Genomic DNA, 41,068 nt, shown 5'->3' on the forward strand with positions numbered 1-41,068 from the left:
AGAACCGGCAGGGCGAACATGAGATGCGCGGCGACCGTCCCGGCGATGCCGCCGACGACCTGCGCCACCAGATAGACGGGGAAATCCCGGACCTGCAGCCTCCGGTTCAAGCAGAACACCAGCGAGACGGCCGGATTGAAATGCGCGCCGGAGATCGGTCCGAGGATGGTGATCAACACCACCAGCATGGCGCCGGTCGCCAGCGTGTTGCCGAGCAGCGCCAGCCCCACATCATGCGTCAGCGTCTCGGCCATGATGCCGGAGCCGACGACCGTGGCGACCAGGAGGCCCGTGCCCAAGGCTTCGGCGGCAAACCGACGGTGAAGATCGAAGGTTGTCATTTCATGTTTCATGTTGCTGCCTGGATTGATTGCTGCGCGTTAGCGGCGGGAAGTACTGATCTTACTTGGCGAGCCAAGCCGTGACAGAGCGGGACCCCCGGGGATTCGCCTTTGATTAGACCGTCTCCGCGGCCAAAATGGCCCTGCTCCTGTTGGAACGGTCCCGTCTGGAGTAACACCTATAAAATCACGATGCCCAGGTAGATGAGGGTAGAGAGAGCAAAAGGCAGCCATTTGGAGCCAATATTTAGCCGCCTCCCTATGGCTTTATGCTGGTCGGCGGAAAGGCCGGCCAATTCCTGCAGATCGGCAAGCGTGTCAATCACTACGGCATCAATCTTCGACAACATGAAAAAATAGAGGCTCCAGCTGACAACGAAGGCGGCCGTAAGGCCGATAAGCACCAGGTAGTCAGGCCAAGTCCAACTGGACAGTTGCCAAAGCGGGCGCAGCATTTCACCCTTAGTCTGGTCTCGTTCGATCAACCAGGCTCCGAAACCAAGCACGGCACCGAGCGCCGCAAGGATGATCAGGCGTCTTGTATCCATGTTGCGCTTGAAAAGATCGAAATATATGTCAGCCGGATCCACCAAACTCACCTCCTTTGGATAGGCTGACGGCGAGAAGCCTGCCCACTGTGAAAAGCGCTCGTCTGAGCTGCATAGCTGGCTGAAGCACCGCGATGACATGTCCATAGCCCCGGATCAGGCTTTCCAGCAGCGCTTCCATCCTATGCTCGCGGCTTGGTGCGAACGTCATAATCTTGAGCGTTTTCAGCTGATTCATTGGCTCTGGCTGGTAAGAGCAGAGCAATGGAATTTTCATTCTGGTATCGGGAATGTGTGACAGGTCTATGAAACATGCAGAACGCAAAATAGCCCACTTGGGGGCGTTAGCGGCAGGTGTTGCCAGCATCTGCTATTGGTGACCGCCCCGCAAGCTTGAGCTTGGGAAAGGTTCTCTGTTGGGCTGACTAAACTTGCGCAAGCCGACCACTTTCCAAACCGTGATCATTTGATTTCCTTATTCGGATATACTTAGGGCCAAGGTTACTGCCCTCCTTCTCCGAGCGAGAAGCGATATACATTGCTGTCGCGTTTCTGAAATCCAAGCCTTCGGTAAAGTCGGTTTGCAGCCTCTCTGGATGGGCGGGAAGTCAGATCGACGGTCCTCGCTCCCGCGGCTCCTGACCGAGCGAGCGCCTCGCGAGTGAGGGCTTCGGCAATTCCTTGTCCGCGATAAGCCTCATCAACGACTACGTCCTCGATAATTCCGCGCACCCCTGTTGGAATGCGGAAGACTACAAGAGTAAGCATACCGACAATCTTCTCGGAGGCGCGTGCGGCCAAGACGACGGTGGCCGGAGAACCCACAATCTCTTCAAGTTCACTCTTGCTAGGCATCCTGGCTGATGATGACAGCTGCCTCACCAGTTCTGCGACCGCCTCAGTGACCGCTGGCGTGATCGCAATTACTTCTTCTATCTCAATCTGAAACAATGAGAACCCGCTCCCCATCGCAACGCGAAATTAGCCACCGTGCGGAGTGACCGCAACGGGTTCCGCGCCGGGTACCAAGCGTAAGGTTTGACCACTTGTGTCCAACAAATATAGCGTTAGGCCTAACGCGCCAGAGAAACCCTCTTACGCGTTAGGCGCTATTCGCAGCTATACATGCTACTTCTGAATCTCAGAAGGAAATTCAAGGCCATTGATGCGCGTTAGTGCAAAATTTCAGGTTGCCACCTTTTGTATGTCGTATCCGTCACATATAGCCGACTACATGATCAAAGTTATCCAACGATTATTACTTACTTAGAATATTTTTGCGTGAACTCAGCCGCCATTATCATATCCATCCTTCGTGGCGATGCTTGAGCCTTGGGTTGCAGCGCCCTTATCGCAATCACGATTTGCTGAGTCAAGCTTGTTCTGAACAAGATAATGTGAGAATTGTCTTTCGCCAAAATCGTCGCTATGGCGTCACTGTTATCGGTAAAAAACAATGGAGAAACAGAACAGTATTACAATTGCGTTTCATAGGTGAATTACTCATTTTTTCGGTTCCGTGCTGGGCGGCAAAGGCGGGGTTATTGGTAGTGGTTGAATCGATTGAAACGACATTAGGGATATTGGACGCGTCACTTCGCGAAGTGAAGTCGCGCATCAGGGGGCTTTTCCCTCAGGAACGAGTGGCGACTTCGGCCGGTCTGTTCCTTGAAGGCCTGCTCCGGGACGAGCACCGCAAGACCGGCTGGATGAGAGCTAAGGCTGCGGGCGACCCCGGACCCTGGCGCCAACAGGCCATTCTCGGAAGGGTCAAATGGGACGCAGACGCTTTGCGGGACATCGTGCGTAAATATGCGCTCGAAACACTGGCCGACAGCGACGCAGTCCTCGTTATAGACGAGACGGGCTTCATCAAGCAGGGCAAGACGTCCTGTGGGGTAGCGCGGCAGATCAACGGCTCGACGGGCAAGATGGCAAATTGCCAGATCGGCCTGTTTGCGGCTTATGTGTCCAGGCACGGGCATGCATTCATTGACCGCGCCCTGTATCTTCCGAGGGCCTGGACGGAAGACTCCGCCCGCTTGGCGCGGGCCCACGTGCCTACGGGCGCGACTTTCACAACAAAGTCCCGCATGGCGCTGGACGTGATCGCACGCACCGTCGCTGCCGACATACCTTTAAGCTGGATAGCGGTTGATCACGTCTGGGGTGTCGACATTGAGATGGCTCTGCGGCGCTGGTGCAAGGGCTACGTGGTTGGCGTTAGCGCGAGCCACAATTTCTTCCTCACCCGCCCCGCTTTTTCCCAGCAGGTCGGGACGGCCGACGACATCGCACGATCCGTCCATCCCTCTCAGTGGCGGAGCCTACCTCTAGAAGAGGGTCCGCAAGGTTCTGAAACTTGGGCTTACTGCCCCTTCGCTGACCTGGATGTCGCGGAATACGACAACGCACGTTCTGGGCTCTGGACTGCAGGGCTCTTGATCCGGCGCGATGCGAACCACGCTTTCCGGTACTATTCAACATGGTCTCCAGCAGGAACCGAAATCGAAACACTCTTTGCAGTCCAGCAATGTTGCAAGATCGCCGAGGAAGGCCTCGGCACGGCGAAGAGCGAACTGGGTCTCGAACATAACGAAACCCGTTCTTGGCACGGGTGGCATCGCCACGTCTCGCTGGTCATGCTGGCTTACGCGATGGTGCAGACCGTCCGTCACAAGACGGGCCACTGCCCCTCCGGACCGGTCGGACGATTCATGGTGGCCAGCCGCCGGTTCGACCGCTTGCCAAGGATTCCCAAGAGACCCAAACCGGTATCGCTCGGCGCCGCGTCAATCACCCGATGGAACGATCAATCTGGCGAATGTCGCCGTAAGCCATTCCTCATCAAAATGCCGGTCAAACAGTAGAAACCGATAGTTCTACCATGAGATCACCCCTCAAGAGAGCTCCCAGCCGTATGCCCGTCGCGTTCCGCCCGGTCGGCAAAGATGAAGACTCGGATATGCAGCAAAAGCCCTAATCGCTGTCAGGTCGATAGATCGAGATTTCAGTGGTCTTGCAGGAGCAACTGGTTTGGAAGCGGGAATGCCAGTGAAACAGTCCAAAAAATTGCAGAACTTGCACTATGCCCAGGCAATGTTGAGGCAAATTCGTCAAACAGCGCAGGCAGACGGAGAGAGCCTCCTGACCTATTTGGTCGAGATGGCTTACCTGGAAGTCAGTGATCGGATTAGGGCAACGTGGGCTTCGAAAGGCAGCAATCACAGTCCCGACCCCTAGATCCCTCGGTCGAGCGATTTTCCCGGCCGCGCGGATTGCGACAGCGACCCTGCTGGCCAAGGGAATGGTCCCCAGTTTGGGACCTGCTCGTACAGCGTGTTGTCCCCATGCACCACGCGTATTGGACCATCGAACGTTTGAATCGTTACGCAGAACAAAAAAGCAAGGAGAATATTTGTGATTAAGAGCAATACAGAACTGACGACGGTGGACGGGGATAATACTGAACAGTCACCAGTCGAGCAGCAGGACGCCGAACGGACAGCCGCTGAAGAGAATAATGTCGGGCCGCCGACCGTCGATGACGAGAAAACTGAACTGTCAACTGTGGATTTGTCGGCTCTTACGGCGGATATCGTGTCGGCCTATGTCGGAGCCAACGCGATGCCTGTTGACGCTCTTCCGGACTTGATCGCCAGCGTGAATTCTGCGTTGAGGGGGATTGTACAGCCGTTTGCTCCCGAACAGCCTGACCTCGTTCCGGCGGTCAACCGCAGGCGGTCCGTGTTCCCCGACTATATCGTCTGCTTAGAGGACGGAAGGAAGCTCAAGTCGCTAAAACGGCATCTCAGAACGCATTTCGCTCTGACACCCGGCGAATATAGAGCAAAGTGGGGACTTTCCGCTGACTATCCGATGGTGGCGCCCAATTATGCCGCTCATCGGTCCGACATTGCAAAGTCCGCTGGTCTTGGCCGCAACACCGCTGGTCGTAAGTCATCTGCAAAAAAGCAAGGTTAAAATCTGGCCTCCTCCCTGCCGCTCGCGACCTCTGAACTTTTTGCCGCGGCAACGCATCCTCCCCTACGGAGTGATGGTGATGGGAATGCGATTCAGCCATGGCGTAAAGGGCGAACAGCACGGTGGCGCACGCTTCTCAAAGCCCGTTTTGCAATCGTTCTAGCGCTGATTGGGATCTCGTCTGCCGCCTTATGTCGCGGCCGACGACCGACCGCGGCTGCCGCTCAAACTCCTGTGGACGTCATGGAGCGAGCCCCACAGGGCGCAAGGCAGGTTATGACACAATGGAAACGTCAACGACCGGGGCGAGCATATTTGTCGCGTGCCGGTCAAGGAATATTACGTGGCCTATGCGTACAAAAACCCTGGGCTTCTGCTCCGAATGGGAAGCATGTGGGCCGGTTGGCGAACGGCCAAAGTATGAAGAAGCCTAGAACGTCCCTTCACGGATGTAGCCGCGAAATCATGCTGTTGCAGCGATGGGCAGCCTCGCCCCTCGTTCCCCGGCGGCCAGGCGGAACCCCCTTTCTCCTATCTTCGCTATAACAGCGGCGGTCTTGCGGCGGACCCTCCGCCTTTTTGAGGGACGCGTGCCCCAAATGAGCATTGGAGACGAACAGCGTTTCTCTCTGGCAGCTAAGAACAGCATCCGATACTTTATCGTCTACATAATTGATAGACATACTGGACCTCGTGAGCCATTTCCAAGGAGCAAGACGAGGATGTTAGCTGTGGAGAGATTTTCGAGAAGGAAATTTGGCGCCCTCGTGGCGGCTTTTGCGGTGACCTTGGTTGCTTCTTCCGCCCCTTTCGGTGCCAAGGCGGGCAGTCCGGGCGCGGGTAAGCTGCCGTCCAAAATTCCGGAAGGCGCTGTCCTTCGGATCGGCGATCCCGAGACGCAGAGGGCGCTGGAGCTTTCCGGACTGATCAATCAACTACCGTTTAAGGTCGAATGGGCCAATATCAGCGGCGGCCCACAGACAATCGAAGCTTTTCGCGCCAACGCGCTGGACGTCGGATCCGTCGCCGACATCCCGCCTATCCACGCGACCTGGACGGGCCTCAAGGTCAAGATCATTGCCGCGAAGTTCCGCAAAGAACCGGTTGCGCACCCGATTTATCAACTCGGCATTGCGCCCGGCGTCAAGGTCAAGACGCTCGCGGATTTGCGCGGCAAACGGATCGCCTTCAGCCCTGGTCAGGCACAAGGCGCGCTGGTGCTGAGGGTGCTGCAGGCTGCAGGCCTTAAAAAAGAGGATGTCACTCTCATCGAATTGCCCAGCAAGGGTGATGCCTATCCGGTGGCACTTGCCAGCAAGCAAGTCGACGTCGCACCGATCTGGGGTGTCCTCGTCAAGCACTATCTCCACCAGTATGGCGCCGACGGCGCCACCACCATCCCACACGGCCTGCGCGACGATCCAGCCCATCTCTATGCTCCACAGGCCGTGCTTGACGACCCGGCCAAAGCTGCCGCTCTCGGCGAATATGTGCGCTACTGGGCTCTTGCGACCCGATGGGTGCAGGAACATCCCAAGGAGTGGATCGCGGGCTACTACGTCGCCACCCAAGGTCTCAACGCAGAAGATGGCCAGTATCTCGTCGACGCCGACGGTCAGTTCGACATTCCCTCGGACTGGAACGATGTGATCGCGCGCCAGCAGGCGACGATCGATCTCCTGGCCAGGGAACTGGACAGGCCTAGGATCAAGGCCGAGGACCTTTTCGACAGGCGCTTCGAGACGATCGCCGCAAATGCGTTGAACGCGTCCTGACGCCCGCTTCCCGGACTGGAGACGACCCAGATGAACGCAATCTCAAATACCGCCGCGGTTGCACTTCCCATTCCCTACGCATCGGATGAAAGGGGGGTGATTACGCCCGCTGTACAGGCCCGCAAGACCGCGACGAGGCGTCGTCTTGCGCTTGGGCGAGCGATCCCGTTCGGCGCGCTGATCGGGCCCGCACTTCTTCTCATGATCTGGTCCATCGGCAGTTTCGCCGGCCTGATCGACCCAAGAACGCTGCCGACGCCCTGGTCGGTTGTTGGCACGGCCATCGATCTCATCGCCGAAGGGAAGCTTCAGGTTCATTTGATGACATCTGCCTGGCGGGCGGCACAGGGGCTGGTGTTCGGCGTCCTGATCGGGACCACCCTCGCCCTCATTTCAGGTTTGTCGCGGCTTGGCGAGGCCATCATCGACGGCCCCGTTCAGATCAAGCGGGCGATACCGACCCTCGCGCTGATCCCGCTGCTGATGCTGTGGTTCGGCATCGGCGAAGGCATGAAAGTAACGACCATCGCGCTGGCTGTCCTGATCCCGATCTATATCCAGACCCACAGCAGCTTGCGCAGCATCGACCGCCGTTATGTCGAACTGGCCCAGACCTTACGAATGGGCTACGGCGAATTCATCCGTGAGGTCATCCTGCCGGGCGCCCTTCCTGGCTTCTTCCTCGGCCTGCGTTTGGCGGTGACCTATGCCTGGCTATCTCTGGTGGTGGTCGAGCAGGTCAATGCCACCAGCGGCATCGGCTATATGATCGATCTGGCGCGCAACTACGGCCAGACCGACATCGTCATCGTCGGCCTCGTCGTCTACGCGTTGCTCGGTCTCGGCTGCGACGGCATCGTCCGGCTCTTCCAAGAAAGGTCGCTGTCATGGCATCGCACCTTGGCGGATTGAGCGGCGCGCCGCTGGTGCGGGTCGAGAGCCTCGTGAGGAGTTTCGGGCCGCGGACCATTCTGGACGGCCTCAGCCTCGACATCGAAAAGGGAGAGTTCGTTGCCCTTCTCGGCCGTAGCGGGTCAGGCAAGAGTACATTGTTGCGCGCGCTCGCCGACCTCGATGACAACGTCTCCGGGTCCGGCCGGCTCGATACACCCGATAAGAAATCGGTGGTGTTTCAGGATGCCCGACTGTTGCCGTGGAAACGCGTGCTGGAGAACGTGGTTCTTGGCCTGGACCTGCCGGATGCCGCCGAACGCGGACGGATAGCTCTAGAAGAGGTTGGCCTGAGCGGCCGCGAGACCGCATGGCCGATTGAACTGTCTGGTGGCGAGCAGCAGCGCGTGGCCTTGGCGCGCTCGCTGGTTCGTGATCCTGAACTGCTGCTTGCGGACGAGCCGTTCGGCGCACTCGACGCGCTGACCCGCCTGCGCATGCACGATCTGCTGCGCCAGCTCTGCGCCCGTCACCAGCCGGCCGTGCTGCTGGTCACTCATGACGTGGACGAAGCTGTGACGCTGGCGGACCGAGTCTTGGTGCTCGACAAGGGCGGCATCGCTGCCGACATCGTCATCGATATCCCCAGGCCACGCGATCATGGCTACCGCCGGTTCGGCGAGATCCGCTCCGAACTTCTGCGTCATCTCGGCGTCGAGACAAGGCCTGTGCTGCCGGTCTGAGGGCCCCAAGACTTCTCGCTCAGCCTCACCACCCAGGAGGACCAACATATGCCCGCCAAATCACGACAGTTGAATCTCAACCTTTTCATCTATCCTGGCGGCCATCATGAGGCCGGTTGGCGCTACAAGGATTCCGCCCCAGATAGAGTGCTGGACATCGCCTATTATCAGGAACTGGCGAAGAAGGCCGAGGCGAGCAAGTTCGACGCGCTGTCCTTTTCCGACGGGCCCGCGCTCGCCGACAACATCCGCTACGCGAGCCGCTTCAGGCTGGAGCCGCTGACCTGGATTTCGGCGCTCGCCGCCGTAACGGAAAGAATAGGGTTCATCGCGACCGCCTCGACCACCTACAACGAACCCTACAACCTGGCCAGGCTGTTTGCTTCCGTTGATCATCTGAGCGGTGGGCGCGCCGGTTGGAACATCGTCACGACGGGTGACGAGTCCGCAGCGTTGAATTTCGGCTTTGACCGACATCCAACCCACGCCGACCGTTATGAGCGCGCCGGCGAGTTCGTTGATGTGGTAACCAAGCTCTGGGACAGTTGGGAGGACGACGCGCTCGTCTCGGACCGCGAGTCCGGCATCTTTGCCGACACCGACAAGATCCACCCGGTCAACCACATCGGCAAATATCATCGGGTGAAGGGTCCGCTCACGCTTCCGCGCCCTCCGCAGGGGCGTCCGGTCTACGTCCAGGCGGGTTCATCGGAAGACGGACGGTCGTTCGCAAGCCGCTATGCCGAGGCGATATTCACAGCCCATCAGACTCTCGGCAACGCGCAGGAATTTTATGCCGACATCAAGGCGCGGGTGAAGTCGGTTGGCCGCAACCCTGACCACGTCAAGGTCTTGCCCGGCATCAGCCCGTTCATCGGTTCGACCGAGGCGGTAGCCCGGGCACTGCATGACGAGTTCAATGAGCTGACGCAGCCCGAATATTCCCTTCACCAGCTACGCCGCATCGTAGACGCCGACCTTTCCGGCTACAATCTGGACGGCCCATTTCCGCGCGAGCTCATCAGTGTCGAGGGCGAGCGCGGTGCGAGCAGCCGCTTCCATGTCGTGCTTGACATCATCGAGCGCGAAAATCCAACCATCCGCCAGTTGCTGCACCGCCTCGCCGGCGCGCGCGGGCATTGGGTGCAGGCCGGGACGCCCGAACAAATCGCCGACAACATCCAGGAATGGTTCGACAATGGTGCGGCGGACGGCTTCAATGTCATGCCGCCCTATCTGCAGGGCGGGTTCGACGTGTTCGCCGAGGAGGTGGTGCCGATCTTGCGCCGGCGCGGACTTTTCCGGCACGACTATGAGGGGGCGACGCTGAGGGACCATTTCGGTCTGCCGCGCCCTGACAATACCTTCAGCCAACCGCAAAAGGCGAGCGCCTGATGTGGTAAGACGGCGCAGACCCGGGTTCTCGGAGGTGGCTCGAGGTCGAGACGTTTTGACCACGGCGAACATCATCATCGTCTACGCGCTAACTGGGGCGGCAGCCGACGCGGACACGACCGCTGTTGCGGCGGGAGCCGTGACCGGTCTCAACCTCCTCTATTCGTAAGGATTCCCCGCAATGGCGCTTTGGATGAGCGATAAGACCGGAGAGCAGTGGGACGACGGCGAGAAAGTGAAGCCGAGCGACGAGGGCTTCAGCCGCGATTTGGCTGCCGCGCATTTCAATGGTGATGCCTTCAGGCACGCCGAATTGGGAAGCTCCCGCTATAGCCGATGTAGTTACGGCAGACGGGGTTGGGGTAAGGGTAGTCTGATGGCTGGGCCATCAACCCCTAGGACCAAGACGCCACATTGCTGCAGTTGTGGGCGGACTATCGCGACGAACTCGAGGCGGAACGGAGAGACCCTCGGTCGCCATTTTATGATAATAATCTAGAACAGCATGAGCCGTGCATCGCCGCAGTCCTGCGGCGATACGGTGATAAGAGGGGATTGAGCAAATGAGACCACGCAATGCGGTCGTACCCACAATTCACAGGACAGCAATATGACCAACCAAGCAGCCGCGGCCGACCGCCGCCCCGCCGAGGCCGCCATGCGAATTGCCGCATGAGGAGCTCACAATGACAGTCAAGCTTGCGGTGGCTTTTCTGGCCGCCTACGGAGCAGCATGCCTATTCCGCGACCTCGGCTAAAAAATCTATTTGTGGTACGACGAGACGTACTTGAACGGCGTAGAAACGGCCTCCCGCCCCTTGAGCGCCCCGCCGACTTCCAAAGATAGCCCGGCGGCAGCACCAGCTATCATACCAGGAATGAGCGGGAGGCCCATCCAATACGCAGAGAGAGCGCCAGCCCCAATCGAGATGAGGTTAAGGCTGGCGCTTATGTCGGCCAGCCGTAGCTTAAAGGGCGCTTCGCGCCCGGCCTTGAGATGATCAGCGACAGCCTTCTGCAGTTGCTCCACCTCGGTATTCCAGGCCAATGGACCATCCCCTGCGGCAATAACTCGCTGATAGACACTCTCAAGGTGGTGGCGAAGGGCAAGCAATTCCGACCGGCGCTTCTCGCGAAACTCAAGAATGTCGACAAGGGAAGCGTCTTTGTTTGGAACGGGTATCGCGTTGTACAACTTTACGAGTACACCTCGGCCCTCATCGATATCGTTCGATGCAAACGAAAGGGATCGTTCGCCAGTGGCAATGCTCCATTGGCCGGGCTCGTTTTTGTCTAGAAGACGAAACGCCCCTACATGGGCCGCGCGGAGGACATCGCCCATCGAACCTCCGGAGATGCCGACCACGGTGCGCTGTAGGACGCCTGCCGATTTTAAGAATTGTGCGTCTGCATCTAGTCCAAAGGCAATCATGTTTTGAGCTGGGAAATCTAACCTGTCCCAGAAAAGTAGGTTAGATCTCATCTCTTGCGGGTCAAGGCCTGAAGATGCCAAATACACGCTTCCGCCATCTACGCGAATTGGTGGAGATACGACCAATCCACGCATCAAGACTGCTCTTTTTTCTGGCCATTTGACCGCAATGCCGTTCCTTTTCTATGGTGACAGGATGTTTTCTGCGTATTTTTCTAACAAACTGACCGTCTTTTGAATTGCGAAACACTGTTTTCTTTGCCGGTGGCTTCTTGACCATTTGGAGGTGCTCCTGCCACATCAATATTGATGAATGGCTAGAATATCGCCGAAAGACTAGTCCGCCAGCACCCCTCTCTGCCCTCCACAGGAAACATTATGGCCAACAACAACCAACCAGCCGCGGCCGGCGTCTTTGGTTCCTGACGACCGCCAATATCTATCCCGACTATGAGCCGTTGACGCTGTATGATGTTGGCCCGGAGTTCGGCGGTGGCAACCAGCAACACCAGATGAAGCGGCCAGCCTTCCTGGCGCCAAAGATGGCCTCGCAGAGCTTGCCGTGCCGCTGTTTTCGGCGATGATCGCAAGCCGGGCCTAAACCCACGATACGCGAACGCCAACATCTCGCCAGTCGAGGCATTGGGCCATCAGCCGCAGTATCGCAGGTGATGTTCCCTTCTACGAGTCCCGGCCCGTTGTGATGTCCCCTGCAGCGGCCCTCTGTTCGCGCACATCTCGTTGCGCTGCAAGATCCTGCCGCAGCGTCAAATCCAACTTCCCCCAGAGCGATGTCTTCTGGTCGGTCTTGAACTTTCGGGACGTCTTCTTCTCGACGACGAACGGCTTTGTCTGCTGACGCATAGATCCTCCAGGCGACGAATCGCAAAATGAACGATATCGCCAGCGACGCTGAGTGCAACTGGGGTCGAACGACGAGCTGGTGCACTCGCTGCACATTCGAGCGGACAGCGTTGTCCTTTGCTGCCCGACTGCGTCGGCTTGACACCATAGCCCTCGGCCGAGACCCGAGACCTCAGCGTCAGTGCTTTGTAAGCACCGATCGCGTTCTTTGGGCGCGGGTGCGGCGGTCAAGGCATCACTGAAAGGAAGCGCCGGCAGCTTCGATCATCGACCCGCAATTTCGGCCGCAGGCTCAGGCCCTATGGAGACGAACCAACTGGAACAAACAGCTTGTCTCCATTGTGGTCGACTTCTAAAAGCTCCGGCTTTTGCCTCATGCGCTCCACATTCCCGCGATGAAAAACGATCGCGTTCATATAGGCAAAGGTGATTGCGAGGGCGGCGGTACGCAACGGGTAGTCGACCAGGGAATGCACAAGCAAGAACGCTGTAGAAAGGAACGCTGCCTTCTGAAAAGAGTCCCGGCGAATTCCGGCAAACGCAAAGAGAAGGAGGAATAGGTACAAAGCCATCAGAACGGCAGCGATTACGCCGCCTTCGAAAGCAATTTCGAAATACTCGTTATGGGCATGGTTCACATACGCGCTGAATATCATCCCTTCTTTTTCATACATCTGGTAGGCCTTTTGAAAGTTCCCAAATCCGACGCCGGTAACCCAATTCTCCTTTATTCCATCGATGGTCGTTCGGGCAAACTCCGCGCGTCCGAAGGCAGGATCAATTTGTTTTGCGTCGATCGTCGTCCACGCTCCGATCGTGTAGACGGAAAGCCCAACGAAAAGGGCAAATACGCCAAAACCACTTATTCGCGAGCGGGCTGAGAGAAAGCAGATGGATACTACGGTGATGGCCAGCCCGATTAGCACGCCGGCGCGAGACCCTGCCGCCAAAAGGAGCAGCAGAAGCGCGACCAGACCGATCGCCGAGGACAACAGGTGCCCACGGAACAGGCCGTAATAGATAACGAAGGGAATGGAGACGAAAAGCAAAGCCGCAAAATGGTTCCGATTGGCGAAGAGGCCTGCATTGATCGTGAACGGCAGCAATCCCTCGATCGCTATGTTATCTGATAACGAGTATTGAATCGCTCCAGCCAATCCGTTGCACATTAATCCCATGAAAAAGAAAGGAAGCAGGCCATAAACCTCCTCTGCGCGCAAACGCATCACAGCCAGGAAAAAAGCAGCTGACGCGGCGACATACAGCAAACACTCGATTGTTCGCCCTACCCCGAGGCTGATGAACCGCGTTTCATCAATCAGCCAGGGACGGCCGAGGAGCACTTCCGGCCGCAGACCGGCAAAAATGCTTGTGGGCAGCGGGACGATTTGAAGCACAAACAACGCCACAACCAGGAAAAGCAGCCAGAGAACCGATCCGGGGATTGCTTGATTCGTGGTTCGGGAAAAGGCGAGAGCAACCGAGATAAATGCCGAGATCTCGATCAGTGTGTCCGTATAGAGTCCGGACGCCGTGCCCCCGCCTATGAGCAAGGCGGTGAACAAAACCGATCCGAGGAGATATTTTTCCCAGTCTGACCGCCGCGCGTTCAATATGAAAGTCTCTCTATGCTGAGTTTGTGCATGACCAGTGTGCCGATATAGCGAGACCGCCAACTCTCTGCGATCGCAGCGGTTTCCAAACGCAACATATGCATCGGGCATCCGGCCGGCCCAACCGAAAATTCTTGGCTCAGACTCTGGCGGTTGAAGGTGCCCTCCGGGACGTTAAACCGCGCTATTTCGCTCACCGGATCCACACATCTGATAGCCCAGAACAGTTCTTTGGGGAGCTTCAGGTTTCGCCCCGATGCGACCAACGAAATCCGGTAGGAACCGGGCGGCAGTTCGATATATTGTTGGAGAGCAGTGTTCTTAATCGGCGTATCTAAAAACCGAAGCGTGGCCCCGCCGTCGCCTTCCACTGCGTCCTGGGATGTCGCAAACGTAACTTCGACACCCGGCTGATCGCGAACCTGCCAATCGAAGGGCTTCCCATCATAGCCCGGTTCGAAGGTGCTATTGAAAACATAGCCACCCAGCTTTCGCTCCTCATCGGACAGAGTGAAAAGAAACAGCCGATAAGCCTGTTCATATTCCTTCTGAACGATATACCCTGTGATTACGGAGGACAGTTCCCCGGATTTCGGTGGGGCATCGGACCGGACCAGGTCAAGGAGCAATTGATTTGCAAAATCGAGCCCTTGGCGCGTTTTTCCCAGGACCGAGAACAAGTTCGCCCGCCACGGCGCTTGCGCCGCAATTGCTGCCAGCATGGCGTGGTATCCGTCCGGGTTCGAAAGGATTGCCGGAAGGCCCTCCGCGACGGCCGGAAACTGATCCGGCCAGCGCCGCAGTAATGTATCAATCTCGCTCACAGCCTTGGAAAGATCGCCGATCTCGACTGAATGGCCAATCGATCTCTTGAGCGCGTGGATTTCCGTTTTCGACAGCTTTCGTGCCTGATCGAAAAGCGCGTAGGCGTCATCCTGCTTGCCTTGGCGGTATTCGATCTCCCCCATTAGACTATAGAGGCGTGCATCACCGACGTTATCGCGAAGTGCTCCGCTCGCCCTGGAATACAGCGCGTAAAGATCAGGGGGGTTAGCCGTATCATTCAGGTCGCCTGCAACGTCGTCTATCAGCGCATCGACATTCAATGGATCGAGCGCCATTGAAATGGCTGGCATGTCCGTCTCAAGCAGTCGACTTAGTTCGGTCGACGAAGCCGCTAACACCAGAACGAATGCGACGAACCAAACGCCTGAACGTCCAAGATTTCGCGCGAGCGGGCTGGTCTGCGCCGTCATCTACTTTACCCTCGATTTTCTGGGTAGCGGTGCCATAGTTATAATATTGGTAGTTCATATACTTGTACGCGTAGTTGTAATCGAACTTATTTACCGCGAACTTTGTCATGGCGGCCCCGACCACGTTCGCGCCAGCTGCACGGAGGCGCTTCAATGCAGTCTTTGCCGACTTGCGAGTCACCTGGTTGGTGGAAACAACCATCAATGTGCCCTCGGCCAAACGGCTGAGGATCGGTGCATCTGAAAGGCCTACGATCGGAGGAGCGTCGATGATCACCACGTCGTGTCGCTTGCCCAGGCTGGTCACGATCAAGGCCATCTTAGGTGAAGACAGAAGATCGGCGGGGTTGGGGGGGATCGTCCCTGAGGTCAGAACCGTCACATTAGGGTATTTCGTCGGCCTAAAGATGGTCGCAAGGTCTTCTCTGCGAACGGTGTTTGTCAGGAGGTTGCTCAATCCGATCGTGTTATCGAGACCGAACAGTCGGTGAAGGTTGGGCTTTCGAAGATCCGCATCGACAAGCAGCACTCTTGCCCCGAGTGCAGCGAAATCTTGGCCAAGTTTGAAGGCGGTGGTGGACTTGCCCTCCGCCGGCTCAGAACTCGTGACCAACAGCGACCGCGGAGCCCCTTCCGCGCCGGAAAACTGCAAGGATGTTCGGAGCGACCGATAGGCTTCGGACAAACCTGATTTCTGGTCTGCAATGCTGGCAATGAGCTCGCGATCGTCGACATGGGGTAAGATGCCGAGCATAGCGAGTCCAAGTTCCTTTTCGACCTGCTCGGGATTGGTAAAGGTATTGTTCACCAACTCGATAACATAAATAATCGAGCCGCTGATGGCCATGAAAAGTGCGAGTGCAATTGCGAGATTGATGCTCAGGCGTGGCGAATAAGGCGCCGTCGGCTGCGTCGCGAAATCCACGATTGCGGCATTCTGCGTCTTGAGTTCTGAACTAACTCCGACTTCGTTTAATTTGGCAATAAGACTGTCATACTGAGACCGATTTGAGTCGACTTCACGCTTTAAGATTGTGTATTTAATATTCTTGTCGTTGAAGACAACCTGCTGCTTTTCCATGTCAGCAAGCTTGTCTTTGAGATCGGCCTCCTTTTTCAGAGCCTGCTCGTATTTCAGCCGCAGCGAATCAGTGATCGCGAGCACGCCGTTATTGTAAACGCGCTGCAGCTCCTTGATCTGGGACTGCAATTGCTGCATTTCCGGAAAGCCCGGCTTCAGTATGCCGAGCTTCTGTTGATACTGGCTATTTAGATCCGCCAGTTTATCGCTGAGTACCTGTAGCCCCTTACTTTCCAGCACTGGGCCGAGGCTAACACCACGTCCCTTGTCAATCTGATCCACTACCGATCCGGCGTCTGACCGCTCCTGGGCCGCTGTCTGGAGCGCTGCATTCAGGACAACGATGTTCGACCCGATAAGCGACTTGTCGTCACCGGTAATTGTAATGCCAGCATCCCTTGCGTACGCGACGAGCTCTTCCTCGGATTTCTGGAGCTTCTGCTTGACCTGCAAAACCTGCTCCTGGATGAATTGCCGCGCCAGGTCCGACGTTTCGCTGGTCTGATCCAACCGCTGATCGATATAGCTCTGGGCAACTTGGTTGGCCACATCGCTTGCGTATTTTGGCTTCTGGTCCAAAAAGGTGATCGACAATAGACTTGTGTTGGTCACCAAACTAACCGTCAGATCGTCCAAAACGCGCTTGATCGCAATGGCTTCACGTTGCTCGGGCGTTTTCTCTTCGATTGCGGGAGCTTTAGAGATCCCGAACGCCCGGTAGAAAATGTTGCTGATCGAAAAGCCCGGTTTCGGAAACAGGAAGTCCGGCTTCTCGCTAAGCCCCAGTTGGAAGACAACGCGTTGCGCCAATGCCCGGCTCTTCAATTTTTCCCGGGCGGTCTGAAAGGCTCGGATATCGCTGTTTTCGGAGACCACCTCGATGTCCTGGAAGACCTTCGCCGAAGGGACCAAGACCTCCAGCTGGGCGGTTGCCTGATATTTCGGCGTCTGCATCATGGTCACGACGACGCCGGCTACAAGCCCTGCGGCCATCATCATGGCGATCAGCCATCGATACCGGACAACGTAGAAAAGCAACTGGAGCGGATTAAACTTCTGATCCTGTTCAGCAAAATCGCGTCCGTATTGGCTGTGATTTTGGTTGCCGTCATAGTAGAGATCCGAAGACAAGGCTTGGCCGTGTCTAGGAGCTGGTATTTGGTGCTGCCTGCTACGATCAAGCATAGTGCGGGCGATCCTGATCCATACGGAGTTGGTTTGCCAGCCTGACTACGGCGCGAGTACGCCAATTCTGACTGCAGTTGACGCAACGCCGAGAGCGTCCTTGAGGTTGTTCAAGGCGATTTTCGATTTCGAAGGGAAGATGATCACCTTATCGCCACCGTAGATGCGCGGATTGCGGCTCTTGCCGGAGCGAATATTCTCGACATTATAGTTGGAGACCAATGTGTTTTGACCAATGCTTCGATAAACAAAGACCTTTCCCGCATCGCCGATGTTATTAAATCCTCCGGCAAGCGCGATGGCATCAATCAATGAAGCGTTGCTCGCTACGGGATAGATTCCGGCCTTGTTGACCTCGCCATCAACGGTGATGCGTTGTCCGGCGGAATCCTTGACGAAAATTGTAACGTCGGGTGACTGAAGGTACCGCTTGCCGTACCCGGTCTCGATTTCCTTCTCCAACTGACGGACGGTTTTCCCTGCTGCAGGCACGGCTCCGATCAGCGGGAGCGAAATTTGCCCGCTGGCGTCGACCTGAACCGTCCTGTGCAGATTGTCGACTTGGAAGACATCGACCTCGAGCACGTCATTCGGCGACAACGGCTGTTCACTGCCGTTCTGAGTATTTTGTGGAGCAGGAAGATCCTTAACAACCTGTAGAGCGCCACCGCCGGAAAGGGCGACCGACGATGATGATGTGAGTTGCAGCGCATCGACCGAAGGCGCAGTTGTGCTGGTGCAAGCCGACATCGCAAGGGAACCGAGCACCAGCACCGCGGTGGTCATGGCGCACTTCTCAAAATCACGCATTAGGAGGACACGCCCTTTAGCAGACGACCAAGCCTCCCGAAGTGGCCGACGTTGTCGGGAGGTGATTTGTTTGCAAATGTTTTTCCAACTGGCTCAAGTGGTCGGTCCGCCAATATGTCGGTCGGGCGCGTCACCACCATATTGTAAGCCTCGTCTTCCCCGCACCGTTTTGCGGCGGCCTCAACCGCCCGCGAAAGGCCAGGTCGACGGCGATCGGCGCTATGAGTATCGGACGCGATAATATCCACCCTGCCTTCGTCTATCAGCTTTTCCGAGTAGTAGAGAGCCGTACGCCCGAAGGCGCCAATAATCGAATCCGCAGTAATCTGCATAAGGCACCCGAGCCTATTCAATCTTTCGATCACGTCATAATTCGCCTTGATCCAAGTTAGACGCTCCGGATGTGTGAGAATGGGAACGAATCCAGCCTCTATGAGGCGCAAAGCGAGCTCTTCTAACCGCGGCGGCAACACATGGTGGGGCGGCTCGAACAGAAAATAGCGCGACCGGTTCAAAGTCGGGATCCTACCGTTCGTCAGCTGACTAGGAAGGTCGGGGGCTATATGGACGTCGGCGCCAACATAGAGGGCAAGCGGTATCGCAGCGCGCAACAACGCTTGCTCCAACGAATGGATCGCTGCAGCGATATTTTCTGTCCGGTTTTCATACATGCCAGGCACCACATGGGGAGTGCACGCCATGTGGGTTATTCCGTCGGCTACCGCCAGCCTCGCCATTTCCAGCGAAGTAACAAGGTTGGGCGAGCCGTCGTCGAGACCAGGCAAGATATGAGAATGCAGGTCAATCATAAGCTTTCTTGGTCACGTGACAGCAACACAGCGATTTCGCCGCAAAAAACACAAACTTGCCACGCGCTTCATAGCGGCTGATGGACTTGACAACCGCAGAGCGCCGACCGTTCAGATCCAGCTACCTGCAGAAAGAACTATTATCTTCCTGAAGTGATTGAGGGATGACGATGAGCGCTGCCGACGACGCGAAAGCCGAGACGGTACCGTACCAATAGCGAACGCTCATCTACCCCCCTTTGATCCCCTACCCGCCTGAAGCCCGGACAAACAAGGCTAGCGGCTCACGCCATTATCATCGTTCTGCGTTGCAGTAAGCACACCGGCAGTGATGAGCGCGCCTGCAAAAAATGTTTCAGGCAGGCCAAATGCAAACTTGCCGGACGGGCCAATGGCTCCCGTGCGCTCCGGGCTTATGGCGGCCGCGGTGTGTTCGGGTTTCACGATCCTGAGACAGATATTGTTCTCTACACGTGAAATGTCGAGACTTGAGTTCGCTGGCACGCTTAGCTTGCAACCACCGACCCGAACGGACGCCAAGCCGTTGGGGCCGACCTGCAAACGGCTGCCGAAATCCAAGGCGCCCCCCTCTTTGGCGGGCCCATAACCGGCCGTCTGCGAAACCAACACATTGCCACTTACACTTTGAATCGATCCGATTGGATTTGCCGGCCCCTGATATACCGTTGCACAAGTGCACGATGCATCTTGAGCGAAAGCCGAAACTAAGCCAAATCCCAATGAAGCGGCCATCCCGGCCAGCGCTGCTTTCAAAACAATGTTCATGTGCCTCGATCCTTTGTTTGCGCCTTGCAGACGCGCCCAAGTCATTATCCGCACCTAGCGCCTAACAGCTTTTCGCTCGGATTCCAAGCTATTTCGCATGTGCGAGATGAACCTATGATGTACGGCGTTACTATTATACCACAATATATTAGCGCTTAAGAATATTTCCATTATAGGCAAACTCCAAGATTTACCTCGCGCTGTTTACGCCATGTGAGGCTATTGATCTATTGTTGCTTCGTTCACTTATAAGTTACCGTGAAGCGGAACTATCTTGTCACACCAACACATAATTGCCAGAAAGGATTATATCTTCATGCGAAGTTACGTGCCAGGATGAGCAAGTTGTTTCCTGCTTCGAAATGTCGCTTCCACCGAAGCGATGGCTCTACCTCGATACCCATGGAAGTATCGAGCCGTCACGCGGCACTTTAGAGGTCAAGATCAACTCGATGAGCACGCTCAAGTGACACCACGCTGCGACAAGGGAGCGAAGTATGGACCGCCGTCAATTTCTCAGCGCAACGCCAAGCCTTGGTCTCATCCCGGCGATTCGAGCCGGCCAACCCGTTGTTGGACCAAGCAATCCAAACGCAAGGGCTGCAATCTCACACAGCTTCGCGACCGTCGCAGCCTGTTTGGCCGATACCATGCTTTGCTATTCAGAAGGCATTGGCAGGGTGCAGATTCGCGCTGGTGAAATCGCCGAGGCTCAAGGCTTCCGCTACCAGGTAGCAGCGTCTGCTGCCAGCGACCAGCACATCACAACCGCGGGCGGAGTGAAGCTATACGTTGTTCCAGGAGATGCAGGGTTCAATGTCTTAGCCTTCGGGGCCGCAGGCGACTACAGCAACCTCACGGGGGTCGGCACGGACGACACGGGCCCAATACGGGCAGCCTTCAAAGCCGCCATGACCGTCGGACTGCCCGTTCATCTCCCAGGTCGCCAATACCGGATTACGGACACCCTATGCATGCCGAATGCTGACTACAAGTTCTCGTTCAAGGTGATCGGCGACAGCGGCAACTCGACCCGCATCTGGTTTGATAACGCGGTGCCCAAAAAGAATATGTTCTACAGTGACCTCAACATCAGCTACCTCAATTTCGAGGACATTGAGCTCCTCGACAGGACCCCGGGCACATCAAGGGCGATCCAATTTGTTGGTACTTTGTCAGGTGGGCCGGCGTGGAAGCACCTGTTCAAAGGCGTTCGGATCGTCGGTTTCCAGGAGGGGGCGCGCTTTGACGGCGGGGCCACTATCTTTACAGACGCCTATCAGTCAGAGGTGATGTTCCTGCACAGCAAGTTCAAGAATTGTAGAAAGAGCCTCATCTACAACAACATCCAGGCGGTCAATCACCAGCTGATTGGCCTCGACATTGAGAACGACGACGTGGCCGACGCGAGCGAGAAATGGCCAATGATCGTTTTCGAGCGCGGTAGCTTCATCAACCATCTGGGCGGCTCGGTCATCGGGTACGGCCCCTATGTGTCCTTTACTTACCCCCGCGTCGGTGGCGCGTTTCAGGTAACCGCACAGTTTGCAAGTCGGGGTGTTCGTATGGAGGCCCGTGGGGATGGCCCCTTTATCGACCATCACACGGCAAGTGATATCTCGGTAAGCAACGCCTTCCGGCTGCGTTTCGAAGACATGGCCGTCAGAGCAAGCAGGTCCGCGAGCCCTATCCTGGCTAGGTTTGGGGGCCGCGTGTACGCTCGGTTTGACAATGTGCACTCCAATGTTCCCATGGACGTGCAAGCCTACATGACCGCTGACCTCGGAAGGCACTCTGAAAATGGAAAGATTGACCTTAACGGTTGCCGACGCCTGAACTACAAGCGCGTGTCGGACCATGCGGCCTATGGCAGCGCCGCTGTGCGCGCATCCGATCGACGAGCTATTCCGGCAGAGATCAGCATGGAGGAGGAGGGCCCTGCAGGGACCGTGGTGGATGGCTACTACCAGCTCACTGCCGACCGGAAGACAATCTACTCCGGCAACTGGCAAGTCGCCGAGTTGAAGACCTTAACGTGGGCGCCGAGCGACGTGAGTGGATTTGGTGGCGGAAGCAATCCCGCCACCATGCAGGTCTTCCTCCCGCAGTACGCCAGGCCCTGTAAGTTCCGGCTGCTCTGCGATGACATCAACGCCGCGGCGGCCATTGTGTTGGATCTCTATTTTGTGGTGGCCGGCAAAGAAGTCTTAGTGGCCACGCTTGCGCCACGAGATGGGGGACACTTCGAAGCGAACATCAGAGGCCCCTCAAAAACCCTGGTGATCTGGATCGCCGACGGCCTCGACTGGGACGGCAAAATGAAGGTCGTAAAATCCGGATCGAGCGACAGCTTTGTCGGCCTGATCATGATCGACTATATGTAATTTCCGTAACGGAGGGACGGCCGCGGCTGCCATTTGTCCAAATTTTTCCTAGCCCTGAAAGGGCCAGGATTGGAAGAATTACGAACCATGCGCGGGCCCCAAACGCGGCCATCCCGCCCCAGAAATAGGTGAGAAGGGTTGCGTCAAATGCGATCAGAGCCGCTATGCTGTCTTTTCCTGAGAGCCAAACGAGTGCTCTCCTTGTCAGGATCACTGATGCAAGTACGATCATCAACCCAATCGGGTATGCCTTCCCTAAAGTGAACAGCTGATCACCAACAAAACCCAACGAGACATTGTAGTCGTCGCCAACACCGACGCGCCCCCAAAGGTAGTCGACGGAATAATACCCAGCCCCCACTGGTTTTCCAACCCACTGGTCCCTCGGGAACCAATTGAGGTAGAACAACTCCAATTGCTTCAGGTATGGACCCAACCCGACATCACCATAGCCCAGGCCGGATCGAAGGTACTCTGTGAACCGCATATGGTCGGTGACGCCGACAGCAGCGGAGCTGGTTATGCTGTTGGCGTCTTCACCTCTCACGAGCATTGCCCATATCAGCAGAGCAGGCATGGCCAACACGAGATAGGAAAACCTGATACCGATCCGATGGTACGAGCACAGCATCGCAAACGGCATAATGAGGTACGCGGCCACAGCGAGTCTGCCGTATCCTCCCCAATAGAGGAAAAGATTTCCGCCGATGGCGGCCTCAAACAGTAGAAATACGATTACTGACCCACGTCTTTGCTGGCCGCTCTTGATCAAACACTCCTGAAAATGGAGTGCAATGCCAATGGGTATCATCAAGCTCATTTCAGGCCGCGGTGCTGCAATTCCGATAAATACGATCGACGATAGGCCAACAGCGAGCCCGCACCACTGAAGCCACTTTCCCGAGTGTATAACCGGAATGAAATCCGGGGTGTTGTCAAACACCCTGAGGATGTCCGAGAAGATGATAAAGATTGAGATGATCACGGACGCGTCCACGCCGTCAAAAATAAGTAAGTTCGGAGCGAAAGGCACATAGAGCAGTAGGAAGGCGATTCCGATCACCATATCGAGCGGAGAGCGAAATTTAATCAGGCACAATTTTGCTGTATGGCAGGCGATTAATACGAACAAGTAGCTAGATGTATAAAGTTCGGTGATCGACTGTCCTATGATGCAGAGCGCAATGGTGAGATACGTGACGATAACTAAGGCAGAGCTCAAAATGGCCCCGCCCTTTTTTTCACTAATACCAGCAAGGTTATGCAATGCTGATGACCCCCCGCTCCTGGTCGGTAACCACATCGACCCTCTTTACCGCGCGCCGGCACACAATGCCGCCCGAGCCCCGTTCTCGCTTATCGTGTCGAACCTTGTGCGAGCTCAGGTAGCCCGCACTGAATGGCGGGCTGCCTATCATCGGTATCAACAAGCTCGATAAGTCGCCCCAACCTGATCAGGCTGCCCACAAAGCAAGCCCCTTTGAGCGAGAATAGCGGCCAGGTCCCCACCGTCTGGCATGAAACACTGCACGACGATTGCATCCCCCATCCTGGCTCCGGTCTTCCCATCGCAGGGGGTGCCTGCGCCGACCGGTTTGCAATTCAAGACCATTCCCTGGAAATCTCGCCGGGCGGCTTCCGTTACCATGTCACGTAAAGCCAGTCGTTTCGTCAAAGACGCCCCGCACAGGACAATTTTGCGGCCCCCAACCCGCAGGTCGTCTATCGAAGGAATGTTCAGCCGTCCGCTGAATGGCGAAAGCGCGGCGCGTGGCGGTGGGCGTGGCTGGCCTCTCTGCGAGAGTATGACAGCCATGAAGGCGACGGCAAACACAAGCCCGATAACGGGAATAGCGACCAGTTTATTCATAGTGCTGAGCGGAGTCCTCGATTCAGATTCCTGACGGGCCACTGCTGCCAACTGCGGCGGATGGCGTTCAGGCCAAGACCCACCCCTATGGCGACACCTCATCGAGGTGATCACGCCGGCGGGGTGGCGTGCGCTGTCGATCCCTGAAAGCAGGAAAGCAGCGACGAAGTGGCTAGGCGCCGTACCGGCGTTCCAGCGCGGTGGCAATTCGCTCGCAAAGCAGCTCTGAGGTCACGACTGTCAGGTGGAGGCGGAGGCGAACTCCGGATGGATCAACCAGGGTAGTGACAATACCGCGATCAGAGTACTCGGCGAGGTCGAGAACATCGGCGATGACGAAGTCCGGCATTTCGCGAAGCCTTTTAGGGCGCTCATCGGCCGAATTCTCCCCCCAAATTGGACACTTTCCGGGCAGGCCCAGTCTAATCCGTTGGAGTTCGGCGTAACTCTCGGCAGCGTCCTGAGCGCTGAACAAACGCCGAGTTACTTTGCCGTTTTCAACGACTTGGACAAGCCATCGGCCGTCGACGTTTTTCAACCGTACGTCGTTTGGTTCTCCGACAACCATATCCGCGATCCGTTTCATCAATCAAAGAACTAACAGTGGAAGTGCCAAGCTACTGTTTCGCGCCGTAGGCCGATTCGACTTCGATCAGATTGATCCACACGCCGATCGGGATGTCGTCGACGAACACGGGGCTCTGGCCAGACACTGGCGAGACCCACGGCGACCGTGACCCGAGATCCCAGTCGCCGCGGCGGCTCCGGCCGCGTGGTGATCTTTCGAGGTCAGCTATCGCGGGAAACAGGCAGCACTCTGATCGGCATCAGAAGTCCAGCGCCCTTCCCCTAAGACGAAGACCGCAGCGTTATGATCATCGCCTGGAAAGGGCTTCAGCGATCTGGGACACCGCCTGCTCGACAGAAAACTGTCGATCGAACAATCGCCTGCAACGTCCTGGCAGATCGGCATCCGTCTCTATTTGTGCCAGCAACCTCTTCGCCTTCGCCGCCAGTTCATCCAACTGATCGCTCTGGCACTCTTCGCCGACCCGCTCGTTTCGGATCAACTGGGCCAAGTCGTTGCCGGGGTTCAAACGCGCGAGCACGGGGAGGCCATTTTGCATATAAGTCAGGAACTTTCCTGGTATGTTGTGCGATCTGTGGCGGAGGTCCAACGATACGATCCCAATTCGGCACTGTGCGTAAAGGTCTGGGATTTCGTCGGGGTGGATCTCATCGAAAAAGACCACGTTGGTGAGGCCGCAAGCCTGCGCTTTTTCTCTCAGTCTTTGGGCCTCGCTGCCTCGGCCAACCAGCACAAAGCCTACGTCGGCCCGGGATGCCATTCTCTGCGCCAAGTCCAATACAATGCCGACGCTTTGAGCGACGCCCATGTTGCCCGCGTACACGAACAGCTTTCGTCCGGCCAACGGCGTCTCGCTGACGCGGATCGAACAGCGCACGTTTGAAGGTTTGCCCAGCCAGTTCTGCAACACCTCAACCACACGCCCCGACTTCCGGCGCCACCGATCGAAGTAAACCAGGTTGCCCGGCGTCTGCACGCCGATCACATCAGCAACCGAGTACTGGTAGCGTGCGATGGAATCGAAGAAACGGTAGGGCAGACCGCGGCCCATCAGGCCCATATCAACCGCCCATTCGGGAAAAATATCGCGAATGATCAGATACCCTTTGCAGCCGCTTTCGCGCTTTAGCGCGCTCGCCATAGGCCCATGGAAGATAGAGGGAGCGTACCAAACAATCCCGTCCCATCGGCGCCCTGCCAGCGGGCTTTTGCGCAGATTGCGCAACATGGCAAAAGGCATGACGAACTCATTCCAAGTGCGCCTCACATAGCCAATTTCCTTGGTAGGCGGCGCTCGCAAGCGGAGAACAGTTATCCCGTCAAGCTCTTCAAGCGCCCAAGGACGGCCCAACTCGGCGGTTGGCAGCATGACCGTCAACCGATGCCCTTGTCGCGCGAATTCCCGCGAAAGGTCCCTCAATTGTACCGCTCCCGACGTCCGCAGCGGCGGAAAAGTATCTGCTATCAACGCGATCCGCATCTGGCGCCGCTCAGTACTTCTTCCATACAACACGGTTCACGTAGTCAGTATAGCTGTGGATTATGCGAACCACCTTTTCGCTGACATTGGGTGCGTCGTAGTCAGCAACCAAACGAAGCCCGCGCTCTGCCCCTCGGGGCTGGCTTTCCAGGATCGCAAGGCCCTGGCAGACCCGGTCCACGTCCAAGCCCACCATCATTACCGCCCCCTCCTCCATTCCTTCGGGACGCTCATGGGTTTCGCGCATGGTGAGCGCCGGAAAGTTCAGGATAGAGGACTCCTCCGTGATCGTACCGCTGTCGGACAGAACCGCTTTCGCATTCATCTGCAGGTGCACATAGTCCAAGAAGCCGAAAGGCTTCATGAACTGGATCCTGGGGTTCATTTCGATGTTAAGGGAGTCCAGCCGCGACCGGGTGCGGGGGTGCGTCGAAACAATTACCGGAAAGTCGTGATCCTGCGCAATGCGATTGGCGATCCCAGCAATCCGGGTCATTTTATCCGGATCGTCGACGTTTTCTTCGCGATGAGCACTCATAACGAAGTACTTCCCTCGCTCAAGAGAGAGTTGACTCAAAATACTCGATTTGTTGATCTCATCCATGTAGTAGGCGAGCACCTCACGCATTGGGCTGCCCGTTACGATGATCTGTTCGGGCGCAATCCCTTCTCGCAGCAGATAGCTTCGCGCAATCTGGCTGTAAGGCAGATGAATGTCGGCCACATGATCAACTATACGGCGGTTGATCTCCTCCGGAACCCGCGAATCGAAACAACGATTGCCGGCCTCCATGTGGAAAATAGGTATCTTCAACCGTTTGGCGGCTATTGCTGCGAGGCAGCTGTTGGTGTCCCCAAGTAACAAAACCGCCTCAGGGCGTCGTTCGCGAAGCACCTGATCCGTTGCCGCGATCACACGTCCAATCGTTTTGGCGGCCGTGCTTTCTGACGCTTCAAGAAACAGATCCGGCGGGCGAATCTTAAGCTGCTCGAAAAAGATTTGGTTCAATTCATAGTCATAGTTCTGGCCCGTATGCACGAGGCATTGGTCACACGATTGATCCAATCGGTCGATTACCCGCGATAATCGGATAATCTCCGGGCGCGTCCCGACGATCGTCATAACCTTCAGCCTATTCACCGTCCACTCCACATTCTTTGCCCCGCAAGGCGGAACCGCGCGCTGACCAGGCCGCAAGCCACTCAGTTAGCAATTCCAAACGAAAGCGCGCGCATCTGCTAACTACGAGCTATGCACTCCCTTCGGAGCACTAAGCTTGTTATATTCCAGATAGCTATCATACATTTTCAAGATAAGTATCGACCACGCATCCGGTATAAATCCCGTTGCTCTCTTGAATAAGTCCGAATTCAGGGATCGATCTACAGTCACCGTTGTGTCGGGGATGATATCAATCTTTTTCCCGTAGATCCTCGAGATCAAGGAGAGAAGATCGAATTTGGAAATGGGATCAGCTGAGACGTGAAACACACCCCTCAACTCGGCATTTGGCACGACAAGCTCTTTAATCACCCGCGCCAGCTCAACCGCTGGCAAACCTGAAAAGACGGCATTCTTATAGCCCTTCACCTGGTCATTCTGGCTCAAAAACCAGTCAACCAGACTTTTCGAACTCTCCAATTCGTGGCCGATGATTGAGGTCCGAAGCGTCACTGCATTCGGGTAATCCACCTCACCTAGAAACTTGGTCCTTCCGTACAGATCGTTCGCATCGGCAAAGTCGGATTCCCGGTAATTGCCCTTCATGCCTGAGAAGACACAATCCGTGCTTACATGAATCAAGCGGGCCTCGGCTATGCGGCAAAATTGCGCCAGGCGGTGAGGAAGAGAAGCATTGATTGAAAGTGCCGTGAGATGGTTTCGGGAAGCGTCAAGCTGCTTAATGACCCCCACGCAGTTCACCACGACATCCGGTTTGGTGTCGGCCAACACGGCCAACAGATCTCCATCGTTCCGTACGTCGAGATTGGAGATTACGACTCCTTGCTCATCGGGCAGAAAATGTCGTTCCTTGGCCGCTGATCGGAGGGTGCCAATCGTTACAAATCGATTGTCGGCGGCGAAAACGCGGAAGACCGCGTTTCCCAACATGCCGCCTGCGCCCAGGACGAGGATTTTGTTCGTCTTCACGTTGCGTATCGTCTTTCTGGTGAGCGCTGCGCCATAGCGCTAAATGGACCGCGGACTCTTGGACGTTCGCCTTCTGGCTCACTCTTCTGGCTCAACATGCTCTCCGCGGACAATAGCTTGCACAAACCGAAGCCTCATCAACAGCGACTGCATCTCTTTGATGCCCAACCTTGTGGTGTTGTGTGAATTGTAGTCAGTCGATTCCGAAATCTCGATCTCGCCCTGCTCGAAGAATTTCCCATAGTTCAGATCGCGGAGATCTGGCGGAACACGATAATAGTTGCCCAGGTCCTGGGCCGCCACTTTTTCCTCTCGGCTGAGCAGGACTTCGAACAGTTTCTCACCGTGTCTCGTACCGATTATTCTAATTGGATGGTCAGGAGCGCCCAGGAGCTCCGTAAGCGCTCTAGCCAGGGTCTCAATCGTGGCCGCCGGCGCCTTTTGCACGAAGATCTCACCGGGATTGCCATGCTGGAAAGCGTAGAGCACCAGGTCGACCGCGTCGTCCAGTGTCATCATGAAACGGGTCATGGCCGCATCGGTAATGGTGATAGGCTGGCCCGCGCGAATTTGGTTGGTGAACAACGGGATCACCGAGCCGCGCGAGGCCATCACATTGCCGTATCGGGTAGCGCATATGGCAGTATTGTTGCTCAATCGCGACTTGGCGACGATGACCTTCTCCATCATCGCCTTGCTGATGCCCATGGCGTTGATCGGATATACGGCCTTGTCTGTGCTCAGGCAGATCACACGCTCCACACCGGAGTTTATGGCCGCTTCCAAGGTGTTCTCAGTTCCCAGGACATTGGTTTTGACGGCTTCAAGCGGGTAGAATTCGCAGGAGGGCACCTGCTTGAGTGCGGCAGCGTGATAAATGAAATTGGAGCCCCGCACGGCGTTAAGGACCGACTGATAGTCGCGAACATCACCAATATAGAACTTAAGTTTTTGATTGTTGTATTTTTTCCGCATGTCGTCCTGCTTCTTCTCATCCCGGCTAAAGATGCGGATTTCAGCCAGGTCAGAATCGAGAAACCGCCGCAAAACAGCATTTCCGAATGAGCCTGTACCGCCGGTTATGAGGAGGGTCTTTCCGGTGAACATCGAAAGTCCTTTTCTATTTCAATTGGCTGCAACGGAACGGAACATTTTCAGGGTGTCCGATCGCGCCCCGTCGGATGCGGCGTAGCGGTTGGCGAATTCAACCGCGGCAATTTCGAGTGATCGCTGTTCTTCGGCATCCCTGTCCGCGGCGAGCGCCAATTGGTGTCGCCACATGTCGACGGACACGAGAGGGATCACTGTGATTGCGCCCGTTGAAACGGCGCGCCAGGGTGTCCGATCGCTAACCAGCACGGGTGTGCCGGCGCGCAGAGCTTCAAAGATAACATGCCCGAAATTTTCCCCCAGAGTGGGGAATGCGAACAGATCATGTGCAGCAAACGTGGCTGAAACCTCATGAGGCTCGAGCGCACCACGGTATTCGACGGTGATGTGGGTTGGGAGGCGTTTGATGATGGTCTGGCAATTCCGCCAGTATGCAGCGTCCTCTACAGGGCCAAAAATGCTCAGCTTGATCTTGCGATCCACTCGGGAGAGAATCTCGAGGAGGCCTGTGAGATTCTTCATAGGTGAGATGCGCGATATGAAGGCAATGCCTAATTCGCCCGCCCTTTTTCGCTGACGTTTCAGGCGCATAGAGCTTTCACCTGCCGCGGACACCGGATCAGCGGCGAGATGGATTTTGCCTCTTGCATGGGGAAACTGCCGCTGAATATCTTCAGCTTCCAGCAGGGTCGAGGCGTGCCAGTGCACATCGCGATAAAGCCCAACTAGCTTCGCGCAGCTAAGATAAATTCTTTTTTTAAAACTCTTTATCGAGAGCGCGCCTGCAGAGAATTCGCCACGTGGCGCGATGCAGACACTCGCGCCATTTCTCCAGACCAATCGCTGCTTGAGATAAATCGAAATTGATGATCGATAGCCAAAAAAGCTATTCAGGTACAAAACGTCGAAGCTGTGAAGCTTCGCAGCTTTGGCCACGTGTCCGGCATTGAATTTGCTCGGATCGGCATAATATATCAAACCGCTCTGCGAGCGCACCCACCTGTTGACACGGACTCCCGGATACGGCTCATCGGAGCCCAAATCGCGATCTCTTGTGAAAATCGAAAACTCAATGTTGCTGCGCAGAGCTTCACACATGTTGGCAAGCGTACGAATTGGTCCGCCCGCCTTGAAGCCCGGCAAATAAAAATCGGCAACACAAAGGACTCTGATCTTGCTCATGTTCGCAAAAGAGCCGTTGTCGGCAAACCGCCGCCTTCAGATGTAAGCTGTAGACTTTGAAAGTTGCGCTTTAAGCTGCGCTCTTTATCGCTGGCAAACCGCGCAATAGCCCGGCCTTTAGCAATTCTCGGTAGATATGCTCAGCAGCTTGAGCGGCTGGCACACGGTCCAGCATAAGATTAAGTGTTCCCGGCAACGTCGACAGCCAGTAGGCACAGACGAAATCATGATTGTACTGATCGTCCCAACCTAACGGTGAGGCTAGGCCGTCCGAGATTATACGACGGAGGTTCGCAGGGTTTACTATCGGGACGACGCCCTTGTGGAATTCATAAAACACACGGCCATACAGAAAAACTCGCTTTTTGAGCAGAAGCGCCTCGTAGCCAACAGTGCTGGTGAGGGTGATAACGCCTGCAGACGATTTGATCAGCTCCTTTGTCGGCTCTTGCGGCCCTAGCAACCTTACATTCGGTAGAGACCGAATACGCCTGTAGAAGTCGAGCGTGGGATATGCCCATGCACTAATATGATCCTTGACATACAAGCGGGTGCCCTCAGGCAGACTGAAGGCAATGTTACGGATCACCTCATATTCGTCGAGGTAGGCTCCCGCGAGGATCGACGTAGAGGCTTCGGGATGGAAGTGCATCGGGTATAGAAGAAATCGTTCTCCCGCTACGGCCTTTTGATACATGCCGCGAACGGTGCTCGCTTTGAGACGTCGGCGGACATTGCGCAGAAAGAGGCTCGCATGTGTGCGCAGGGGATTACCGATCTGGAACGAATCGGTCCGACTGTCAGACACGTGGCGCAGCAGCGCCTTGATCCTGGCAAGACGGTCGCGCCTAAAGTACCGCTTGATCAAGGCGATACGTTCCAGGCCATTGATTTTCATGTAATCGGGAACGATCGTCTCGATGTTGGCGATGTAGTGTTTCACCCAGCGGTGAACATCCGGTTCCACCGTCTTGTAGCCACCTCGGATCGCAGCAAAATTTCTCTCAACAGAGTCATCAGCCAAGGGATCCCCAGAAACTGAAAACCGGCCTGGCAGCCGAGATGCCCCTAGACCAATATAAAGGGCTCGCCGTTCCCGGGCCACGAACAGCGCGAAATGTGCAAATGTATTGGAGACATTCTCGTATAGAACGAGTTCCGTCCCTTGCTTTTCGAATATCGTCTCGAAAAACGTTAGCAACGCGCTTTTTAGCCGATCGAAAAAGTCGAGGTCGGCCCCTTTGCCCCAGATCCCATAGGCCTGCGCACGCTCGAAGTCAGATAGTAGGGCAGAATTCAAATCATATCTGGCATAGCGGGCTAGGATGTCGAAATCGACATTGTGGTTCGCAAAAAAGGATGAGAAATCATAAATCGCGGCGAAACCGCGGGAATCCAAGCCGTTCTCCTCGCGAGAAAACGCGCTGTCTACCGCGACCGCCACGGTGGCTCCGTCGTTGCTGAAGCGTGCCGCGAGCGCGTTGAAAAAATGAAAGTAGTTCGGCGCGCTGTTCGAGAGAAGCAGAATGTTCATTTTGCCTGCCAGCTACCAATCAGCTCAGCGCGCACTGCTGCCGGGGAATGAATGTCCTGAATCACCTGACGGCCCAGTACAGCTTCGAGATTTTTAGGCGCAAGGCCAAAGCCTGGTCGCACACTGCGTATGCTGTCTCGAGTGATGACATCACCTGCCTTCAGGTCCCGTACAAAATAGAGCGACCGGCGGAACTTCACGTTCCCCTGCTCGCTCGATTTGCGTCCATAATCGACCTTGCCGAGCGCCTTCCAAGCCGTTTTCGTGCCGGCACACAATGCCGCCAGTTCGGCAGGCTCCAGTGAGAAGCTATCGTCTGGACCGCCGCCGCCGCGGTTAAGGGTGAAGTGCTTTTCGATGATCGAAGCCCCCAAAGCCACACTGGCAATGGCGGTGGTATTGTCCAGCGTATGATCAGAAAGGCCGGTGACCAGTCCGTACCGCTTAATCATGTCGGGTATGGTCTGCAGATTATAGTCATCGGCCGGTGCAGGATAGCCGCTGACGCAGTGCAGAATTGCTAATTCGCTGCAGCCGCCCTCACGCGCTGCCTCTATCGCTTCGTGGATTTCCTCTGCATTCGCCATCCCGGTCGAGATGATCATCGGTTTGCCGGTGCTGGCTGCGTATTTAATTAACGCCCAATCAACAGCTTCGAAGGAGGCGATCTTATAAGCCGGCGCATTCAAGTCTTCCAGGAGATCAATCGCCGTGTTGTCGAAAGGCGAGCTGAAGATCGTAACGCCGAGCTCGCGGCCACGGTCGAAGAGGAGCTTGTGCCAGTCCCACGGCATATGCGCTTCTTCATAGAGATCATAGAGTGTGCGCCCGTCCCACAAGCCGCCGTCGATGCGGAACTCCTCCCCCTTGCAATCAAGCGTGATCGTATCGGGCTTATAGGTCTGCAGCTTGACGGCATCTGCCCCGGCCTTCTTGGCCTCCTCCACAAGGTGCAGCGCCGTTTCAATGCTGCCGTTGTGGTTGGCAGACAGTTCAGCAATCACATAAGGGGGCTGATCCGGCCCGATCCGACGTCCTGCGATCTGGATAGAGCTCAACTGGGTTCTCCAACAGGTTTCATTCGATTATTGCACTCGCTTTTCAGCAACCCAAAGCAGACGAGGGAGCGATAAACCCCATCGATACGTTGTTGCTCCCGCAATATCCCCTCCTGACTAAAGCCCAAACGTTCGTGCAGCGCGATGGAGGCCGTGTTGAAATCAACGGCCTGCCCGCAAACCTTGTGCAGCTTCAATTCGTCAAAGGCATAATTCAACGCCGCGAAGCCGAGCATTTTCCCGGTTCCTTTCGTTGCCTGAGGGTCAGCATAAAATCCCCAGTTCGATGCCCCGGCGTCAGCGACATTGTCGAACTGAACGAAGCCTATCGGGACTTCTCCATCCAGAACCACAAGCAATCGGCGTGTTTCCTCTCTGCTCGATCGGGCGAACCAATTGCGGTGCTCGTCCAGGCCGATTTCGTGTTGGGTGAACATGAAACGACGCACGTCCCAATGATTTCGCCACGCCAGCACCATTGGCAGATCCTCGGCGATCATTGCCCGAACGCTGAACGGCTCAGACATATTCATTGACCATCCGATTGGCGATCCGGGTAACGCCTTCTCCGTCAGTGACCCTTGCGGCGGCGTTGCTTAAGTCAAAGAGAAACTGACCGACCGTCCCTGACACCAGGAGTTCCTCCAATTGCGTTACAAGTTGCGAGGGATTCCGGAGGGCCGCGACGGCGCCTGAGGCCTGCAGCGCCGCGGCCACGGCATGTTGGTTGTCCGCCAGCGCAAACACAAAGCTGGGCAGGCCCATGCAGCAGCGTTCCCAGGAAGTACTTCCGGCGGCGCCGATAGCAAGGTCGCTTTCGGCCATCAAGCGGGCCATGTCGCTCACGCCAACCAGAACCTGCGTCGGGCGGCGCATTGAACTAGCGCGGATACGCACCTGGTCCTTCCACGGCGCATTCGGCCCCATGACAACTGTGATCCGCAAAGTCGGGGGCAAGGTGCCCTCATCGAGCGCGTTCAACACAAGGCCCGTGAGATTTTCCTTGTCCACGCCGCCCATGGTTATGAGTAGGTGCTCGAGCTTAGGTTGAACCCGGCGAGCAAGGCTCTCTGCGCGCAGCTCGGCAAACTCAGGCCGCAGTAGCGCGTATTTCGGCCCGAGCAATGGGATGGCGCCAGCTCCCAGGAGGCCGTCGTAGTCCCCCTTCGTGCGGCCAAGGCTTTGGTCGAGCAGCAGATCGCAATCGTGGGGGCGGTCAGCCAAGTCATCGATCACCATCAGGCATTGACAGGCAGAACGAAGCGCTTCCTCCCAGCGGCGGTCGAGCCCGTAGTGATCGACGACCAGACAGTCCACGGCCCCAATGGCTTGGTGCGTCTCTTGGGCATCTGTTGCCCAGTCCGTCCCCAGCCAGTAGGCATGGGGTGGCCCCCCATGCGTCAGCGTTACGTCCGCAGGAGGCCTCGGCAGCGCAACGGTCCTGTGGCCACGCTCTGCTATCAAATCCATAAGATGGCCAGTGTGTAGGCGGCAGATAAATAGGCATTCTGCCCCGCGCTCCCGCAGCGCGTCAGCCAGCGTGAGACAACGCATGACATGGCCGGTGCCAATGTCGATCGAGGCATCAGTTCGAAAAGCGATCTGCACGGGTTTTAATTACCGCAGAGCATCTGGGGTCATTCCGATCCTGGTTCCGGGCTCAGGATCCGAAACATGCATTCCGCCCGCTCCCAGTCCTCGGGTGTGTCGATGTCTTGCACACGATGACGTGGCAACAACACCGGGACGCTACCTTGCCCGAACACAGGCTTGTTGTTGAGCCAAGCCTCGGAGCGGCCCCAATAGAATTGACCCGCATCGTGCCAGGCCTCCTCAAGGTCTTGTGAGCGGCTTCCAAGGTGCTCCGGCTCGAACATCGCCACGCGCTGGCCTGCCGTGATCCGCAACGCCCTTTGAATCGGAAAGGCGTAACTCGTCACCGAGAAGGCGAAGTCGGCTTCCGTCGACCGAAGCATGTCCAAACCTTGTCGCAGATCGCTCGCCCGTACAAATGGCGCGGTGGCGTAGAGGCAACAGACCTCTCTGGCAGCAGCCCCCTCCGTCGCGAACCATCGGATGGCATGCGCCACGACGGGAACGGTTCCAGTGTGATCGTCAGAAAGTTCGCCCGGGCGCAGGAAAGGCGCTTCGGCGCCGTATTCTTTAGCCACTTTAGCGATCTCAGCATCGTCCGTGCTGACGATGATACGGTCGAAACAGGCGCTGCGTAAGGCCGCGCGAATCGACCACGCGATTATCGGCAGCCCCCCAAAGGTGCGGATGTTCTTCCGCGGGATACGCTTCGACCCCCCCCGCGCCGGAATCACGGCGAGCCTCATAGCCCCATGGCCTCGCGTAGCACCTTAACCACGACCCCCTGGTCCGCGCCGGTCAACGCTGGGTGCATGGGGATACTGATAACCTCGCGGTAATAGCGCTCAGCCTCTGGGTAGTCGCCGTTCCGGAAGCCCATCACCTGGTAATAGGGTTGGGTATGCACCGGGATGTAATGCAGATTGACCATGATATCCTTGGCGCGCAGTGCCTCGAAAACCTCTAGATGCGACGCACCTATGTTCTCCAGCTGCAGGCGGATCACGTACAAATGATACGCGGAATAGCTGTCAGGGTGCTGCCATGGCAGCGTGAGCGGCAGATCGGCCAGGAGCGTGTTGTAACGGTCGGCGATCTCATGTCGCCGCTTCACATAGTGGGTCAGGCGAGCAACTTGGCTCACGCCAAGCGCAGCCTGCATGTCCGTCATACGGTAGTTGTAGCCAAGAGCCACCTGTTGATAATACCAGGGGCCGTCCATTGGCTGCGTCATGAGCGAAGGCTCTCGTGTGATGCCGTGGCTTCGCAACAGCCCCAAACGCGTTGCCAGCTCATCGTCGTTAGTTAACGCCATGCCTCCTTCAGCGGTTGTGATGATCTTTACGGGATGAAAACTGAACACCGTAATGTCGCTGTATCGCCCATTTCCGACCGGCTCCCCCTTGTAGCGAGCGCCGATAGCGTGCGAGGCATCTTCGATGATCTTGAAGCCGTATTTTTTACTCAGGTCGTGAATGGCTTCCATATCGCATGGCTGCCCAGTGTGGTGCACTGGCACCACGATCTTGGGCAGCCGCCCGGCCTTTTCGGCTTCGATAAGCTTTTCCTGCAGAGCCCTTGGACAAAGATTATAAGTACGCGGGTCAACATCCACGAAGCTCACTTGGGCTCCGCAATAGAGCGCACAATTAGCCGAGGCCACAAACGTGTTCGGCGTGGTCCAAAGGAAGTCGCCGGGCCCCAAGCCCAGCGCCAAACACGCAATGTGAAGTGCCGAGGTGGCGCTGTTGACGGCCACCGCATGACTGGCACCCGTATGCGCCAACACACTCTGCTCAAACTTCGGGATGTTGGGACCTTGAGTGAGATTGACGGACTTCAGAACACCCACAACTGCATCGATATCAGCCTGCGTTATATCTTGTTGACCATAGCGAATCATAGGTGAGGACCGTATTTGAGCATAGCTAAACCGTTGATTTTAGCGTGATCTGTTTCTTGTCGAGCTGCCTGTAGGCGATCGCTTTCCAGGTGAGGATCAGTGTGAACGAGATCGTCATTCCAATGGGAACGGCCAGTTCGGCGTGGGTTTTGCCGAGCCACCAAGTGGATCCGATAAATACCGGCAACGCGGCGATGTGACTGTAGATGATGGGCCTGTCGCACCCGCGGGCATAGAGAGCATAGTGAGGCACCATACCCACAGCGTTGACGATCGCTGCAACTGCAACCCATGGATACAAATCAAGCGCGTCCAGATAGACTGTCTTGCCCACCCAACCGAGCAGGTAAGGCAACGCCACCCAACTGACACAGCCAAAGGCAATAGAAACAGCTAACGTCTGGAAAAACATCTGCCTAACCGTCGTGCGGACAAGCTCGTACTCGCGCTTGTGGCTATGGCTGATCAATGCTGGGTAGCTGAACGAAAACACCCCCGCGTCTAGAAAGACCATCAGCGTTCCTGCGACGCCAAGGAACAACACATAAGCACCCACCGCTTCTATTCCGCCAAGATCCTCCATCCAATATCGATCGGCGGTCTGGATGCCACGCAAGGCGAGAGTTGAAACCAGGAACGCCGCGCTGACCGAGATCCCTTTTCGAACCCAGCGCCAATCAACTGGCTTTGACCAGCCGCCTATCGGAAGTTGCTTGACTCTCCAAACACCCAATGCTGCCGTAGCCAAGCCCGCGCACGCCCAAAGGGCCATGATCACGTCCAGATTCCGGCTTCCTGGAAATCCGATCATCAGGACCACGGCCGCGATTGCCCAACTGCCCTGCCGCACGAATAGGGTTACGCTCGCGGCGACCTGGTCCGACAACACGATGAGAAGACGCGAGACCTCTTGGTTGAAATGCTCCAGTGCAAGAATTGGAACGAACCACCATAGCAGTGAGGCTGACCAGCCCTCGCTCTTCAAGATCAAGACAACCGGAGGCAGGACAAACACGTAAAGAAGGCCGCACAACGCCAATTGGCCTTTCAGCATAGCCCCTCGCTGATCGTCAGAGACTTGCAGGATCTCGCGCGAAGCGAAGATGTAGAAGTCAAGGCCAACCAAATAGAGACCGTAGATGACCGTGGCGGTGAAAAGGCCGTAATATCCGACCGATTTCGGATCGAGATACCTGGCCAGGAAAAATACGAACAGAAATCGTGTTAATAGAGTGCCGAACCGCAGACCAATATTCAGCAGGCGGACCGCCCCGGCAACAAAACGCTCATTTCCCTGCGGAATGGATGCAGACGCCATCCTCAATGCCCAGCCTCGGCGTGAGCTTGTAATCTCGCTCATTTAACGAGCGCCGAAGCCAGTGAGGACAGTTCTAACTGTACGGAACACAATTAGCAGGTCCAACCACGGCGAAAAGTTCTTGATATAGTAAAAATCGTAGTGAAGTTTCTCTAATACCTCCCCAACTGCCGCAACATGCCCTTGGTTAACCTGCGCCCACCCCGTGATGCCCGGCCGTACAATGTGCCGATACCTATAGAACGGCAATTCGGCCTCGTACCAGCGGGAGAGAACGAGGGCCTCTGGCCGAGGTCCTATCCAGCTCATTTCTCCGCGCAGGATATTGATCATCTGAGGCAGTTCGTCGATCCTAGACTTCCTCAAAAACCTACCCAATCCTGTGATGCGCGCGTCACCAGCCTTTGTAATTGCCTGTTCCTTTTCGTCAGCAACGTGAGAACTAGTTCTCATCGTTCTAAATTTGTAGACCTGATACACCTTTCCTCGATAACCCATCCGTTGCTGCCTAAACAGCGCAGGCCCTGGTGAGTCCAATCTAATTAGCGCGGCGACAAAGAGCAGCGCTGGCGCAAGGAGAACCAATATTGCTAGCGCCGCAATCCAATCGAGTGCTTGCTTGACTTTCAAATAGGCTTGATTTGGATTGATCGAGCCGAGGGTGTTCTCGGAAAGATGCTCGATCTCGACGCGGCCTGTGAGCGACTCGCTGATCTGTTTTGTGTGATAGACCGGCGTACCAGAAAGCGCACGATCGGCGATATATCGTTCCCATTCGTTTGAAAGATCGGCCCGAAGGTCTGCTACCACACCACTCGCATGTTCTATGATTTCGTTAGACGAACGAATCCAATGCCAACACACGCCCGGTATGTTTTCGAGGCGATCGACATTGCCGCCAGGGATAACAGCCAACTGGTATGGATCCAGTCGCCGGGTCGCAACGCTTAACGCAAAGTACCAAGACGTCGACTGCACAAAGCTGGCGGCCACCTGAAACCGGCTATAGTCGATGCGCAGAAAGACAATGGTCAGGAACACGAGGCCGTAAGCTAACGCGAAGGTAGGCAAAATGTATCCTGCTGCAGCTACTCCCGGGAAGGTCCCAATCCTGCGGTAGAGCAAATATCCCGTTACGTGCGCAATGATCACCGCGACAATCGTGATTTGCATGTTGGAGGAGTAGATCACTCCGGGATCAACTGAGCTGCGGATAAGTGCCGGAATCAGAACTGCAAATGCCAGACCGCCTGCAAGCTGAAATCGCATTTGCAAAAGGAGATGTCTCTGATTTGGCAAGTTGATGACGCGAACATTCATGTTCATGGTTGCTATCCGGCTATTTTGGCGTGTCTGCTGTCACGCGGCGATAACGACACCGTTGAGGTCGCCAGGTTGTTGGGGACAGAGCCGCTGACGAGCACTCGCCGATCTTTAGGTCGGCAAGTCTTTGGACAATCGTGTCGTCTGGACAGAATAAAACAGATTGTGGCGGTCGTCGGCGCCAACGGTGCCGCCTTTGGCCGACAGTGCTATGAGCGACACAAATGTTTTACTTAGGCGCGGAAATCGCCCCAGTGGTGCGCAAAGTCCAACGGCAAATGCACCAGGTCACGGCTACCGCACTCCCGGGTGAAACCGGAATTTTTCATAACGTAAGAAAGTAGGCGCGCAATCACGCAATAACGCGCCTAGATCACGCTATTGCGACAAGACTGCTAGATTCGAGTTGTACAGGAATTTCGCCGTTCATGATCGCAACTAACACTCTGGCCCGTCCTGTAGAATCAAGTCGGTCAAGGCGCCCTATCAGCTCGGCGAAAGGGCCTGATAGAATTCGAACCGAGGATCCCAGCTTGAGACTACCACTGAAATCAAGCAGACCGTCCTTACCAGTCAATGCGATGAACCGCTCGACCAAACCGGAAGGAACTGGCGAGGGTCTATCCCCCCGCATGATCAATGAGCGAACACCGATAGTTCCGTTCACTGCGCGCCAGCGTTGCTGTGTAACGTCCAAAGCAACAAACATATACCCTGGGAAATACGCTGCTGTCCGTGTGTAAGTCCGCCGGGCATGATGAACGGTTTTTACCGCGCGCGGCACGAACGACGTAAATCCCTGCCTTTGAAGATGTTGTTCTGCTATAGTTTCTCTGCCAGCAAACACGCCGGCTGCATACCAACGCACACCGACGGGTGCGGCTTTGGAGTCCTGCGACGCTCCGTCTCTTGTGACGTGGAATCCCGTATTAGTCATAGCAGCACTTTCGGGTTACCTTGCGCACCGAGCAAGCGATTCATATTGCGTTCAGATCACTTTGATGGAAATATTTTTCCACAGTGTTTCGCTTGCCGTAAGGTGTACGATACTTATTGGCGCCACTGTGTGAATCACGTCTCACTAATATAACTCATCACTGTCCGGGTGGACTTCCACACAGCACATACGTTACTCACGGCAGAGGCCGTGCGTTTGCAGTTTGCTTTTTGATTTCATGAGTATGTAAGGTTGTGGGGCCTGCCGGCGCATTGTGTTCAGGTTGCGGACCCATATGATGCTTGTCTGAGAAAAGCAAGCGGGGAGTTGGACTGTCGCGATCGGTACAATCGATTAAATATCATGCTTATTAGGCCAGACGGGAGGCGGATTGGGGCTGAATTTCATTCGGTTCGGACGCTGTTGGCTTTTTCACAAACCCTTGGCTCTGCATGTTTTATCGCCGCAGTTGTTTGAGCTTTTTTTCCGTCCGTGGCCAAATGACGCGGTCTGGTTTTGGTGTTCTTCGGTTGGACCAGACCGACGGAGCGACGCGCCAAGGCTATACAGCATTGCTACGTGGCTGGAGGGCAACACTTGTGGGCCCGTCTTTGCGCAATTGGTAACGAGTGCGTCCTCGTCACGCGGCTGTCAAGATGGCGACTTAGTGAGTTAGCTCTCTGCGGGTGTGGCATCTGGTTTCAGCTACGATCTATCGGTATTACTGTTGCGGTTTACGGTTGTGTCGAACATCGCATCTATTAGCGGCGGCAATATGCCAATTGTGCTGTGATGCGACATGTGTCTTGCTTTCGATGTTGTTGTGACGTAATTCGGCATGCTGTATTGAAGCGGGGATAACTGTCGACATGTGTGGTATCGTTGGAATTGTTGGGCAATCGCAGGTCGCGCCACTCATTGTCGATGCCCTGAAGCGGCTTGAATATCGCGGCTATGACTCGGCCGGTGTCGCCACCATCGAGAAGGGCGAGCTCGGCCGCCGCCGCGCCGAAGGCAAGCTCGTCAACCTCGAACGCCGGCTGAAGGACGAGCCGCTCGACGGCACGATCGGCATCGGCCACACGCGCTGGGCGACGCATGGCGTGCCCAACGAGACCAACG

35 protein-coding genes and 2 pseudogenes are annotated in these 41,068 nt (G+C 56.1%); 9 read left to right on the top strand and 28 right to left on the bottom strand.

Annotated features, from left to right (window positions below; translation table 11 throughout):
- The 4 genes from ACWGS9_RS28890 to ACWGS9_RS28905 form a co-directional block, all read right to left on the bottom strand.
- Window positions 1-341 (bottom strand): aquaporin (locus ACWGS9_RS28890; RefSeq protein WP_454508439.1); only part of this gene is annotated, 341 nt, incomplete at its 3' end.
- A 179-nt stretch (window positions 342-520) separates the two neighbouring features.
- On the bottom strand, window positions 521-931 hold the full coding sequence (locus ACWGS9_RS28895; RefSeq protein ID WP_454508440.1) for a hypothetical protein: 411 nt from the start codon (window positions 929-931) through the stop codon (window positions 521-523).
- The gene (locus ACWGS9_RS28900) at window positions 918-1,166 is read right to left on the bottom strand and encodes a hypothetical protein (protein ID WP_454508441.1); all 249 of its coding nucleotides are present in this window, start codon (window positions 1,164-1,166) and stop codon (window positions 918-920) included. The genes ACWGS9_RS28895 and ACWGS9_RS28900 overlap by 14 nt, the downstream gene beginning before the upstream one ends.
- Before the next feature lie 224 nt (window positions 1,167-1,390).
- The gene (locus ACWGS9_RS28905) at window positions 1,391-1,840 is read right to left on the bottom strand and encodes a GNAT family N-acetyltransferase (RefSeq protein WP_454508442.1); all 450 of its coding nucleotides are present in this window, start codon (window positions 1,838-1,840) and stop codon (window positions 1,391-1,393) included.
- Window positions 1,841-2,433: 593 nt separating this feature from the next.
- On the opposite strand from ACWGS9_RS28905, the pseudogene ACWGS9_RS28910 reads away from it, so the two are divergent.
- From ACWGS9_RS28910 to ACWGS9_RS28935, 6 genes and pseudogenes are all read left to right on the top strand, one after another.
- Window positions 2,434-3,585: pseudogene (locus tag ACWGS9_RS28910) on the top strand (IS701 family transposase); the annotation flags it as partial.
- A gap of 724 nt (window positions 3,586-4,309) precedes the next feature.
- A complete protein-coding gene (locus ACWGS9_RS28915; protein ID WP_454508443.1) occupies window positions 4,310-4,873 on the top strand; it encodes a Ros/MucR family transcriptional regulator in 564 nt (187 codons plus the stop codon).
- Window positions 4,874-5,595: 722 nt separating this feature from the next.
- Window positions 5,596-6,648 carry an ABC transporter substrate-binding protein gene (locus ACWGS9_RS28920; protein ID WP_454508471.1) on the top strand — a complete coding sequence of 351 codons (1,053 nt, stop codon included), beginning with the start codon at window positions 5,596-5,598 and terminating at the stop codon, window positions 6,646-6,648.
- Between the two features lie 30 nt (window positions 6,649-6,678).
- Window positions 6,679-7,560 carry an ABC transporter permease gene (locus ACWGS9_RS28925; RefSeq protein ID WP_454508444.1) on the top strand — a complete coding sequence of 294 codons (882 nt, stop codon included), beginning with the start codon at window positions 6,679-6,681 and terminating at the stop codon, window positions 7,558-7,560.
- The gene (locus ACWGS9_RS28930; RefSeq protein ID WP_454508445.1) at window positions 7,536-8,282 is read left to right on the top strand and encodes an ABC transporter ATP-binding protein; all 747 of its coding nucleotides are present in this window, start codon (window positions 7,536-7,538) and stop codon (window positions 8,280-8,282) included. Before ACWGS9_RS28925 ends, ACWGS9_RS28930 begins: the two co-directional genes overlap by 25 nt.
- 48 nt (window positions 8,283-8,330) lie before the next feature.
- Complete coding sequence (locus tag ACWGS9_RS28935) at window positions 8,331-9,677, top strand: LLM class flavin-dependent oxidoreductase (RefSeq protein ID WP_454508446.1); 1,347 nt, start codon at window positions 8,331-8,333, stop codon at window positions 9,675-9,677.
- Window positions 9,678-10,440: 763 nt separating this feature from the next.
- Here the strand turns inward: ACWGS9_RS28935 and ACWGS9_RS28940 are convergent.
- The 9 genes from ACWGS9_RS28940 to ACWGS9_RS28980 form a co-directional block, all read right to left on the bottom strand.
- Window positions 10,441-11,244: a DUF6236 family protein gene (locus ACWGS9_RS28940; RefSeq protein WP_454508447.1), complete on the bottom strand. Its 804-nt coding sequence runs from the start codon at window positions 11,242-11,244 to the stop codon at window positions 10,441-10,443.
- Window positions 11,171-11,389, bottom strand: coding sequence for a hypothetical protein (locus ACWGS9_RS28945; RefSeq protein WP_454508473.1), 219 nt, complete (start codon window positions 11,387-11,389; stop codon window positions 11,171-11,173). The genes ACWGS9_RS28940 and ACWGS9_RS28945 overlap by 74 nt, the downstream gene beginning before the upstream one ends.
- A gap of 401 nt (window positions 11,390-11,790) precedes the next feature.
- A complete protein-coding gene (locus ACWGS9_RS28950; RefSeq protein ID WP_454508448.1) occupies window positions 11,791-11,973 on the bottom strand; it encodes a hypothetical protein in 183 nt (60 codons plus the stop codon).
- A 299-nt stretch (window positions 11,974-12,272) separates the two neighbouring features.
- Window positions 12,273-13,586: an O-antigen ligase family protein gene (locus tag ACWGS9_RS28955; protein ID WP_454508449.1), complete on the bottom strand. Its 1,314-nt coding sequence runs from the start codon at window positions 13,584-13,586 to the stop codon at window positions 12,273-12,275.
- A complete protein-coding gene (locus ACWGS9_RS28960) occupies window positions 13,583-14,842 on the bottom strand; it encodes a tetratricopeptide repeat protein (protein ID WP_454508450.1) in 1,260 nt (419 codons plus the stop codon). Before ACWGS9_RS28960 ends, ACWGS9_RS28955 begins: the two co-directional genes overlap by 4 nt.
- Window positions 14,730-17,108, bottom strand: coding sequence for a GumC family protein (locus ACWGS9_RS28965; protein ID WP_454508451.1), 2,379 nt, complete (start codon window positions 17,106-17,108; stop codon window positions 14,730-14,732). Before ACWGS9_RS28965 ends, ACWGS9_RS28960 begins: the two co-directional genes overlap by 113 nt.
- Window positions 17,109-17,153: 45 nt before the next feature.
- Window positions 17,154-17,894: a polysaccharide biosynthesis/export family protein gene (locus ACWGS9_RS28970; RefSeq protein WP_454508452.1), complete on the bottom strand. Its 741-nt coding sequence runs from the start codon at window positions 17,892-17,894 to the stop codon at window positions 17,154-17,156.
- Between the two features lie 23 nt (window positions 17,895-17,917).
- Window positions 17,918-18,727, bottom strand: a complete 810-nt coding sequence (locus ACWGS9_RS28975) for a tyrosine-protein phosphatase (protein WP_454508453.1) — start codon at window positions 18,725-18,727, stop codon at window positions 17,918-17,920.
- Window positions 18,728-19,003: 276 nt separating this feature from the next.
- Window positions 19,004-19,513, bottom strand: coding sequence for a hypothetical protein (locus ACWGS9_RS28980; RefSeq protein WP_454508454.1), 510 nt, complete (start codon window positions 19,511-19,513; stop codon window positions 19,004-19,006).
- 497 nt (window positions 19,514-20,010) lie between these two features.
- Between ACWGS9_RS28980 and ACWGS9_RS28985 the strand changes: the two genes are divergently transcribed.
- Window positions 20,011-21,897, top strand: coding sequence for a hypothetical protein (locus ACWGS9_RS28985; RefSeq protein ID WP_454508455.1), 1,887 nt, complete (start codon window positions 20,011-20,013; stop codon window positions 21,895-21,897).
- On the opposite strand, the gene ACWGS9_RS28990 is transcribed toward ACWGS9_RS28985, so the two are convergent.
- Entirely contained in the window at window positions 21,878-23,200 is a 1,323-nt protein-coding gene (locus ACWGS9_RS28990; RefSeq protein ID WP_454508456.1) for a hypothetical protein, read from the bottom strand. The genes ACWGS9_RS28985 and ACWGS9_RS28990 overlap by 20 nt on opposite strands.
- An 811-nt stretch (window positions 23,201-24,011) precedes the next feature.
- Here ACWGS9_RS28990 and ACWGS9_RS28995 point away from each other — a divergent pair.
- Complete coding sequence (locus ACWGS9_RS28995) at window positions 24,012-24,368, top strand: hypothetical protein (protein ID WP_454508457.1); 357 nt, start codon at window positions 24,012-24,014, stop codon at window positions 24,366-24,368.
- A 274-nt stretch (window positions 24,369-24,642) separates the two neighbouring features.
- On the opposite strand, the gene ACWGS9_RS29000 is transcribed toward ACWGS9_RS28995, so the two are convergent.
- The 14 genes from ACWGS9_RS29000 to nusG all read right to left on the bottom strand — a co-directional run bounded on the left by ACWGS9_RS29000 (window position 24,643) and on the right by nusG (window position 39,946).
- The gene (locus tag ACWGS9_RS29000; RefSeq protein WP_454508472.1) at window positions 24,643-25,725 is read right to left on the bottom strand and encodes a glycosyltransferase family 4 protein; all 1,083 of its coding nucleotides are present in this window, start codon (window positions 25,723-25,725) and stop codon (window positions 24,643-24,645) included.
- 121 nt (window positions 25,726-25,846) lie between these two features.
- Entirely contained in the window at window positions 25,847-26,977 is a 1,131-nt protein-coding gene (gene wecB, locus ACWGS9_RS29005; RefSeq protein ID WP_454508458.1) for a non-hydrolyzing UDP-N-acetylglucosamine 2-epimerase, read from the bottom strand.
- Between the two features lie 102 nt (window positions 26,978-27,079).
- Window positions 27,080-27,988, bottom strand: a complete 909-nt coding sequence (locus ACWGS9_RS29010) for a dTDP-4-dehydrorhamnose reductase family protein (RefSeq protein ID WP_454508459.1) — start codon at window positions 27,986-27,988, stop codon at window positions 27,080-27,082.
- Between the two features lie 78 nt (window positions 27,989-28,066).
- The gene (locus ACWGS9_RS29015; RefSeq protein WP_454508460.1) at window positions 28,067-29,095 is read right to left on the bottom strand and encodes a polysaccharide biosynthesis protein; all 1,029 of its coding nucleotides are present in this window, start codon (window positions 29,093-29,095) and stop codon (window positions 28,067-28,069) included.
- Between the two features lie 18 nt (window positions 29,096-29,113).
- Window positions 29,114-30,280 (bottom strand): glycosyltransferase, encoded by a 1,167-nt coding sequence (locus tag ACWGS9_RS29020; protein WP_454508461.1) that lies wholly within the window; start codon window positions 30,278-30,280, stop codon window positions 29,114-29,116.
- A gap of 70 nt (window positions 30,281-30,350) precedes the next feature.
- The gene (locus tag ACWGS9_RS29025) at window positions 30,351-31,814 is read right to left on the bottom strand and encodes a capsular polysaccharide export protein, LipB/KpsS family (RefSeq protein WP_454508462.1); all 1,464 of its coding nucleotides are present in this window, start codon (window positions 31,812-31,814) and stop codon (window positions 30,351-30,353) included.
- Window positions 31,811-32,872 (bottom strand): pseudaminic acid synthase, encoded by a 1,062-nt coding sequence (gene pseI / locus ACWGS9_RS29030; protein ID WP_454508463.1) that lies wholly within the window; start codon window positions 32,870-32,872, stop codon window positions 31,811-31,813. The genes ACWGS9_RS29025 and pseI overlap by 4 nt, the downstream gene beginning before the upstream one ends.
- On the bottom strand, window positions 32,869-33,405 hold the full coding sequence (pseH, locus tag ACWGS9_RS29035) for a UDP-4-amino-4,6-dideoxy-N-acetyl-beta-L-altrosamine N-acetyltransferase (RefSeq protein ID WP_454508464.1): 537 nt from the start codon (window positions 33,403-33,405) through the stop codon (window positions 32,869-32,871). The genes pseI and pseH overlap by 4 nt, the downstream gene beginning before the upstream one ends.
- Entirely contained in the window at window positions 33,392-34,480 is a 1,089-nt protein-coding gene (gene pseG, locus ACWGS9_RS29040) for a UDP-2,4-diacetamido-2,4,6-trideoxy-beta-L-altropyranose hydrolase (protein WP_454508465.1), read from the bottom strand. Before pseG ends, pseH begins: the two co-directional genes overlap by 14 nt.
- Window positions 34,481-34,509: 29 nt before the next feature.
- Complete coding sequence (gene pseF / locus ACWGS9_RS29045; protein WP_454508466.1) at window positions 34,510-35,211, bottom strand: pseudaminic acid cytidylyltransferase; 702 nt, start codon at window positions 35,209-35,211, stop codon at window positions 34,510-34,512.
- The gene (pseC, locus tag ACWGS9_RS29050; protein ID WP_454508467.1) at window positions 35,208-36,368 is read right to left on the bottom strand and encodes a UDP-4-amino-4,6-dideoxy-N-acetyl-beta-L-altrosamine transaminase; all 1,161 of its coding nucleotides are present in this window, start codon (window positions 36,366-36,368) and stop codon (window positions 35,208-35,210) included. The genes pseF and pseC overlap by 4 nt, the downstream gene beginning before the upstream one ends.
- A gap of 25 nt (window positions 36,369-36,393) precedes the next feature.
- On the bottom strand, window positions 36,394-37,728 hold the full coding sequence (locus ACWGS9_RS29055; protein WP_454508468.1) for a lipopolysaccharide biosynthesis protein: 1,335 nt from the start codon (window positions 37,726-37,728) through the stop codon (window positions 36,394-36,396).
- Window positions 37,729-39,012 (bottom strand): sugar transferase, encoded by a 1,284-nt coding sequence (locus tag ACWGS9_RS29060; protein WP_454508469.1) that lies wholly within the window; start codon window positions 39,010-39,012, stop codon window positions 37,729-37,731. It lies immediately after the preceding gene.
- Between the two features lie 370 nt (window positions 39,013-39,382).
- The gene (gene nusG, locus ACWGS9_RS29065; RefSeq protein WP_454508470.1) at window positions 39,383-39,946 is read right to left on the bottom strand and encodes a transcription termination/antitermination protein NusG; all 564 of its coding nucleotides are present in this window, start codon (window positions 39,944-39,946) and stop codon (window positions 39,383-39,385) included.
- 869 nt (window positions 39,947-40,815) lie between these two features.
- Between nusG and ACWGS9_RS29070 the strand changes: the two are divergent.
- Window positions 40,816-41,068: pseudogene (locus tag ACWGS9_RS29070) on the top strand (glutamine--fructose-6-phosphate transaminase (isomerizing)); the annotation flags it as partial.

This window comes from Mesorhizobium sp. Arg314, assembly GCF_053714275.1.

Coding starts and splice junctions, on each gene's coding strand:
- ACWGS9_RS28900 (WP_454508441.1), bottom strand. CDS start 1,166: ATGAAAATTCCATTGCTCTGCTCTTACCAGCCAGAGCCAATGAATCAG.
- ACWGS9_RS28920 (WP_454508471.1), top strand. CDS start 5,596: ATGTTAGCTGTGGAGAGATTTTCGAGAAGGAAATTTGGCGCCCTCGTG.
- ACWGS9_RS28925 (WP_454508444.1), top strand. CDS start 6,679: ATGAACGCAATCTCAAATACCGCCGCGGTTGCACTTCCCATTCCCTAC.
- ACWGS9_RS28930 (WP_454508445.1), top strand. CDS start 7,536: ATGGCATCGCACCTTGGCGGATTGAGCGGCGCGCCGCTGGTGCGGGTC.
- ACWGS9_RS28935 (WP_454508446.1), top strand. CDS start 8,331: ATGCCCGCCAAATCACGACAGTTGAATCTCAACCTTTTCATCTATCCT.
- ACWGS9_RS28940 (WP_454508447.1), bottom strand. CDS start 11,244: ATGCGTGGATTGGTCGTATCTCCACCAATTCGCGTAGATGGCGGAAGC.
- ACWGS9_RS28945 (WP_454508473.1), bottom strand. CDS start 11,389: ATGGTCAAGAAGCCACCGGCAAAGAAAACAGTGTTTCGCAATTCAAAA.
- ACWGS9_RS28950 (WP_454508448.1), bottom strand. CDS start 11,973: ATGCGTCAGCAGACAAAGCCGTTCGTCGTCGAGAAGAAGACGTCCCGA.
- ACWGS9_RS28960 (WP_454508450.1), bottom strand. CDS start 14,842: ATGACGGCGCAGACCAGCCCGCTCGCGCGAAATCTTGGACGTTCAGGC.
- ACWGS9_RS28965 (WP_454508451.1), bottom strand. CDS start 17,108: ATGCTTGATCGTAGCAGGCAGCACCAAATACCAGCTCCTAGACACGGC.
- ACWGS9_RS28970 (WP_454508452.1), bottom strand. CDS start 17,894: ATGACCACCGCGGTGCTGGTGCTCGGTTCCCTTGCGATGTCGGCTTGC.
- ACWGS9_RS28975 (WP_454508453.1), bottom strand. CDS start 18,727: ATGATTGACCTGCATTCTCATATCTTGCCTGGTCTCGACGACGGCTCG.
- ACWGS9_RS28980 (WP_454508454.1), bottom strand. CDS start 19,513: ATGAACATTGTTTTGAAAGCAGCGCTGGCCGGGATGGCCGCTTCATTG.
- ACWGS9_RS28985 (WP_454508455.1), top strand. CDS start 20,011: ATGGACCGCCGTCAATTTCTCAGCGCAACGCCAAGCCTTGGTCTCATC.
- ACWGS9_RS28990 (WP_454508456.1), bottom strand. CDS start 23,200: ATGTGGTTACCGACCAGGAGCGGGGGGTCATCAGCATTGCATAACCTT.
- ACWGS9_RS29000 (WP_454508472.1), bottom strand. CDS start 25,725: ATGCTGCCAACCGCCGAGTTGGGCCGTCCTTGGGCGCTTGAAGAGCTT.
- ACWGS9_RS29015 (WP_454508460.1), bottom strand. CDS start 29,095: ATGTTCACCGGAAAGACCCTCCTCATAACCGGCGGTACAGGCTCATTC.
- ACWGS9_RS29020 (WP_454508461.1), bottom strand. CDS start 30,280: ATGAGCAAGATCAGAGTCCTTTGTGTTGCCGATTTTTATTTGCCGGGC.
- ACWGS9_RS29025 (WP_454508462.1), bottom strand. CDS start 31,814: ATGAACATTCTGCTTCTCTCGAACAGCGCGCCGAACTACTTTCATTTT.
- pseH (WP_454508464.1), bottom strand. CDS start 33,405: ATGAATATGTCTGAGCCGTTCAGCGTTCGGGCAATGATCGCCGAGGAT.
- pseF (WP_454508466.1), bottom strand. CDS start 35,211: ATGAGGCTCGCCGTGATTCCGGCGCGGGGGGGGTCGAAGCGTATCCCG.
- pseC (WP_454508467.1), bottom strand. CDS start 36,368: ATGATTCGCTATGGTCAACAAGATATAACGCAGGCTGATATCGATGCA.
- ACWGS9_RS29055 (WP_454508468.1), bottom strand. CDS start 37,728: ATGAGCGAGATTACAAGCTCACGCCGAGGCTGGGCATTGAGGATGGCG.
- ACWGS9_RS29060 (WP_454508469.1), bottom strand. CDS start 39,012: ATGAACATGAATGTTCGCGTCATCAACTTGCCAAATCAGAGACATCTC.
- nusG (WP_454508470.1), bottom strand. CDS start 39,946: ATGACTAATACGGGATTCCACGTCACAAGAGACGGAGCGTCGCAGGAC.